This is a genomic window from Sphingobacterium sp. JUb56, from assembly GCF_014191365.1.
GTDB lineage: Bacteria > Bacteroidota > Bacteroidia > Sphingobacteriales > Sphingobacteriaceae > Sphingobacterium > Sphingobacterium anhuiense.
The window spans coordinates 2,306,861-2,364,531 of the sequence record NZ_JACHWL010000001.1 but is presented as its reverse complement, the minus strand read 5'-3'; the positions used below and the strand labels follow the sequence as shown (position 1 = coordinate 2,364,531).

Annotated in this window: 60 protein-coding genes and 1 pseudogene (1 of these 61 cut by a window edge); 24 read left to right on the top strand and 37 right to left on the bottom strand. The window is 32.9% G+C overall.

Annotation, left to right across the window (positions count from 1 at the left end; translation table 11 throughout):
- Positions 1 to 681: 681 nt before the first annotated feature.
- On the top strand, positions 682 to 960 hold the full coding sequence (locus tag FHR29_RS09870; RefSeq protein WP_183914288.1) for a hypothetical protein: 279 nt from the start codon (positions 682 to 684) through the stop codon (positions 958 to 960).
- A gap of 331 nt (positions 961 to 1,291) precedes the next feature.
- Here the strand turns inward: FHR29_RS09870 and FHR29_RS26630 are convergent, their stop codons facing one another.
- On the bottom strand, positions 1,292 to 1,375 hold the full coding sequence (locus tag FHR29_RS26630; RefSeq protein WP_260292260.1) for a hypothetical protein: 84 nt from the start codon (positions 1,373 to 1,375) through the stop codon (positions 1,292 to 1,294).
- Between the two features lie 397 nt (positions 1,376 to 1,772).
- On the opposite strand from FHR29_RS26630, the gene FHR29_RS09860 reads away from it, so the two are divergent.
- From FHR29_RS09860 to FHR29_RS09850, 3 genes are all read left to right on the top strand, one after another.
- The gene (locus tag FHR29_RS09860; protein ID WP_183914286.1) at positions 1,773 to 2,864 is read left to right on the top strand and encodes a S41 family peptidase; all 1,092 of its coding nucleotides are present in this window, start codon (positions 1,773 to 1,775) and stop codon (positions 2,862 to 2,864) included.
- Between the two features lie 92 nt (positions 2,865 to 2,956).
- Complete coding sequence (locus FHR29_RS09855) at positions 2,957 to 3,604, top strand: HD domain-containing protein (RefSeq protein WP_183914284.1); 648 nt, start codon at positions 2,957 to 2,959, stop codon at positions 3,602 to 3,604.
- A gap of 71 nt (positions 3,605 to 3,675) precedes the next feature.
- The gene (locus FHR29_RS09850; protein WP_183914282.1) at positions 3,676 to 3,906 is read left to right on the top strand and encodes a hypothetical protein; all 231 of its coding nucleotides are present in this window, start codon (positions 3,676 to 3,678) and stop codon (positions 3,904 to 3,906) included.
- Positions 3,907 to 4,057: 151 nt separating this feature from the next.
- Here FHR29_RS09850 and FHR29_RS09845 read toward each other — a convergent pair whose 3' ends face one another.
- From FHR29_RS09845 to FHR29_RS09830, 4 genes are all read right to left on the bottom strand, one after another.
- Positions 4,058 to 5,134, bottom strand: a complete 1,077-nt coding sequence (locus tag FHR29_RS09845; RefSeq protein WP_183914280.1) for a TlpA disulfide reductase family protein — start codon at positions 5,132 to 5,134, stop codon at positions 4,058 to 4,060.
- A 42-nt stretch (positions 5,135 to 5,176) separates the two neighbouring features.
- On the bottom strand, positions 5,177 to 6,970 hold the full coding sequence (locus FHR29_RS09840) for an erythromycin esterase family protein (protein WP_183914278.1): 1,794 nt from the start codon (positions 6,968 to 6,970) through the stop codon (positions 5,177 to 5,179).
- Positions 6,971 to 7,069: 99 nt separating this feature from the next.
- On the bottom strand, positions 7,070 to 7,528 hold the full coding sequence (locus FHR29_RS09835; RefSeq protein WP_183914276.1) for a hypothetical protein: 459 nt from the start codon (positions 7,526 to 7,528) through the stop codon (positions 7,070 to 7,072).
- Between the two features lie 58 nt (positions 7,529 to 7,586).
- Positions 7,587 to 8,456, bottom strand: coding sequence for a tetratricopeptide repeat protein (locus tag FHR29_RS09830; protein WP_183914274.1), 870 nt, complete (start codon positions 8,454 to 8,456; stop codon positions 7,587 to 7,589).
- 212 nt (positions 8,457 to 8,668) lie between these two features.
- Here FHR29_RS09830 and FHR29_RS09825 point away from each other — a divergent pair, with 212 nt between their 5' ends.
- On the top strand, positions 8,669 to 9,118 hold the full coding sequence (locus FHR29_RS09825) for a nuclear transport factor 2 family protein (protein ID WP_183914272.1): 450 nt from the start codon (positions 8,669 to 8,671) through the stop codon (positions 9,116 to 9,118).
- Between the two features lie 242 nt (positions 9,119 to 9,360).
- Here FHR29_RS09825 and FHR29_RS09820 read toward each other — a convergent pair whose 3' ends face one another.
- From FHR29_RS09820 to FHR29_RS09810, 3 genes are all read right to left on the bottom strand, one after another.
- Positions 9,361 to 9,792 (bottom strand): luciferase family protein, encoded by a 432-nt coding sequence (locus tag FHR29_RS09820; protein WP_183914270.1) that lies wholly within the window; start codon positions 9,790 to 9,792, stop codon positions 9,361 to 9,363.
- Positions 9,793 to 9,795: 3 nt separating this feature from the next.
- On the bottom strand, positions 9,796 to 10,716 hold the full coding sequence (locus FHR29_RS09815) for a hypothetical protein (protein ID WP_183914268.1): 921 nt from the start codon (positions 10,714 to 10,716) through the stop codon (positions 9,796 to 9,798).
- A gap of 284 nt (positions 10,717 to 11,000) precedes the next feature.
- Positions 11,001 to 11,579 carry a hypothetical protein gene (locus FHR29_RS09810; RefSeq protein WP_183914266.1) on the bottom strand — a complete coding sequence of 193 codons (579 nt, stop codon included), beginning with the start codon at positions 11,577 to 11,579 and terminating at the stop codon, positions 11,001 to 11,003.
- A gap of 339 nt (positions 11,580 to 11,918) precedes the next feature.
- On the opposite strand from FHR29_RS09810, the gene FHR29_RS09805 reads away from it, so the two are divergent.
- The 3 genes from FHR29_RS09805 (at position 11,919) to FHR29_RS09795 (ending at position 13,835) form a co-directional block, all read left to right on the top strand.
- On the top strand, positions 11,919 to 12,356 hold the full coding sequence (locus FHR29_RS09805; RefSeq protein ID WP_183914264.1) for a nuclear transport factor 2 family protein: 438 nt from the start codon (positions 11,919 to 11,921) through the stop codon (positions 12,354 to 12,356).
- A 436-nt stretch (positions 12,357 to 12,792) separates the two neighbouring features.
- Positions 12,793 to 13,281: a GNAT family N-acetyltransferase gene (locus FHR29_RS09800; RefSeq protein ID WP_183914262.1), complete on the top strand. Its 489-nt coding sequence runs from the start codon at positions 12,793 to 12,795 to the stop codon at positions 13,279 to 13,281.
- 29 nt (positions 13,282 to 13,310) lie between these two features.
- Positions 13,311 to 13,835 carry an NADPH-dependent FMN reductase gene (locus tag FHR29_RS09795; RefSeq protein ID WP_183914259.1) on the top strand — a complete coding sequence of 175 codons (525 nt, stop codon included), beginning with the start codon at positions 13,311 to 13,313 and terminating at the stop codon, positions 13,833 to 13,835.
- A gap of 225 nt (positions 13,836 to 14,060) precedes the next feature.
- Here the strand turns inward: FHR29_RS09795 and FHR29_RS09790 are convergent, their stop codons facing one another.
- The 4 genes from FHR29_RS09790 to FHR29_RS09775 all read right to left on the bottom strand — a co-directional run bounded on the left by FHR29_RS09790 (position 14,061) and on the right by FHR29_RS09775 (position 17,866).
- Positions 14,061 to 14,837, bottom strand: a complete 777-nt coding sequence (locus FHR29_RS09790) for a triacylglycerol lipase (protein WP_183914257.1) — start codon at positions 14,835 to 14,837, stop codon at positions 14,061 to 14,063.
- Positions 14,838 to 15,278: 441 nt separating this feature from the next.
- The gene (locus tag FHR29_RS09785) at positions 15,279 to 15,959 is read right to left on the bottom strand and encodes a YiiX family permuted papain-like enzyme (RefSeq protein ID WP_183914254.1); all 681 of its coding nucleotides are present in this window, start codon (positions 15,957 to 15,959) and stop codon (positions 15,279 to 15,281) included.
- Between the two features lie 130 nt (positions 15,960 to 16,089).
- On the bottom strand, positions 16,090 to 16,857 hold the full coding sequence (locus FHR29_RS09780; protein WP_183914231.1) for a DUF4262 domain-containing protein: 768 nt from the start codon (positions 16,855 to 16,857) through the stop codon (positions 16,090 to 16,092).
- Positions 16,858 to 17,134: 277 nt separating this feature from the next.
- The gene (locus tag FHR29_RS09775; protein WP_132841761.1) at positions 17,135 to 17,866 is read right to left on the bottom strand and encodes a hypothetical protein; all 732 of its coding nucleotides are present in this window, start codon (positions 17,864 to 17,866) and stop codon (positions 17,135 to 17,137) included.
- Between the two features lie 787 nt (positions 17,867 to 18,653).
- Here FHR29_RS09775 and FHR29_RS09770 point away from each other — a divergent pair.
- Positions 18,654 to 18,965 carry a hypothetical protein gene (locus FHR29_RS09770; protein ID WP_183914229.1) on the top strand — a complete coding sequence of 104 codons (312 nt, stop codon included), beginning with the start codon at positions 18,654 to 18,656 and terminating at the stop codon, positions 18,963 to 18,965.
- A 171-nt stretch (positions 18,966 to 19,136) separates the two neighbouring features.
- Here the strand turns inward: FHR29_RS09770 and FHR29_RS09765 are convergent, their stop codons facing one another.
- The 5 genes from FHR29_RS09765 to FHR29_RS09745 form a co-directional block, all read right to left on the bottom strand.
- A complete protein-coding gene (locus tag FHR29_RS09765; RefSeq protein ID WP_183914226.1) occupies positions 19,137 to 19,427 on the bottom strand; it encodes a hypothetical protein in 291 nt (96 codons plus the stop codon).
- 289 nt (positions 19,428 to 19,716) lie between these two features.
- On the bottom strand, positions 19,717 to 20,466 hold the full coding sequence (locus tag FHR29_RS09760; protein WP_183914224.1) for a glycosyltransferase family A protein: 750 nt from the start codon (positions 20,464 to 20,466) through the stop codon (positions 19,717 to 19,719).
- Positions 20,467 to 20,503: 37 nt separating this feature from the next.
- A complete protein-coding gene (locus FHR29_RS09755) occupies positions 20,504 to 21,340 on the bottom strand; it encodes a hypothetical protein (protein ID WP_183914222.1) in 837 nt (278 codons plus the stop codon).
- Positions 21,341 to 21,348: 8 nt separating this feature from the next.
- Entirely contained in the window at positions 21,349 to 22,809 is a 1,461-nt protein-coding gene (locus FHR29_RS09750) for a hypothetical protein (RefSeq protein WP_183914220.1), read from the bottom strand.
- A gap of 47 nt (positions 22,810 to 22,856) precedes the next feature.
- Positions 22,857 to 24,497, bottom strand: coding sequence for a vitamin K epoxide reductase family protein (locus FHR29_RS09745; protein ID WP_183914219.1), 1,641 nt, complete (start codon positions 24,495 to 24,497; stop codon positions 22,857 to 22,859).
- A 1,831-nt stretch (positions 24,498 to 26,328) separates the two neighbouring features.
- Between FHR29_RS09745 and FHR29_RS09740 the strand changes: the two are divergent.
- A pseudogene (locus tag FHR29_RS09740) lies at positions 26,329 to 27,561 on the top strand (IS256 family transposase).
- Positions 27,562 to 27,774: 213 nt separating this feature from the next.
- Here the strand turns inward: FHR29_RS09740 and FHR29_RS26625 are convergent.
- Together FHR29_RS26625 and FHR29_RS09735 are read right to left on the bottom strand one after the other, a co-directional pair.
- Entirely contained in the window at positions 27,775 to 27,900 is a 126-nt protein-coding gene (locus FHR29_RS26625) for a hypothetical protein (RefSeq protein ID WP_260292015.1), read from the bottom strand.
- Between the two features lie 38 nt (positions 27,901 to 27,938).
- A complete protein-coding gene (locus tag FHR29_RS09735; protein ID WP_183914217.1) occupies positions 27,939 to 30,659 on the bottom strand; it encodes a DEAD/DEAH box helicase family protein in 2,721 nt (906 codons plus the stop codon).
- Between the two features lie 654 nt (positions 30,660 to 31,313).
- Between FHR29_RS09735 and FHR29_RS09730 the strand changes: the two genes are divergently transcribed.
- Entirely contained in the window at positions 31,314 to 31,697 is a 384-nt protein-coding gene (locus tag FHR29_RS09730; RefSeq protein ID WP_183914215.1) for a hypothetical protein, read from the top strand.
- Positions 31,698 to 32,101: 404 nt separating this feature from the next.
- Here FHR29_RS09730 and FHR29_RS09725 read toward each other — a convergent pair whose 3' ends face one another.
- Complete coding sequence (locus FHR29_RS09725; RefSeq protein ID WP_183914213.1) at positions 32,102 to 32,560, bottom strand: hypothetical protein; 459 nt, start codon at positions 32,558 to 32,560, stop codon at positions 32,102 to 32,104.
- Between the two features lie 406 nt (positions 32,561 to 32,966).
- Positions 32,967 to 33,404, bottom strand: coding sequence for a hypothetical protein (locus FHR29_RS09720; protein WP_132841773.1), 438 nt, complete (start codon positions 33,402 to 33,404; stop codon positions 32,967 to 32,969).
- A gap of 1,021 nt (positions 33,405 to 34,425) precedes the next feature.
- Between FHR29_RS09720 and FHR29_RS09715 the strand changes: the two genes are divergently transcribed.
- Complete coding sequence (locus FHR29_RS09715) at positions 34,426 to 35,196, top strand: hypothetical protein (RefSeq protein WP_183914211.1); 771 nt, start codon at positions 34,426 to 34,428, stop codon at positions 35,194 to 35,196.
- A gap of 45 nt (positions 35,197 to 35,241) precedes the next feature.
- Here FHR29_RS09715 and FHR29_RS09710 read toward each other — a convergent pair whose 3' ends face one another.
- Complete coding sequence (locus tag FHR29_RS09710) at positions 35,242 to 35,802, bottom strand: suppressor of fused domain protein (protein WP_183914209.1); 561 nt, start codon at positions 35,800 to 35,802, stop codon at positions 35,242 to 35,244.
- A 165-nt stretch (positions 35,803 to 35,967) separates the two neighbouring features.
- Between FHR29_RS09710 and FHR29_RS09705 the strand changes: the two genes are divergently transcribed.
- A complete protein-coding gene (locus FHR29_RS09705) occupies positions 35,968 to 36,288 on the top strand; it encodes a hypothetical protein (RefSeq protein ID WP_183914207.1) in 321 nt (106 codons plus the stop codon).
- A 534-nt stretch (positions 36,289 to 36,822) separates the two neighbouring features.
- Here FHR29_RS09705 and FHR29_RS09700 read toward each other — a convergent pair.
- The 5 genes from FHR29_RS09700 to FHR29_RS09680 all read right to left on the bottom strand — a co-directional run bounded on the left by FHR29_RS09700 (position 36,823) and on the right by FHR29_RS09680 (position 39,997).
- Positions 36,823 to 37,308, bottom strand: coding sequence for a hypothetical protein (locus FHR29_RS09700; RefSeq protein ID WP_132841779.1), 486 nt, complete (start codon positions 37,306 to 37,308; stop codon positions 36,823 to 36,825).
- 10 nt (positions 37,309 to 37,318) lie between these two features.
- Positions 37,319 to 37,846, bottom strand: a complete 528-nt coding sequence (locus FHR29_RS09695) for a hypothetical protein (RefSeq protein ID WP_132841781.1) — start codon at positions 37,844 to 37,846, stop codon at positions 37,319 to 37,321.
- Between the two features lie 119 nt (positions 37,847 to 37,965).
- Positions 37,966 to 38,502, bottom strand: a complete 537-nt coding sequence (locus FHR29_RS09690; RefSeq protein WP_132841783.1) for a hypothetical protein — start codon at positions 38,500 to 38,502, stop codon at positions 37,966 to 37,968.
- A gap of 255 nt (positions 38,503 to 38,757) precedes the next feature.
- Complete coding sequence (locus tag FHR29_RS09685; RefSeq protein ID WP_132841785.1) at positions 38,758 to 39,570, bottom strand: hypothetical protein; 813 nt, start codon at positions 39,568 to 39,570, stop codon at positions 38,758 to 38,760.
- Positions 39,571 to 39,637: 67 nt separating this feature from the next.
- Complete coding sequence (locus FHR29_RS09680; RefSeq protein ID WP_183914205.1) at positions 39,638 to 39,997, bottom strand: hypothetical protein; 360 nt, start codon at positions 39,995 to 39,997, stop codon at positions 39,638 to 39,640.
- A 69-nt stretch (positions 39,998 to 40,066) separates the two neighbouring features.
- Here FHR29_RS09680 and FHR29_RS09675 point away from each other — a divergent pair, with 69 nt between their 5' ends.
- Positions 40,067 to 40,402, top strand: coding sequence for a hypothetical protein (locus tag FHR29_RS09675; RefSeq protein WP_183914203.1), 336 nt, complete (start codon positions 40,067 to 40,069; stop codon positions 40,400 to 40,402).
- Between the two features lie 50 nt (positions 40,403 to 40,452).
- Complete coding sequence (locus FHR29_RS09670; RefSeq protein WP_183914201.1) at positions 40,453 to 40,965, top strand: GNAT family N-acetyltransferase; 513 nt, start codon at positions 40,453 to 40,455, stop codon at positions 40,963 to 40,965.
- 300 nt (positions 40,966 to 41,265) lie between these two features.
- Here the strand turns inward: FHR29_RS09670 and FHR29_RS09665 are convergent, their stop codons facing one another.
- The 4 genes from FHR29_RS09665 to FHR29_RS09650 all read right to left on the bottom strand — a co-directional run bounded on the left by FHR29_RS09665 (position 41,266) and on the right by FHR29_RS09650 (position 43,959).
- Positions 41,266 to 41,598 (bottom strand): hypothetical protein, encoded by a 333-nt coding sequence (locus FHR29_RS09665; RefSeq protein ID WP_260292010.1) that lies wholly within the window; start codon positions 41,596 to 41,598, stop codon positions 41,266 to 41,268.
- A 27-nt stretch (positions 41,599 to 41,625) separates the two neighbouring features.
- Positions 41,626 to 42,276: a hypothetical protein gene (locus tag FHR29_RS09660; RefSeq protein ID WP_183914199.1), complete on the bottom strand. Its 651-nt coding sequence runs from the start codon at positions 42,274 to 42,276 to the stop codon at positions 41,626 to 41,628.
- Positions 42,277 to 42,645: 369 nt separating this feature from the next.
- Positions 42,646 to 43,113, bottom strand: a complete 468-nt coding sequence (locus FHR29_RS09655; RefSeq protein ID WP_183914196.1) for a hypothetical protein — start codon at positions 43,111 to 43,113, stop codon at positions 42,646 to 42,648.
- A 66-nt stretch (positions 43,114 to 43,179) separates the two neighbouring features.
- Positions 43,180 to 43,959 carry a DUF695 domain-containing protein gene (locus FHR29_RS09650; RefSeq protein ID WP_183914195.1) on the bottom strand — a complete coding sequence of 260 codons (780 nt, stop codon included), beginning with the start codon at positions 43,957 to 43,959 and terminating at the stop codon, positions 43,180 to 43,182.
- A gap of 424 nt (positions 43,960 to 44,383) precedes the next feature.
- Between FHR29_RS09650 and FHR29_RS09645 the strand changes: the two genes are divergently transcribed.
- Positions 44,384 to 44,674, top strand: coding sequence for a hypothetical protein (locus FHR29_RS09645; RefSeq protein ID WP_183914193.1), 291 nt, complete (start codon positions 44,384 to 44,386; stop codon positions 44,672 to 44,674).
- Here the strand turns inward: FHR29_RS09645 and FHR29_RS09640 are convergent.
- The 4 genes from FHR29_RS09640 to FHR29_RS09625 all read right to left on the bottom strand — a co-directional run bounded on the left by FHR29_RS09640 (position 44,610) and on the right by FHR29_RS09625 (position 47,270).
- Positions 44,610 to 45,182 carry a hypothetical protein gene (locus FHR29_RS09640; RefSeq protein ID WP_183914191.1) on the bottom strand — a complete coding sequence of 191 codons (573 nt, stop codon included), beginning with the start codon at positions 45,180 to 45,182 and terminating at the stop codon, positions 44,610 to 44,612. The two genes, FHR29_RS09645 and FHR29_RS09640, sit on opposite strands and share 65 nt — an antisense overlap.
- 129 nt (positions 45,183 to 45,311) lie before the next feature.
- The gene (locus FHR29_RS09635; RefSeq protein ID WP_183914189.1) at positions 45,312 to 45,533 is read right to left on the bottom strand and encodes a hypothetical protein; all 222 of its coding nucleotides are present in this window, start codon (positions 45,531 to 45,533) and stop codon (positions 45,312 to 45,314) included.
- 186 nt (positions 45,534 to 45,719) lie between these two features.
- Positions 45,720 to 46,514: a DUF2711 family protein gene (locus tag FHR29_RS09630; RefSeq protein WP_183914187.1), complete on the bottom strand. Its 795-nt coding sequence runs from the start codon at positions 46,512 to 46,514 to the stop codon at positions 45,720 to 45,722.
- Positions 46,515 to 46,724: 210 nt separating this feature from the next.
- Positions 46,725 to 47,270: an SMI1/KNR4 family protein gene (locus FHR29_RS09625; RefSeq protein ID WP_183914185.1), complete on the bottom strand. Its 546-nt coding sequence runs from the start codon at positions 47,268 to 47,270 to the stop codon at positions 46,725 to 46,727.
- Between the two features lie 312 nt (positions 47,271 to 47,582).
- Between FHR29_RS09625 and FHR29_RS09615 the strand changes: the two genes are divergently transcribed.
- Entirely contained in the window at positions 47,583 to 48,173 is a 591-nt protein-coding gene (locus tag FHR29_RS09615; protein ID WP_311732307.1) for a PD-(D/E)XK nuclease family transposase, read from the top strand.
- Between the two features lie 201 nt (positions 48,174 to 48,374).
- On the top strand, positions 48,375 to 48,587 hold the full coding sequence (locus FHR29_RS09610) for a heavy metal-binding domain-containing protein (RefSeq protein ID WP_183914179.1): 213 nt from the start codon (positions 48,375 to 48,377) through the stop codon (positions 48,585 to 48,587).
- Here FHR29_RS09610 and FHR29_RS09605 read toward each other — a convergent pair.
- Positions 48,584 to 49,399 carry a hypothetical protein gene (locus tag FHR29_RS09605; protein WP_183914177.1) on the bottom strand — a complete coding sequence of 272 codons (816 nt, stop codon included), beginning with the start codon at positions 49,397 to 49,399 and terminating at the stop codon, positions 48,584 to 48,586. The genes FHR29_RS09610 and FHR29_RS09605 overlap by 4 nt on opposite strands.
- A 471-nt stretch (positions 49,400 to 49,870) precedes the next feature.
- Here FHR29_RS09605 and FHR29_RS09600 point away from each other — a divergent pair, with 471 nt between their 5' ends.
- From FHR29_RS09600 to FHR29_RS09585, 4 genes are all read left to right on the top strand, one after another.
- Positions 49,871 to 50,320 (top strand): nuclear transport factor 2 family protein, encoded by a 450-nt coding sequence (locus FHR29_RS09600; protein ID WP_183914175.1) that lies wholly within the window; start codon positions 49,871 to 49,873, stop codon positions 50,318 to 50,320.
- Positions 50,321 to 50,539: 219 nt separating this feature from the next.
- Entirely contained in the window at positions 50,540 to 51,460 is a 921-nt protein-coding gene (locus tag FHR29_RS09595; protein WP_183914173.1) for an Rpn family recombination-promoting nuclease/putative transposase, read from the top strand.
- 195 nt (positions 51,461 to 51,655) lie between these two features.
- Entirely contained in the window at positions 51,656 to 52,369 is a 714-nt protein-coding gene (locus FHR29_RS09590) for a heavy metal-binding domain-containing protein (RefSeq protein ID WP_183916623.1), read from the top strand.
- Complete coding sequence (locus FHR29_RS09585) at positions 52,370 to 52,591, top strand: hypothetical protein (RefSeq protein ID WP_183914171.1); 222 nt, start codon at positions 52,370 to 52,372, stop codon at positions 52,589 to 52,591. It begins immediately after the preceding gene.
- Positions 52,592 to 52,840: 249 nt separating this feature from the next.
- Here the strand turns inward: FHR29_RS09585 and FHR29_RS09580 are convergent, their stop codons facing one another.
- Entirely contained in the window at positions 52,841 to 55,597 is a 2,757-nt protein-coding gene (locus FHR29_RS09580) for a substrate-binding domain-containing protein (RefSeq protein WP_183914169.1), read from the bottom strand.
- A 547-nt stretch (positions 55,598 to 56,144) separates the two neighbouring features.
- Between FHR29_RS09580 and FHR29_RS09575 the strand changes: the two genes are divergently transcribed.
- Together FHR29_RS09575 and FHR29_RS09570 are read left to right on the top strand one after the other, a co-directional pair.
- Positions 56,145 to 57,473: a sugar porter family MFS transporter gene (locus tag FHR29_RS09575; protein WP_183914166.1), complete on the top strand. Its 1,329-nt coding sequence runs from the start codon at positions 56,145 to 56,147 to the stop codon at positions 57,471 to 57,473.
- Positions 57,474 to 57,538: 65 nt separating this feature from the next.
- Positions 57,539 to 57,671: the 5' portion of a carbohydrate kinase gene (locus tag FHR29_RS09570; protein ID WP_183914164.1), read on the top strand. Its footprint extends 797 nt past the window's final position; only the first 133 of its 930 coding nucleotides appear in the window; its start codon is at positions 57,539 to 57,541; the stop codon falls past the right edge of the window.

Here is a 57,671-nt window from a genome sequence, read left to right as displayed (position 1 = left end):
TTTTTGATTGATCTATTCGTCTTAAAAACTAATCAGATGAATTTAAGGAATATACAACAAAAATCTATAGTCTTTATACTATATTTGAATATAGGTCTATGCTTTACAATGTGTCTTAAGCTTGATTTAATTATCCAATAATACCAATTAATGAAGATGTTAAATAGATTTCTAAGTTCATGTGGTCATGTAATATTGATGTACCTAATTGCTTTCTTCTTTTGCAATCTATTGTGCGCATGGCTGAAATTACCTGGTGGAGAATATGGGATGATACCCCTGCTTTTATTTTTACTAGGAGGGAGTGTTCTTGGTATGTACTTGCTTTATGCCACTATTCATTACCTTGTATCCCGATCTATAATGCCTACAAACAAGTTAATCCTAATTGTTTTTTTAGTAAGCGTTTTAATTGTTTTCCTGGCTGATATTTCTAATCCATTAGACGTAATTAACTTTGTATTTAGCGCATCTTTATTTGCTGCTACAATTATAGCTTGGCTATTTCAAAAGTTAATGTCTCGGTTACTGCAGTAGTTATCCTTTAGTTTTTTGCGTAACCAAAAAGAACTAAAGGATAATACCAATGCAGATTATATTTCGATCATGAGGAGCATTGTAGCCGAGCCAAATGTACATGGGGTGATGCTCTTAATTGTCTTTTAGTAAAGATCAATAGTTATGAAAGTTAATTTTGATAGAAAATCTATAAAAGTGGTTGTTATTGTATTTTGTGCCCTGTTTTTTTGCTTAAATATTGTTTTAGCAGATTTTAGTGGTTCGCATGATGGTATTACTAAAATTGGTTTTCCTTTTGTTTTTTATCAAGATACAGATGGTAAATGCGAGCATTGTGAGAATCTAAAATTGTTTAACATCATTTATCTTATTGTTGACGTTTTAGTTTGTTTACTATTAGGAATTGTCACTGTTATGGGGGCGAAAAGAATAAAAAAATAAATAATTAAGAATGAAATGAATTATACTCGTATCATTATTTAGCATTTATATATAACCTAGTTGCTTTCGAAGTACAGATGAAAAATAAATGAGGTAAATTATCAAAATTTATTAGTTCACAAGATCCTAATAAATTTTGGCTCATCAGTAGTTGTAAAAAAGACTGGAGGTAAGGAAGCTAGACCTTTATCTGATAAATTCTAGTTTCCTCATTCCATGGGTGGTAGTATCCATATACAATATAATCAAATCCTAATTTCTCATAATATCCGATATGGTCGGTGGAGAGATTTAGATATGAAAAGCCAAAATTTTTTGTATCCGTTTTTGACTATTCAATGAGGAGATTTCCATAATTCTGGCCTCTGTACTGCTCATCAATAAATAGCGCACACAACCATCGATACAAATCCATTCGGCTAATGGAATCATTCGTTATCAAGCCTGCACAACCGATAATATTATTTTTCTTTTTCTAGAAGACATCATTGCCGTAATGATTGTGTAGCATTTATATAGTTCGAAATACAATCTTCATAGATAATTAGGAATAATTGAGATCAACTGTTTTGGAAGTTTTGGATTGCTTTCTCTTTATATTCTGGATTTTCTTATGGAAATTATTTTCATTTATCTATGCTCATATATGTAAATACTAATTATATGTTCTGTTCATTATTCTTTTTTTTTGTAAAGCGTATACAAATTAGGATTGAAAATGATTTTTTTTGAAAATTAATGAAATAAATTTAACCACATGATGTGAAAAATTATAAAATTTTTATAATTTCGACATTTAACTGAACCATTTTATGAAAAAAAAACTATTATTTGCTGTAACGACATTTATATTATTGAATTTTAACGCACAAGCTCAAAATAAAGATGTCCTAAACATTGTACTACGATTTTTAGACTCCGTACAAACCAATTCTTATGTGAGTCTGAATGTGAAATGGGACTCAGTCCGTCCAGATTTTATAGAAAAAACTAAAAATATTAATGATATTAATGATCTCAAACCTCATTTAACTTCTTTCATTAAAACATTGAAAGATGGTCACTCTTCAGTTATATTTCTAAACAAACAAGAAGAAAATACAGAAGAGTCCAAGTTTGCTTTTTACAAAGCAATTGGAACAATTACAGATGCACAAGAAGGTCTTCCTCCCAAAAACTTCCAACATCGTATGCTTCAAAATAAATATGCTTACATTAATATACCATCGGTATTTTTTGAGAACCGAAAATATGTGGATACAATAGGAAAACAATTAAAGAAACTTGATGCTAAAAATCCAAAAGCGTGGATTATTGATTTAACCGAAAATAACGGCGGAAATATTATGTCTATGATTTGGCATTTTCCAACATTAATTGATGTGAATCATGGTTATTCATATTTTGGTCGTACTAAAGATGAAAAAGTTTCTACAAGGTTTATTGAAACAAGTCCTGATGATATAAAAGTAGCTCAATTGATAAACTTAGAATATGAAAAAGTCCTACCTATAATTATTAAGAATAATAATGTGCCAATAGTAATTCTGACGAGTCAAATAACGGCTAGTTCAGGAGAATTATTTGCAGCTTATTTCAAAGGTCAAAAAAATGTGAAATTAGTAGGTCAAAAAACAAATGGTTTGACCTCTAACAATAGCCCCATTGATATTGGAGGGGGTATTACTATAAATTTAACAACTTCTGTTTTGAAGGACCGAAATGGAAAAATTTATAAAATTGGTGAAGGAATTGATCCTGACATTCAGCTTAATATTGATTATGCAAAACAGGAAGGAAAAACAGATCTGACTTATCAAGAATTGAGTCAAGCTATAAAAAAGAACAAACAAAAATATTTGGATGAAGCTATTAAGATTTTGGCAAATGATAGCTTCAACTAACAAAATGCTTAATTAATATTGCTCATTTTATTGCCAAGTCTAAGTACTTTTTTAAAAAAATTAATAGTTACCAAATTATAACATGAATTAATATGACTAACCAAATTAAAATCGAACAATTATCAGCGATATTAGAGGTGTTGCAGTTAGCGGAAAAATTGAAATTTGAACTGAGACATAGTTGGTTATCCAATGGTCGACAAGAAAGTGTTGCTGAGCATACCTGGAGGATGTCACTAATGGCAGTTTTAATCGAACCTTTGCTGGGTAAAAAGATTGATCTCGCTAGATTGTTGAAGATGATCATTATTCATGATCTTGTTGAAGCCGAAGCCGGAGATGTATCCGTTCTTGATCAAATCCGTAATCCAGAGATTAAAAAGATCAAACTGAAAAATGAAGAAAAGGCTATAGAGAATATACGTGAAATGCTTAGTAAAAGTAATGGACAAGAGATATATGATCTATTTTACGAATTCGAAGAAAAAAGTACATTTGAAGCTAAAGTGGCTAATGCAATTGATAAACTAGAAGTGCAATTACAGCACAACCACGCTGATATAAATACTTGGGAAGAAATTGAATATGATCTTTCATTTGTTATTGGTAAACACGTTCAATTTGATGAAACCTTCACTTTACTAAAAGATCTCATTGAGAAGCAAGCAGAACAAAAACTGCAGATAGCAGGATTTGATATATTAGAGATACGTGATCGGGCTCTTACTAATTTTAATTAAAATAAATGGAAAGTCAATTGACCATATCTGGATTGGAACCTAAAACATGTTGGTAAATTAAAATATAAATCATGAAAAATATAGTTGAAATATTAAAAAGTCATTTTAATGTTTTACAAATAGTTATTGAAAATTTTACCATTTTGGATAGTAATTTGGAAATACTTATTAAAAGTAAATCATCAGATTTTGGTGAGAAAACGATACTTTTTGACAAAGTATCAAGTATTAATATAAATTCAGGTTATTATTTTTGTTCCGCCGAATCTTCTATAATTATAGAAGATTTGGCTCATGCATAAATAGAGGGAGTTAAATAAAAAATAGCTGTTGCAGAAGATTCAATGACCTTTTATTGTGAAAATATTATCTTGGCTAATTAATGCCACTAAGAGGAGAGTTGCAAATTGAAGAGTTTTTGGTTTAGACTTATAATAGTTCTCTTCATATCAACTACATATTTTCTTTAAGAAATTTTCTAAGCGATTCTGTCGTCATATTTGTACTGATAATTTGGCCACTTGCATCCACTAGGAAATTAGAGGGATATGCCGTTATTCCAAAATAGTCTGCACTATTCTTTTTAGAATCTATCAGACTTGTCCATGGTATTTGATATTTTTCAACTGCTTTCAACCATTTTTTTTGATCCTGGTCTACTGAAATTCCTACAATTGAGAATCCATTTTCTTTATGCGTTCTAAATAGTTCCGCCAGCACAGTAAATTGCGCGATACATGGTCCACAGTTACTATACCAATAGTCAATTAAGGTAAATTTATTATTGTTAATAATGGTATTAAGATCAGTAACTACATTATTTCTGTTTGTCAGAGAAAACTTTGGAAACTCGTTTCCAATAGATCCCTGTTCAGCTTTCTTTAATTCTAAATCCAATATTTGGCCGATCTTACTATTTTTGAGGTTAGTGTCTAATCCGTTATATATTTCACGAAAAATTGGTCGATTTCCAAATGGTAAAAGATGGGCTACTTTATAAAGAGGAACATAAGAGCTCGAGTAGTCCTTGGCTATAATACTTACAGCCGTATCTGTATTGTTATAACTTAAATTTAAAAGCGAATCTTTCATCTGCATATTACCTAACTGATGATCTCTAAGGTATTTATAGATGTCATAGTTATTAGCAAAAAGATTATTATAGGCGCCCATAGCATTTTCTTCCAAATATTTATCCCGTCTTATTAATTGATACCTATTTTGAAAGAGCCTTGCTTGAACTATATTTAAGCCAGGATGTAATACAACAGGATGGGTTCGATAATTAGAATCTATAACAAAACTCACGTAGGCGGGATTTCGAATAACAGCATTAAAAAGAATATCTTTTCCATTGATTGCTTTCTCAGGCAAGGAGTCTAGATAATATTGATTTCCCAGAACTTTTTCAATTTTAACACTGTGCTGTTTCCCATCAGTAAATAGTATATTTAAAGTAGTTTTTTCCTGACCAAAAGCGAGACTTCCAATTGAAGACATTAAAATGCCAAGTATTATAATTAGTTTCATTGCAATATCCGTTTTCGTTGTTTATAGTGTTAAATCCCATATTTAGTCTAGTAAATGAGAATTTGTTGATGTTTTAATAAATATGAGATAATCAAAGGCATCGGCAATATTTGTGTCGCGAAATTCAACAGTTTGTTTATTACCGCCAATGGTTCTAAAGGGTAGCGTTGACAATAACCAGTCTAATTCGACAGGTTTGTCCGCTTTTATTTTCTTAAGATCAAGAATAAAGATCGGTTCATCCATTTGATTTAAAAAATGTTCATAAGTTCCGAGAAAGGCGGTTTCTGCAGGGAATGGCTTTATATCGTTTGGATCCATAGCCGTATACGAACCTTCATAAAAAGTAAAGCCAATTGCTAAAGATTTACAAGGAATGACATCGGCGATATAACTACCCATTCCCCTAGGGGAATCAAGGAAACTTTTATCTAAATTGATGTGACTTTTAGATACATGTCCGTTATGTGCCCATGCTATAATTTTTGAATCAGGACGATGTGCTGATAGCCATAACATATTTTCAGCCATGTGACGATCCCTTTTCTCTTCACGATTTCCAACCCCAATTTTCTGATCGAGGTATTGTTCTATAATTCTTAAATTCTGTATGAGCCAGTCTTTGTCTGTTGCGTTGCTATTACTTTTTTGAATCATCGTTTTTAGTGATGTATTGAGTTCAGCGATACGGTGAATTTGTTCGTCAGTTAAAGAGACTTTACCTTTCTCATATACGTATTGATATGCTATTGTCGAGAGGAAATATTCAAATTCATATAAATCCTTCTGGATGTCAACATTCGACTTAAGCGCTTGCTTTAATGTTTCCATTGCTTGATTGTAATTTTGCATATCAAAACCGGCAAACTCAATCTTTGGTTGACCTTGATTATAATCTTGCACCCAGTTCAGTAGGTTTCGAACCTCAGCTGTATGCCAAGGCCAAAGATGTAGTTTCTCAATCAGGTTAATTTGATCAAATTGTTTTTTCAGTATCGCTTTATTTACCTCAGCGGATTCTGGCATATTGGCCTCAAAAGCGAGTATGTTGAATTTTTCCTGTTGAGCGAGGTATTTGATGATGCGGTGTTTCATTTTGAAAATTTCACTGGAACCATGAGACGATTCACCGAGGGATATGATACGTGCATCTTTAGTCAATTGCTTCAGAATAGATAAATCTGTATAGGTTTCAATATTTGGATCAAATGACTTTAAAGGATAGCAGTATTTTTTTAATACAGCTAGTTCATTTTTAGATAGCGCGGCAGTTCTAGGTACCGGAGATAGGTACTTTTTGCCATCAATAAAAAGTTCAAAATTGTCAAACCATGCAGTCAACTCTCCACCATAGCAAGCCCCTCCAATAGAAACTATTGCGGCATTGGAATCAATTTTGGCTGAAATACAGACTTCTTGCCACGATGATGTATGATCAATCCGTTTTCCAGTCATTTCATCGTGCTGAATTGGTTTTCCGGTTTTATCGTAGGCGACTAGAAATAAACCTGCTTCGGCCTTTTTTTTAATTTCTGTTTTTATTCGTCCCTTTAGAATAATATTTTTCCCTTTTACGAGTTCCGGCGGTAATATATTTACAAAAAAAGCATCTCTTTTTTCATTGGGATTTATTTTGCTGATTTTGTAGCTATAGTTTCCGCTAACTTTTTCGACGCTGTCTATGGTGTAAACTGCCGCATTGTTTCGAATGGTCCATCTTCTTATCTGATTGCCACTCATGGTTTCGAAATCTAAATTTAAGTATGTCTGTGCGGATACTATGGGTGTACAGCAGGATAGTAGGAGTAATAGCGTTAATTTTTGTAATGGTTGCATCTTTATTTGGTCGTAGTCTATAATATGGTAATCACAAGATAGCTATTTTATCAAAGTAATCTAAACTTTTAAAACCAATTTTTTTAGCAACGTCTGTAATTATTCCGTTCCAAATAGTTTTCCATTAAATGTATGGGTACAGCAAGCGCAAAAAGGTTTCATATCTTTTGCTTTTAGATCAGGATTACATAATTGTAAAATATTGTTATTATCAACATATAGACCTGAAAAATAGGATGACTCTCCAATCCTTACAAAGTCTTGCTTTTCGTTTTCTTTTAAAGCTACTATTGCAAATATTGGCTCATCTTTATCTAACCTAGATTTTGCTTCACTAAAAATATCATTCCAATCAGATCCAACTTTGGATATTAAAAATCTGTAAAGTGGTGTGTAATCTAAACCTCGCTCTTTTTTAGCAGACATCTTTCCCACAGCTTGTTCAAATATTTCTTTTTTGCTATTACGAGTGTCTTTATAATCTCCACCAAATTTATGATGAACATTAAATGTTTTAGTATTTACTTTTCTAAATAATTTGGATTTAACTTTATTCATGTTAAATTGTTAGTTATTAATACACAAATTTAAAGTTGGTGACAGTTGCATTTTGTTATTACTGATATAAACCGGAACTGTCATATCTAAGTTGATAAGGATACCGTTCATAAATAGCATTATCTTCATTGATCGTGTATCCATTTTTTCGATCTAGTTCCGCTTCCTCTAGTAATTTTGAAGCAGCTTCCGTATTACCTAGATGCATTAATGAAACGGCTTTATAATACTTTGCGTCAGAAAACTGTTGATATTTATTTAAGGTACGATCAAATGTTTTTATTGCCATATCATATTTCCTTTGCTCGTACAGGGAGATACCATAATAAAATAAATCCAGGTGATGAACCCACTCTTCACCAATTCTCAGGACCGTCAAATCAATTTCTTGTTTTATAATTTTCTCTGCTTTTTCAAATTCATTTAACTGCAATAAGCTCACCGCTATGTAGAATTTATAGGAATGGTCCATTACATGACTGTTACCATGCCTGGTTATAGCCTCTTCAAAATCGACTATTGCTTCCCGATAGGTCTTAGCAAAAATACATTTTATAAATCCTCGATAGTTTAGGTAATTGTCTTTGTCATAAAAAACAGCTTTATCAAGATATTGCATTCCCATTTCGTATTTCCCTTGTTTAAACAAGGGCATCGCTTTTTGTTGCCAGAGATAAGCAATCGTAGAATCTTCTTTTAAACCCATATCAATATATTTTCCCCATTCTTTTGAGTAGTAACTGTATTGACGAGCGCTGTCTGTTAAATATTTTTTTACTATGGCTTCTTGCTTTGCTTTATCACGCTCAGGAGGAGTTTTTTCAATATTTCTGTTTTTACAACTTATTATTGTTACCACCAAACTTAGTGACAACAGGGTATATTTTAATATGTATATGATATGATGGTCGCTATATAATCTTGGCATTTTCCTTATAAATTGAACCCTCAATATACAATAAAATACAAGAACTTATTTGAATTTAGCATTTTGAATCGATCTTCACAACTTCACCTATTCATTTTGACCGTTCACCGATTTTTTAGTTGGTTTAGTCTAATTGCCATAGAGTAGGGACGAATTACATCCTACTTTTGAATCAACAAATAAGAACTAACAAACTATAAAATAAAGACATTATGAACACTATAGCAAAAACATTCGCAACAGCAGCCTTGATCGCAGTATCAACATTCACTATGGCAGCAGGTAATCCAGAAGTAGCAAACCCTAAAAAAGCAGTGGTCAACTTATCAACAGCAGATCTCGCCATTGATCATTACGTTGCGGTTATGACAGAAGGACAGTCAGCAGGAGTGGAGCAGTTGTTTACATTAGACTTCAGCCAGAAAGTACAAGCATCAGAAGATAGAACTAATAGCCGTTCAGAAGTTATCAGCTTTTTGAAAAAGCAAAAAGGAGAGCAGCTAAACTGTAAAACTAGTACCACCATCATACAGGAGTCTGCTGATTATATGATAGCAAAAGTAACGATGCAGTTTGAAGGCTTTAGCAAGACCGATCTCGTGACTTTAATCAATGACGGCGGTAGCTGGAAAGTATCCCAATCGATCAATTCTTATAAGTAATTTACTGTTTAATCATATGTTTAGTTAAGGCCATGTCGCGAGATGTGGCTTTTCTTTTTTATCGCCATTGATTCGAGTTGATAAATGTTCTCGATATAAAAAAAAGTCTATTTTTACTGATCAGTAAATTTAAACAGTATTTCTATGTTTTTGTGGCATCTGGAATTTTAACAATAATTTATAAAAGCTTTCAGCATTTTGGTTAATCGAATATTTTAGTGGATATTCTTTTGGTTTTAATATTATGTAGATTTAAGTATTGAGGTTTTTTTTTCATAAGCCAATAATAGCAATCCCATTGCGTACTTACAGTCCTGTTCATTTGTAATGTAAAAACTGATCCAGCCTGAATTTTTAAAAACATGATGATTTTGTATTTTACCATCCTTGAGTAGCTGTTGTTTAATAGTTTTATTTAATCGGATGTCTAATAGTCCATTACTATGCAAATGCCCAAACTCTTTATTCAAGTAATTAAACTGAGTTCCACCATATTTATGAACAGTAATACTGGTGTTCGGATATTTTGAAATCATTTCTTCGATATCATCAAGCCAGTCCAATAATTGTGGTTTTGTAGCAAAGAACCAAAGTCTAATGAGGCTATCATATAAAATTGCTATCAGAGGGATAGACTTTAAGAAGCCAAGGTATTTCACGACAAATGAAAACATAAGTTATGATTCACTTAAAACCTTAACATGCTCCATTACCCTAAAATGAACATTTCTTGTAATACTTTCAGCCCATAAATCATAATACCAAGTAGGAAACACGTGGAGTTTATACCAGCTGTTTCCTGTTAATGTTGTAGTGCCGTCACCATTATCGTGTAATAAAAATTGACCTTTTGTGATATCAATATGTCCCATAATCTCAGGATCTTTAGGTTGATCAATAATGTCAAATGTCAAGTTTTTATTAATATCAAATTCAACAATAGTTTCGTCAAAGATGTAGCCGTTGCTAAAAATACATTTACGATTTGCACCAAGCTTCCTGTCACTTACTGTAGTCGCCATAGGACTAGGCATACCAATTTTAAAAAGCCAATAATTTTCTTTGTTTTCAATCTTATCAAATGCAACTACGTGTTGCCAAATTTCTTCCGGGGTCGCATTGATTACTATTTTATCTGAAACCATATTTTCATGATCATGGTCAGAAATAGAATCTACAATAAAAATGAGAATTAAGATACTAATTAGACTCACATTCAGTTTTTGATTGTTTCTTTTAAACATTGCTCTGCCTATGAAGGCCCCTGAAATGATAAACCCAAAGATCAGTGGAGATACTATCAGTAAGCAGATTACTCCTTCATTTAAAAAAAAATAACTTAAAGCGATAGCAATTATGCCACTTATTATAGAATATCCTGTTATCTGTTTACCCTTTAAATTCAGATTTTTCCAATACCAGGTTGAGATTATGCCCATGAGCATCGGTATGATTACAAATTCCGAAAAGATAAGTATTCCTGCATCTTCATGACCAAAAGCGCTTTGTAGTCCGATAACTGTCATGGCAAATAAATTTGCTAACAAAATACCTGAAGCTATTTTTGACTGAATTAATTTTGAAATGATATTTGTCACTGAGTTTTTATAGTTAAAATAAGCTTTATTCTTTAGATCTTATCAGTTTAAAACACTGAATGCTTAAATTTACATAAATTTTCAATATACCTAGAGAGTCATCATAAATTTTAAAGTTAACTTATGTCTCTTGTCTTGCTGTATTTTAAACACAATTTCATTCTATTTTGTCCGTCATGATCGTGACATAATGTATTTTCGCTTATAAACAAAGGTGTCAAACTTGATTGATAAAAAAATACTCAAATAAATTAAATAGTATTAGATGTTTTTACAGAATTATTTTATTCGTCTATATCCTTATATATTAATTCGTTTTTTAGTTTGCTTATCGTAATTTTTCTAAAAGTAGGGGCATAATTCTTTTGTCCACTGGGTTTAAAATACTCCCTAACATAAGCATCTTCGGTTTCATAATTCTGTATAATTTTGGAGCTCTCATACTGATTTAATGAATTATAAGATACAATGTGATTAGAATCTTCGGTCGAATGGAAGTTTTTGGAATTTATAATTTTCGAAATAGCTTTTTGTTTATCCAAATTAGAGATGTTAAGCGTAAATGTTTCATAACTCTCACCAATTGCAAACGATGAGTTATAGTTACTGATCTTAAATTTATCTACTAATGTTATCCCTTGTTCTTCAACTAGTTTGAGCGCATCAGATTTTGTAAAAAAATAATCACTAAAAAATAGATAACATGTAAATAATAGGCAAATAAAACCATAGGTAAATAGCAGATATCTTGCAAACTTTGGGTATCCCAGTTTTTTAGGAATTATATATATCAATAATCCCACGACAATTGGTATACCTATGAAGATGAGAAATAAAATCAAAGGAAAAAGAAAATCATCCATAAAATTAAATGATTAACAACAATCCCAGTTGAACCAAGATTTGTTAAATCGCTTATTTATCAAAGCTTTAGGTTGAATTACTGGCTGCATATTTTAACTCGTTATTAGTTTGGTAATCCTTTCCAATTTAATAAAAGAAATGATAGGTTACAACTTCACCTATCTATTTCGACCGTTTTCCGAGTTGTTAGTTGGTTTAGTCTAATTGCCATAAGGTAGAGACGATTTACAACCTACTTTTGAATCAACAAACAAATAGAACTGCAAAGCAGGCATCAGGGTTTGAGTTGGTGGGTGTGGGGCTGATGCAACTTAATAACAATATAACATAAAGACATTATGAAAACATTCGCAGCGGCAGCCTTGATCGCAGTCTCTACTTTAACTATGGCAGTAGGCAAACCAGAGGTATCAAACCCTAAAAAAGTAGTAGTCAATTTATCTACAGCAGATTTAGCCATTGATCATTACGTTGCGGTTATGACATCAGGACAATCGGCAGGAGTAGAGCAGTTGTTTACAGCAGATTTTAGTCAAAAAGTACAGGCATCAGAAGATAAAACTAATAGCCGTTCGGAAATTGTGTCCTTCTTGAAAAAGCAAAAAGGACAGCAGTTAAACTGTAAAACCAGTACCACCATCGTACAGGAATCAGTTGACTATATGATTGCTAAAGTAATCCTGCAGTTTGAAAACTTTACCAAAACCGATCTCGTGACATTAGTCAATAACGGCGGTAACTGGAAAGTATCACAATCGATCAACTCGTACAAGTAATTTATTGTTTAATCATATGTTTAGTTAAGGCCATATCTCACGATGTGGCTTTTATACAAAGAAATATAGAGCTGGAATAACTCGCAATAATGTCGACATCATAATTTATTTTCATTCGTTGCTTTATGTCAATTTTACAGAATAAAGTTACATAGGCTTAATTTGTCATGTCTAAAGCTGTTGCATAGCGTAAAACTAAACCATGAGCAAGCATTTATATTACTTCTTTTAGAACTTGTTAAATGAGAAAAAGATTGTAGTTTTGACTTGGTTAGATTTGATAATATCTTTCAACTAGAATAGGAAAAATTAAGGTTAATGCTATTTAATCCGACACACAACTGTAGGAATTTTAGGCTAAATAACCATATTTTAAAATGATTATTAGTTTAAGCTCTGCAAACATAAATTTCAAAATAGAACAATAGTTAACGAAATGATTAGAAAAGCAATTCAAAGCGATATTATTCAAGCGTCAAAGGTGCTGGAGGAGGTAAAGATGGATATGTTGTGTGAAGGTGTTGACCAGTGGGATCAAGAATATCCTAATGAGGTGGTACTTACACAGGATATTGATAAGGAGCAGGCATTTATTTATGAAGAGCAGGGAGAGCTAGTCGCGTATATGGCTCTAAATGAAAAATGTGATGAAGAATATAATGACTTAAATTGGAATACCAGTATTCCCTTTCTTGTGATTCATCGTCTATATGTAAAACCAGCTGCTCAAGGAAAAGGAATTTCTAGTAAAATGATCAGATATGCAGAACAATATGCTGTTGAACACAAATACCAATCCATCCGTTTTGATGCTTTTTCATTAAATGAAACAGCCAATGCCGTTTATTTAAAAAAAGGATATCATCTGGTGGGCACTGTTAATTTTCGAAAAGGAGTTTTCAATTGTTATGAAAAGGCGATTTAGCTCTTAATAATTTAGGATTAAAATAACTTATGAAAAATATTTTTGTAATAAATGGTAGTGCGAGTAGCTATTCCTCAAATCAAAAGCTTATAACTTTAATCGTTGACCTTACACAGGATACTCTAAATATCAAAGTTTTTAATGATCTTAAAACTCTTCCACATTTTGATCCTGAACTTTCTATCGAAAATACACCAGAAGAAATCTTAAAGTTTAGAAAAGAAATTGAAATTGCTGAAGGGGTTTTAATCTGTACACCCGAGTATGTTTTCAGTATTCCCAGCGGACTCAAAAATGTGATCGAATGGTGTGTGTCAACAACTGTATTTTCTGGCAAACCGTTGGGGATAATAACAGCATCAGCTCATGGAGAAAAAGGACATGTAGAATTACAGCTAATTATGGAAACTTTAATGGCAAATTTCACGACAGAGACTACACTTTTAATTTCTGGAATCAAAGGGAAAATAATTGAAAAAGGGCAATTAACTGATTCTAAAACAAATATTGCACTATTAAATTTTTTAGATGCCTTTGAAAATCTGATGCCATAGCTTGAAATTGGGAATCAGATTTATTGCGAGATTGATCGTAGAATTAAAACCAGCAGACGTTCTGAAGTTCTTTCCTTTTTGAAAAAACAACTTTTTATTAATCTTTTATTTGAAGATATTGAAAAAGTAGCAAACCATGTTTATTCACCATCATTAGGCATTTTACTAAATAATTTTGATTTCACTATCTAGTTAAGAAACCAGATGTTTTTCAGAAGTATACCATTAAAAACCATTTTTAGAAAGATCATGGGTTATTTTACGGTAAATCTCGGGAATGTCAAATACTCCAATTTTCCTCCGTTTTATGTCAGTTATTTCACCATGTGAAATACCACGACTACTATCCGTGAATAATTGAAATTTATCACCCCAAACTGCCGATTTCACAGGTACAAGTCCATCATTTTCTCCGGCGTTCTTTATTAAATACTGATATGCCCAAGAGTATAGGAAGTCATCTTTTTTAGAAGCCATAGCAGATGCATAACTATTGTAATATACCAATGGATCATTTAAGTTATTTTGATTAAAACTTTCCATATAATTTATGCTTAGCTCATTTATTACATTATAAATATTTGGGTTATTGTCACCGAATATTTTGACCAAAACAGGGAGTATACGTTTCGCAAGTGAACTTTGGAAGGTTCTGTTATTTAAAAAATAATCTGCAATTAAAGTACCATGATGAGGCGTTGATATTGTTGTTAAGGAAGCTATTTTTTGACCATATTGCAAAGTCGAAATCAGGAAGCGCGCGTCAATGCCACCTTTTGAATGCGCTATTAAATTAATTTTTTCTGCACCGGTCTTATGGATTATATCTTCGATTCTTAATTGAAGTAACTTTGCATTATCTTCAATTGAGCCCCAAGCATCTGTATACCCATAAAATACATTAATTCCTAACTCCTTTAACAATTTTGGAATTCTTCCCCAGAACAAAGTGTCGTCTTTCGCTCCAGTTCCGTGTATCAGTATAAGTGGATATTTTAACATTTAGTTTCTATTTTTTTGTAGATACAAAGCATAATAGGATTGTCTGAATTATTTCTGATATGACACTTTTGTTTAAGTGAATTTTAATATAAACAATTTACCTATTATTATATATTCATTTCAAATTATCATTTCTATGCTTATTAGCTTTTTATTTTTCTAGTGTTTTCCAATTTCCTTTTTTAAAATAAACATTATTAAAGATAGGAGAATGAAATACCAGGTTGAAGCTCCAAGTATTTCGGTAGATTATAGGATTACTAACTATTATGTGATGAGTAGGGATGTCCATTATTATTTTTAGCGTTCTGAATTATAGGGTTTTACTGTTGTGATCTTTCCGCGATACGTTTTAGGTATTTCTCTTGATTAGTTACGTAAAAATAATAAAGTCAAGGCAATCTTGATGATATAATGCCAGACATGTATAATTGCTATTTATTAATTTACATTTATTGTTTCTAATAGTTCGCTGTTAAAAACTGCCTTTGGTGAAATTACAACTTCGTTAAGCGGTATTTTGTGACCATAACGCTCTTTCATTTTTTGTTTAACAACTTCGTCTGATAAGTCAAAGTCGCTTAGTTTTTCAAGTTTGCCAATTTCAAGCCCTGTCGCACGTTTGTAGATTTTCCAGATCAGTTCAGAACAATAAATTTTGTCATCACTCCATTCAAAAGTTAGATCATAATTTTTACCTTTAAACTTGTCGCCTTCTTGTTTCATTTTTTGAATCGTTTCAGTTGTCAAAATTTTATCCGCGTTTTTTAGTCGCTTAATTACATAATGTCCGTCTTTGCCCCGTGCGATCCATTTGACAAGTGGTGTTAACTTAATGGGCTGCACTGCTTCAAAAACGTAATGTTGTCCATTGTCGCTGTAAATGATACCGCAATGCGAATATTTAGATTTTGTTGCAAGTTCGATTGCTTTACTTTGTCCTGAAAGTGAAGTTTGAAAAATTAAGTCGCCATTTTTAATTTCGCTTTTGTTCGCAAGTTTTTTGACCTCTGTTTTTACCTGATCCAGCCGATGGTTTGGGTCATGAAATTTTCTTTTGGCGTGGAGACCACCAACGACAATCAGTCCACAAAACCCTAGTAAAATTATCCCTTTTTTCATACTTGTCCTATTGTTGTTTTGGTCTCTGAAAACTTTACAAATGCTTCTAACATCACCTAGATTGATCAATATTCCTTCTTTTTTAATTCATTTGATACACATAATGACTTAAGGACAGATAATGTATTGATTACTCTTCTTCATCATCTTCAATTCTATTTCGTGTCCATTTTCCACCTATGGTATCGCGTTCTGCTTTTTCGCCATATTCTAGGTCAAATATTTCGTTCAATGTAATGTCTTTCTTAGTTAATTCTTCAAGTGCAACTATCTTAATATCTTCTGGCATTTGATCTCCTGTCAGAAATTGCCAGTCACCATCATGATCATGCACGACATGCAATATAGGTTCTTTTTCTTCAAGCCATTGTCGCGTCGTAAAAGTTGTTAAATTCTTAGGCTCATAAAACTTAAATTCAGCATTCCTATCAAGCAAAGGCTGTATGTAAACATATTTTTCTTCAAAATTTTCCTCCCATGGAAATCTGTCATTACTATCCGTCCAGATTAATTGAAGCGCATCAAATTGTTTGTCTTGATAATAGTTTATGCCGGTACCAAAATAATCATCGATGTTTCTTTTATCTACCGCTATAAACATAGCCTTACTTTCATAGAAGATGTTGCAGTAAATTTCTCCGGGTGTAAACACCTCACCATCTTTGATTAGGTCCGCAACAACATTGGTGATTTCGTGTGCCAAATCGGTCGGTAAACCAAAGCAGATTATTTCAGGATGATGGTATCTCTGCGTTAGACCAATGCTATAAGTAAAAGATGGCAGATAGTTTGTCGCAGCGACTGTAATAACCTGAAGACCAAATTTGTCTATGTTTATTTTAGTCTTTTCGAGTAAATCATCAGTATTAATACAGTTATGTTCGCTTTTTTCGGTCATTATTTGGAGTTACATGAGCTTTGTTAAATATATTGTATGGTGAATTTAACATTTTGAATCGGTCCTCACAACTTCACTTCGTCATTTCGACCGTTCACCAAGTTTTTTGCTGGTTTATTCTAAACTATCAAACTAGCCCAAAATTGTACAGGAGTCAGGTGACTGCATGATCGCCAAAATAACCAGGCAGTTAGGCTATTACTCCTGCATCAGAAATAAATCTGATGTGATAGCCAAGATATTTGATGGTTTCACATCCTTATTTTTAATTATCAAATTATTCAGTTTTCTTAATCGCACTATCCAGCCTAGCCAAGTAATACGTATACTGCCTTTCCTCCAGTACTCCTCGTCCCTTTAGGACATAAGTTTTCACGATAAAGGACTTATTGTCGACCCATCTGATATCTTCCACTGCCCAATTCTTGGTTTGAAAGCTTGCCATCTCTGAAATTCGGTCATGAGAGCTGATCATGCCATCGCGTATTTCTAGAAGTCCTATAAAGCAACTATTGCGTTCATATACATGGTTGTAGTAGTAGGCAAGAAAGCGTCCGTCGGGAGAATGGATGGGGAGCGATACGGCAGCATCTCCGATAGAGACAATCCCATACTGGTCGGAAGTAGCGCTGTCCAGCAATACCATGTCGCTGAATCCGAGATGTTCAGAAACACTATGGCTTACTAAAGCATGCATCTGCAAGCGCGGGAAATATCCCATATACTGCCAGCCGCGAAAACCGTCGTCTTGACCGGGCGAATCGTCATATTTTTTGAGTGTAATGAGGCCTTTTCCTGTAGGTACTATCAGTGTGTTCTTCTTTATGGCAACATGGGAAAATATCATTTTCGGCATGGGAGTAGCCCTTTCATAAAGTTGTTTCTCTGCAATCTCGATATGTATTGCTGGAAGGCTGTCATAGCGATCGGCATAGCCTACAGCCAGCTCTTGGCCTGACTGACCATAAGCAAGCCCTATTGAAAAGAAAAAAAGGAAGATCAGTTTCATATTAATTTCTTTGTTTTATTTCAAACTTTTGTTTCAAAGAGTATATTCTATAAATTTTATCTGCAGAATTTATCTCTTATAAATTGCTGACTTTCATTGCCCTAAATTCTATGATGATTCTTTCATAAGTTTTTAGAAAAGCTTTCAAAAGTTCTTCATGTAAATTATATAGCAATTCGAGGAGTCGGTATAAAACTCTCGCGTGGGTAAAATTGAATTGTTTCTTCTTCTTGACTTTTAGCACTATAGCTACATAGCAATAATGAAGCAATTATATAGTACCTAGCTAAGCTATATTTAATACCCCTGAATGCATAGATTTAGTTATTGTAAGTATATAGGTTAATCGTATTAAGTTACGAATAAATACCATTTATATCCTGTAAAATAATTACGAACGTTTGAAAATCCATATACATCAAAAGGGCCTAATTCTCATTAGACCCTTTATCTTGGCGTTTAACTGCACAGTAATTTTTATGTTTCCTATCGTTTCCTCTTTTTTGTTTCATCATCCAAATTGTTTTCAAGCAATTGGATTTATTTACTGTACTACGTCATTTATCGTTATCCACTTTCATTCTGAAAGTATGTTTGTCATCGCTTTGTATAATAAGAACACCTGTCGAATAAAATAGTTCAAAAATTATTTAAAATAATTTTACCTATTGATTTCCATTGTTCAAGTTTTTAGTTGGTTTAGTTTAATTGCCATAGGGGTGGGACAGTTTACATCCTACTTTTGAATCAACAAATAAGAACTAACAAACTATAAAATAAAGACATTATGAGAACTTTAGCAAAAATATTCGCAGCAGCAGCCTTGATCGCAGTTTCTACTTTCACTATGGCAGCGGAAAATCCAGAAGTAGCAAACCCTAAAAAAGAAGTGGTCAATTTATCTACAGCAGATCTAGCCATTGATTTTTACGTTGCGGTTATGACAGAATGTCAATCGGCAGGAGTAGAGCAGTTGGTTACAGCAGATTTTAGTCAAAAGTTTCAAGCCTCTGAGGTGAAGACAAATAGCCGTTCAGAAGTTATCAGCTTTTTGAAAATGCAAAAAGGGGAGCTGCTGAAGCCAAGAAAGCAACAATAGAAGCGATGGGTCTGTCTATCGATCAAATTGCTGAGGTTCTCATTTAATATCTTATTAGCGAAACATTATCTTAAAATAAAAGCAATTAATACCTAAACAGCTTTTTATATTAGCTATCCAAAACTTAAGAAAAAGTGGCTATCCAACCTTTTTTGGACAGCCACATAAATTTTACCCTAATTGACCTGTTATGCTATCACACATATACTTATCAGTAGTACAAGAATAGAAATCTCCATTTTGAAAATGACACTCGTAACCAAGTATTTTTGAATACTTAAAGCAATTGTTTTCATCATATATATTTTCAATGCATGGACCAGTGGTTATAGAATTATTATCACAAGTTGTAATTGCAGTCGTATTATTAGAAGAATACCCTCCTAAAACATTTTTTAACTGTTCCCTTGATAATTGATCTACACTTTTTAGATTTAGGTTTTTTAATGAAATTTTTTTCATTTTTTAAAAATTTATAATGGTTAATAGTATAATTTGCTCAACCAAATTATATTAATTAATACTCAGAGTTGTTGAGAACTCTTATGCTAATAAACATTTGCAACTGAACTTAGCATTATTAATTTCTGACGTCTCAGGAATTATTTTATCTTATTCAATGGTGTTTTAGAACGAATCAGTAACTTGCCATTATACTGAGTTTTTCTAGACTTAAAGAATCATTATTTTGATGAGTCCTGTATCCATATAAAGGAGAATTGACGAATTCAATTCCTTCATATATAGCCAATTATATCAGAGTAAATAGTATTGCCATATCATATGGCATTCTTATGATTTCGCAAACTTCATCTTCTAAACTATTAAGATTACAATCTACAGCTACAAATTCTTTAAATAATTTGTATTTAAATGTTCTCAAATGATCTACTTTCCAAGGACTTTGTCTAAATCTATCAAACTCTTCTTTTTTAGACCTATTATCTAATTTTTGATTTTTCCGCTCAGAGTTATAGTATGTCATTGCACGGTAAGTCATAAATAAATTAGAATCATTTGAGTAAACTGAATTTATTAGTTCAAAAACATGTTCATGTAGTAAAACATCATCAGCATCTACAAAACAAATTATATCTTCGTCTTCATAGGCATTTGTCATTAAAATCTCTATAATATTTTGGAGTGCAAATTTTCGAATCGGATTAACTTTTAATGTAATTTTACTGTCTATTAGTGTTGAAATATCATATTCCTCAGTGGAGCAATCATCGATTAGATGTACATGATAATTATTGTAATGTTGAATCTTTATTGAATCAATATATTCTTTTAAAAAGGAAGAGGCATTTCTAAAAGGCGATATTACATGAATTTTATGTTCATTTAATAAGTAAATACTTGAACTAAATAATAGAACATCCTCATCTTCATCAATGGCTTTCAATAGTTCCTCTTTTAGCTGTAGTAACTCATCATTCTCTGAGAGAAAATAAATATTGAAATCAGAACTTGCTAACAATATATTTTCTTGTTTTCTCATTGCAGTAAAAATATTAATAGAAATACTTTGATAATGATTAAACACTAATACCTTTTAGATTTGTAACTATAAATCCTAAATGATACGAATTAATGTCCGATTTTAAATCTTTAAATCCTATTTTTGCCCTTTTTGAATCTTGAATCATCAATTGTACAATCATTCTTAAGAAAGATAAAAGTGATTCGGAAGAGTTGTTTACTTTAGGAAGTAAATTTCTAATAGTTTTAACCCAATGAGGGTTGCCAAATTGTATACAAGCAATTAGTAATATATATATATTTTCTAAATCTGTATTATCAAATATTTTTTTATTCTGGAAATGTAAAATCAATTCTTCTGTTTTACTGTAGAAAACATTCCCTAGGTCTTTTTCATTAATAAAAGTCTTTATTAGGTAAGAGAATTTGAGTAAAATTTTAACAGAATCAGAAATAATTAAGCTCTTTAAAGATATCATATTAACTAATTTTTCATTTAAAAGCTTGATTATTTCAAATAGAACAAACCTTCTGTAGAAATTAAATTTAATTTGTCTATTTTGAATTCTTTGTTGAAAATAATTTATTATCTCTAAAGTTTCACATAAAGTTGTAGACTCTACAACGATGGCATTAATAGCTATTTTGTAAAAATTATCATCAAAATCAAATAATAATTCATCAATATCATCTGTCAAGATTTCCATTTGATGAAGGTAAGCCACTAACCAACCAGCACCCAATAATCCAGTGGAAAAAGAATAGTCATTATTTTCTATAGCCTTATTAATAAAGTTGTCTAATTGTAATTGAGACTTATCTTTCGAACTTTTATTAATAAATAGTTCCAAAATATTATAAATGGAATCGTGTGATATCGGAGTATTATACATATATAAAACTATTTTAAACAATAAAATTCATCAATTGAAACAGTGTCTAGTTTCATAAGCGTTCGTTTGTGAAAAAGAATATTTTCACACTGACCTCTATCCAGCCAAAGAATTGACTCAGACAAAGTATTGACGTTTAGTTTTCCTTTATTTTCTATTAACAGTTCTAATTCAAGCATTTTTGAAAATGCTTCTTTAAATAAAGAATCAACGTTAAATGCATTTTTAGGTTGGAAAAGTAAATTTATACGACTATTTAATATTTTTAAAATATTATTTACAGACAACAAATTTTGAGAGGAAATAATTAGAAATTTTTCAAATTCTTTAAATTCATAAAAACTTTGTCTGTTAAATTCCAAAGAATGTAATGCATTATTTTGAGAAATTAATTTTACAGGAATATTAATATATTTATTAATATATGTTGAAAAAATTTTAAAGTTTATCAAATCAACGTCATTTAAAACATTGCATAAAATAATAGAGTCTACATAAATTGGTCTTTCTTGATCAAGTTCATCTTTTCTCATTTTAATTTTACGTACTATTTCATAACTACAACTGATATTAGAAATACTATCCAACGAATGATCATACCAAGGCATGTAATTCAAATATTCTGTTTTTTTAAAATATTTGGTTTTATCACTAATTTGTCCCGAATAATGTTGGATTGCATATTTTTCCCAATAAATTATAGAGCTAAAAGGCCACGAAAAATTCATCTCGGAGTGTATTTCTACCTTTCTATCATCCAACCATAAATTCCATAAAACAGCCCACATATCCGCGCACCAAGCTTGAATTCCTTTTGAAGAATGTCTCATAATTTTATTAACGGAATATTCAGTTTCCCAAATAGTTTTATTGTATTCATGCATTACAACATAGAGAGATTCACAATCTTTTTCTACTTTCTTCCAAAAGTCAGAATTTATACATTTCAAAATATATTGAGCTCCTCCCGTTTGAGAATCTTCTAATAGCAGCTTATCTTTATCTAAACCTACTATTTCCAGCATATTATCTAATAAATCTTCTGACCCATTTCTACGGATGTAGTTGACATCGAGATAATTTCTTGTATCCGAAACATAACAGTTATCATTTATCATAATCTCTTCAATTTGCAAAACACGTGAAAACAAAATATCTGAATCATGGTAAAATATAGTTTCCTTTTCCAACTCTGGAAAAAGCTCAAAATGCTGTTGCAATATATGTGGACGAATAGATGACATATATTTAGGTTTAACCCGAAGATCTGGATAACAATATATTTGTGCTAGATCACAATTTAAATCAATAAATTCTTGAAAACGTGGACTTACCCCCCTTTCTTTATTGTAAGCAATTAATACTTGAATATTCTCACGTTTGATATTCAATAATTTAAAATTTCGCAATTGAATTTCTAGTTGCCATACAAAATATAACTCGTCAGGTTGTGCGGATAAATATATCATATTAAAAATTTTAAAGCATTCGATTGTATATCTATTAAACAAATTATTTATAACACGTAATTCAATTCAGAAATATGATAACCTTCTGGTAGCTCTCTCCCGTTGATATAAATAGTTGGAGTTACACGAATTTTCATTGATTTGCACCAGTTAAACATAGCGTATATTTTTTCATTTTGTCCCTTTAAATCCTCATTAATAGGATATTTCTTTGCAAACTCCTTATAATCTTTTTTCTCAGACAAATACCAATCATCTATCGCCTTACTTAAAAAATCATTACCATACATTTCGCTCAAAGCTAAAAAGTGTAATACTGGTGCTGTACGATAATCATTTTCTTCACCTGAAGCTGTAAATATTATACGAACTTTGACATCAGGATTATGCTTGATAATATATTCCAGCTCAGGGTGAGCTTTAGAGCAGGGGCCACAATAGGGATTACATACTTTAATGATCTCATTTTTTGCTAGCGGATTTCCGACGACAATCCCCAGTCCATCTATTGGAGCTGTTATTTTCTCTGATTTGTCAAGTAGTGCTTTGAATATTTCAGTATTATAACGTAATTTTTTCCATCTTTTTTCTGTATTTCCATTGTCACGCGCACTTTTTAGTAGCGGGATTAACGTGTATGCTGCAGTCATAAAAAAACAGGCTAATAATATCGTGAGTACGATGGAGTAGCTTGAGATGGGTGCTAGATTGATTCCTTGGTTGTAGATAAAGAAAATAGCAGTTAAACTATTGATGATTAATACTCCTTGGATGGCAAGACAAAGCGGGCACCATTGTTTGATAACTTGAGCTTGATAATAAATCGAGAATAAAATATAAGGTGCAGCTAGTAATGAAATGATAGCACTTAAATATAGGAACGATAGATTTCCAGCGAAAAAAACTTGAATAGAAAATAAAGTTGCCATAAAGGCGAATCCCCATATCTCCCAATTAATTCCGAAAAAAGAAGATTGAGAGGAATTCAGTACAGCATCACAGTTAGCTTTCTTACCCTGACCACCACAGACTTCTCGAATGAAAGGGTTGTGTGCGTCTATTTCATGCCACAATAGCAGCGATGAAACTGCTAATCCAATGAAACTAGTCATTGTCAATATGATATTGACCCATGATATTCCTGTTTGATAATTAAGAACGGTATATCCTAAAGAAAGTAGCAGTGTAATTAAGCTTAAGTAAATAGGGATATTACGTGCAATAGTTTGGTTCCGTTGCTCAATTAAATGAGATGCTAGGTTTAATTCATCTTTTTTATGAGAATCATCTGTTAATAGGATGATTCCTTTGTCTATTTGTTCAAATTCAGAAAGTGGAATTTCTTTAAGTTTGTTAGTTTGTGGATCAAGATAAGTAATATTGGTTTCGCTCACTTGAGATACGATAGTGAAACTTGCTTTATGCCAATCTTCTTGTTGGATCGAACAAATAAAAGGAGTCTCAAAATCATAATAATTGTAATCTGCCTTTCGAATAGCTTCGGATTCTACTCCGTACTTGAATAAGGTATCTTTGATGCTCAATAAGGTAGGACTATCAACATGTTCTTCTAGAGCTTTTTCAAGATATAAATCACTGTATTTGATATGATAGGTTTCAAATAAGTTTTTACAAACTAATTTTAGATCATTGTCTTGTTTAGGTTTTAGCAAATGAAGGATCTTCATAACAGCTTATTATTAATTGGTTAAATAAATATATTGTTAATTCTCGTAATTAAGAAATTTATTTTTATTTATTTAAAAAGATATTTAGTTGCTTCGCATCAAGTAACAGAAGTTGCTGTGTCATTTGATTGATGAAGTGGAAATCTAAATGAATTCGAATCGATGAAAATATGTAGCGTACTTTTAGATTGATAATAAGTCAGTAGTGTAAATAAAATTTAGGTTCTAAAAATTCCACATATTTTGGCACAACATAGTTGATTTTTGCGTTTTTACAATTTTAGACCTTCTACTATTTTCCAAATACCCATAATTGTTTATTTTTATCTGGTATTTTATCCTTTATAAATGGATCATTAGCCTATTTCCAAAAGTCAATTTTCACAAATATGTCGCAATATCCTGAAGTCCGACAATAGTGTGGATGATGTTATACAACATTTTGTCCCGTCAAAAGTGAACGACCTATGGGCGTTTATGAGTGAATTTAAGGAAGAGCCTGCGACAGTTGTGATCGAGCAAATATTTGATGTACCAGAGAAAGTATTAGAAGGAAAATTCTTAAGGCTTTTCTAATTGATCTTTTAATTTTTAAAAACTACAAAGATGAATTTAAAGCAAATACACCAAGAATATATACTCAATCATCCTACAGCTGTAAGAATAGGCAAAAGTAGATCACAGTTAACTTTTAGACAGGTTGCTGGTATCCGAGAGTCTGCCTTAGTATCTCTCGGTTATTTACAATAACAGATGGTGAAGATATTGCTAGACAAGGTTTTGCTCATTGGCCAGATATGATAGCAGGGGAGTTGGAGCTATTCAAAAGAGATTGATTTATTAATGTGTCGTAATGGGAGAGTTTTCTTCGAATTGTAGCAACTTTCTATTTGGATAATATTGATATCCGACATTAAGAAATTAATTAAAGTCATGGAGGTTTATGTCTATGCATTTATCTTAAGTGAATTAATATGGAAATGTAAATCACGGGAAAGTATATGTCGCATATAAATTTCAGGAAATAGACAATTTCTATTTTCACACCTCTGAAAACTATAAAGTCGTCAAAAGAGTTCAATCCTAATCACATTGGCTTTTTTTGTAAAATTAGATGTTGATAAAACAACTTCAACAAATTCTGGATATAAGTTGTTAACTTGCTATAATGACTAAAAATCGAAATTTTGTAAAGAGCAAAAATAAAGACCAAAAAAATAAGAATTCTGGAAGGCTACACGTTGTATGGCGGGTAATAATTGTTTTATACATTATTGTCATGCTGTACTTTCTATTTACATTTGGTGGCAACGGAGCTGATTGGTTTCCAGGAAAACCTTTATATAAGAGATAGCTAAGGTAGAACATATTCGTCTAGAGTGCTTCACAACCCAGTTATGCAGGGCATTTATAAATCAAAAGTTTATCTCCAAGCGACGGTATTTTTGTTTTCTAAATAAAGCCGAACTAGAAATGACCTTACTCAGGATCGCGATTCAGGAATTATTGAATTACTTTTGACTTCCCAGTTATGTATGCGAAATATATTGGTTGAAAGTGAATAAACTTAGAAAATGATGTCCTCATCTAAGACACTATTATTCTTTTTGAATAATAGTGTCTTAGATGAGAACTTGTCAATATTGATTAAAATTCCTGTTTTAATTAACTCTTCAAATAATTCGTTGTAATAATTTTCAGAGTTAATCACTGCATGAATAGATTTTAAAGATTGGCTAGTTTGTAAAAATTTATGAGACTGTAACGTAAACTGTGTCAACGGAATAATTTAATAAGATTTTTTATATTTAATTATTCAAACGACATGGTCATGAAAGAAAAGACCCCATTCGACTTTGAACGCTTCAAAGATGAAGCTATGCAAGGTCTTTATAACGGGAAGAGTTTATCTCCCAACGACGGCGTTCTGGCGCCCCTAATGAAGCATTTACTAGAGTCTATGATGGATGGCGAGCTAGAGAGTCACCTTCAGGAAGATAAGGCCTCAGGTAATTCCAATCGTCGTAATGGTAAGACCAAAAAGACTGTCCGCGGCCTTAATACAGGTACTTTTGAACTGGAGTCTGGACGGGATAGATCCGGTACATTTGAGCCTAAGGTAATTCCCAAGCGTCAGCTCATTATTACATAACAATTAGAAGGCCATGTCCTGAGTATGTATGCCAAAGGGATGAGCACACGTGCTATAAGTGATTTTATCCGTGAGATGTATGCTATGGATATTTCTGCAACCGAAATATCCCGTATCACAGAAAGTGTTATGCCTGCCGTTAATGAGTGGCGAAGTCGTCCGCTAGAGGCCGTCTATCCCTTTGTTTTCCTGGACTGCATGCATTATAAAGTCCGTCAGAACGGTACGGTTGAATCTAGAGCTATTTATAATATATTAGGTGTGGGAATGGATGGACGTAAAGATCTGATAGGTCTTTATAGTTCAGAGAATGAGGGTGCGAAGTTTTGGCTATCTGTTCTTACAGACCTAAAACAGCGTGGTGTCGAAGACATTTTAATTGCCTGTATCGATGGTTTAAAAGGCTTTCCTGAAGCTATTGAAGCTATTTTCCCTAAAACTAAAGTTCAATTATGTATCGTCCACCAGATAAGATCAAGTATGCGCTATGTTACAGAAAAGGATAAAAAAGCTGTCATTGAAGACCTAAAGCCCGTTTATAAAGCTGTTAACGAAGAAATGGGTTATGAAAATTTAATTATCTTCGAAGAGAAATGGGGTAAGAAATATCCAATTGCTGCTAAATCCTGGTTGGATAATTGGACGAACTTATCTACTTTTTTCGAGTATGATGAGCAGGTCCGCAAGACTATTTACACCACTAATCCTATTGAAGGAATGCACCGTCAGGTCCGTAAAATTACGAAAACTAAAGGTGCATTCAGTTCTGAGCAGGCTCTTATGAAGTTGATGTTCTTGATAATAAAGGACATCTCTAAAAAGTGGACAATGCCGATGCACAACTGGGGCTTGACGATCTCTCAACTTTATATTAAATTTGGAGATAGGCTCAAGCTGGATAGAGGCTTTTAGAATTAGGCTAATTATCCAATGACACAGTTTGAGTTACACTCCCAAATTTATATAAATAAAAATGATCAATTGCACCAAAATTTTCTTTTCTATTAATCTTCACATGCAAGTATTACTTTGTTTTTTTATTTTCAAAATCACAGGCATCCCCATGGAAACAATACGTCCAGTTGTTTTTTAGATTACCTTTCCACAGATTATTTTGTCTACTTATTAGCTTTTTAAATGTTTGATCAGACTTAAATCAAGATTAAATTCATGAGCTAAAATTTTTATCATTTCGTTTGCTTTGTTTTCAAAAGCTTGAATTACTTCAATAAGCAAATTTAATTCTGGCATAATTAATTATTACAGTACCTTTTGCGTAGGTTTTTATGTTATCGCCATTTGTTTACATGTTCTATTTTTTCGTCAAATTGTGCTGCTAATGATTTTACTCTTGATTTCAAAAGTAATTTTCTTCCGTCAATTGTCCTTGTAAAAATCAAGTCACAAGCTCCAACAAGTCTTTCCCATTGGTTTTGAAAATACTCTGCTAAGTTTTTGTTTCGTCCGAGTATTTCAGGAACAGAATGATAGTCTTTTTGCTTAGCAAAAAGTAAAAATCTATTTTTTCTGATAATCACATACCTTGGATTGTCAATTGGTACGATTACTTCTTGAAGTGCATTTATAAAAGTTGATTTGTCGAAAGTTGTTCCACCTTCCAAATGACAGTAAACCGCACCCCAATAATCAACAGAAGTTTCAACCTTTAATTTTGAAGAGTCTGATTTAATTACTCCTGCCTTAATCAACGAGTTTAAAAGTGCATCTCCAATTTGTTGAATATCCTTTGAGATGTCTCTGTATGTGAAATATAGTCTTAATGTTTTGAATGTCAGTCTACCAAAAATAGCCATTCCTATTGCTCCAAAAATTGCAAGGAAAATATAAAAATCTTGTATCGTTTTTATATTTTTTGCGGCTCTGCCCAGGCCTTGCAAACTTTCTAAACCAAAAGTAACTAATCCCGAACCTAAAGTCGCTAAGAGGTTACGAATAGTCTTATTCAAATACATTGACTTCACAGCCCTATATTCTTTTTTCTCGGGGAATGGGATTTTGATTTCCTCAATAAGTGTAACACCTGTTTCAAGTGCAGTTTTCCATCTTTGTTTTAAACTTTCCCTATCACCTGCATAAGAAAACATTTCAGCATTATTTTTCTCCATTTCTTCTTTATGATGAATGTTTTCTGAGAAGTTTAAACGTCCGATTCCATTTTCAATTCCGGGTTCATTCTTGAATGAAACACCTACAAAACTTCTAAAACGTCTTTTTAGTAAATCAAAATCGTCTCCTCCTGTTGGCGATGTCGGATCAATACAGGCCAAATGCCAAATATTTCCAGTTTTGTCGCTATTTCCGTTTTGCGATCTTATCGCTCTGCCGCGCATTTGATTGGAAAGTACAAATGAACCTACAAAACTTGCCAAGATTAAGGAGTTTATTGCAGGAGCGTCCCAACCTTCACCAAGTAATGATTTTGTTCCAATTAAGATTTCTATTTCTCCCTGTTGAAAGATTTGAGTTACTAAATGAACGATATCGTGTTTGAGTTGCTCAGTTTGGCTTATTAAAAGATAATTGCTGTCAAAAGGAACCGGACTTGAATTGATTTGCGTAATTCCAAAGTGTGCTGCTTTTGCTTCAAATGCGGGATAAGCACTATGAGGAATAATTATCATTGACCCCGTAAGTACTGCGATTTTCTTGTTGTCTGTATTTTCTCGTCTTAATTTTTCAAAAATTGGAATAACACCAATTTTGTTATTTTCGAAATTATTTTCAGATGAGTTGGTGTAAAATTCTTTGCGGATATAGTCGGAAAGAATAACCAATCGTAAGTCTTTACCTAATTTCTTGTATTCAAAATTAACAATCTCTTTAATGCCATTTAGTTTGCTAATACTCGAAGTCAAAAATCCGGTTACACGTTTGTTGTGCGAAAAGCTGATTTGCCGTCTTTCAATCGCACCGTATCTTCTTAATCTATTTTCAAGAGTTTTTTTGTGTTCTTCAAATGTTTTGAAGTGTTCCTTTTCTTTGTAGAGATAGAAATCTAAAAGCGTTTCAATCCATTCATAATCAAGTTCTGGAATTTTAAAATTTTTATTTCCAATAACCTCAAGGTGTATTTCAGGAATTTCCTTTTCGTTTGATTGTAGAAATATTAAGCAAGCCGAGTAATAAGAGAGATTGTTATAAATCCAATCCAATTGGTCCGTTGGGTTTTGCAAAATGGGATGTTGTTCGATTGCCTCGATGATCGTTCCATCACTTTTTATTTCCTGGAAAATCTTTTCAATATTCTGTCTAAAATCAACAATGCTTTGGTTTTCCTGTTCTGTTGGCAAAGTGAAATAAACATAATCTTGATGTGGACACAGATCGCCTTCAATTACCAATTCAGGAACAGAAATTTCTGTATCAACAGGTCCGTTTAAGTCAATGTATCGTTGCCATTCCGCAGCAGTAACGTCATAGGGTGGAGTCGCTGTCAAGCCAACGATCATTGGTTTTAATTGTTCTTTTACTTTTGTAAGTGTTTGCCACCATTCGTTTTTTAAATGGTGTGCTTCGTCCACTACAATTGTTTTGATATTTTGGGCTTTTAGTCCACTTATAATATTGTCAAAGTTTAAATTTATTGACTTTCTATTCCGATTTTCTTCCGTTTCTTCGTTTTCAAAGTCTTCTTCGTCAGCTGTCCAATTATTACAAGCAGCGTGTAATCCCTGATAGGTTACCACGGTCATGAATTTTGGATTTCGAATGTCTCTTGAAATCCAATCGGGTGTTTGTGCAGTTTGCAAGAAGAGTTCGCAGAAACGCTGTATCCATTGATTACGGATCGCTATTGTCGGAGCAAGAATTAAAGTAGGCTTGTTCAGTCGAATGGCAACTTCGAGTCCCAAAACTGTTTTACCTGAACCTGGAGGAGCAATAACGTGTAGATGTCCATCAGTTAAATGGTTCTCTAAATCGTCAAGCACACGTTGTTGGTATTTTCTCCAGCTGTATTTAAATTTTATTTCTTTAGGATATTCTGTCAATTTATCTGTAAGTTTTAAAAAGTCATATCATGAAACATTATTATCTAATGTTATCTAACTAAATATACGCCCATTGGTATCTGCTTTTCGGGTTCAGTGCAACCTATTTTTTTATTGTCAAGTAATATGTCGTATCGTTTTATTACTAATGATAGCTTATTTTGTTAAATTCGATTTGACAAAACTAATGTACAAAAACTATCTCTAATTCACCTCTATAGGCGAATTTTGTTGGTTATTCCTTGTTTTGATTAAAATTGGCAATAGAAATTTGATTACTTCTGGCTTATGCTTATTTGCAAGGATATCTTCGTAAAGAATCAATACTTTCTTAATCTTATTTATTTACGAATTCATCCAGTATTTTTATAAAATTTCATTTTGAAAATATCTTAAGGATTTACCTTTTAACAGTAGCATTTACATGCTACTGTTAAAAGGTAAATCCTTAAGAGAAAAAGATAAATATATTTGATAGATAATAAAAATCCATTGGCGTACAGCTATATTCTTGGTCTTTAAACTGGTGAACTTTAGTTCGGAATTTGAGGGCTTTCTCCGGAATATTCACTATAGGATAAGATAAAGTGCCAAATTTGATGGAAGTGATGTGAAAAACGATATAATTACGCTTATTGGACAAAATTCATTTATATGTGTATAAAATATTATTTAAATACGGATGATAGTGGTATATCAACTGTATTTGTAACCGGTAGATCAGAATACTGGTTGGAAAAAGTAAGGTTAGAAATTTCACCGCCACTAGGAAAGGAAATTGTTAATATAGACGATTATATTGACCTGGAACAGACTATCGGCTTAGGCTTTGATTTTGTAAATTCAGAAGATTTCCAAGTTATTTTCATTAAAATAACCAAGAATAGATTTATAAAAGATTTGGGATTTCATAATTGCCATATAGATCTCAAGTTTGATTGTTGCTTAACGTTAGATCATCTATATATTGGCGAGAATGTCAACATAGATATGACTTCATGGAATATTATTACTAATAAAGTTACTTATTATCCTTAAAGACATTTAAAGGTTATTTTTCTTCTAGTATTCCGTCGGTAGAAAAATTGACTATATGGGATGATAAAGATCGTTTGACTGAAGTTCTCAAAGTCTTTTATAATATTAAGACGCTATCTCTCACAAATAGTAATATTGAAGATTTAGATCTTAACCATCTTTTAAGATTAATTGAAGCTAATTTATCATATTGTAAAAAGTTAAAGACTATAGAAGCAAATAAACAGCATGAAATAAAAAAAATAATCCTTCGTCGCTGTAATAAATATATTCCATCTAAAGAAATGAAAAATCTTGTAATAAGAATATAGTTTCTAAAGAGCATTAAAACGAAGGTGGTTATTTTGAATCTAAATTTTATTTGGTAATCTACTGACTTTTATATACAAAAAAATAGAAAAATATTATATCCAATTTTCTAATCTCCAGCCGTTTTCTAGTCTTTCAATTATTAAAAGGTCTGTCCACATTCCTGAAGGTGATAGTTTTAATTGTTCGTCGCTTAGATTCTGAACTTCAATGAATCTATCATTTTTTCTATCAACAATCATCCAAAAGTCCTTTTTAAAAATATGGGGTTTTCTGAAATAATTTGGAACTTCAATTGTTTCGGGATCATTAAGTCCATCGACTAATTCAATTATTTTTCTACGCAAGGCTACTTTTACCGGAAATTTTACAAAAAAATATCCATTTTGAAAAATTGCATCATTCATTTCAGGAAGAGAATCGAACAAGTGATATCCAATTTTAACCAATTCAATGTCATTTCGAGTATCCTCAGGAATTTTAACCAATTGCATTAATGCAAAACCTTTCTGAGTATCTATTTTATAAATATTACCTACTTGTACTTTTTTCATATTATATATAGATTTTCATCAGAAATATTATTTGTTTTACTTACTAATTTAGCCTTCTTGTTAGAAGCTTTCATACCTTTTGTTATTCTGATTCGAAGCAAATTTCATGGATTAGGTGTATGATTTTAGCTTATAACTTCAGTGTGTTTTTTTGTAACTTCAAGTTAGCCATTTTTTAAATAGCTAAACACCGTTATTTTTATCCTTTTTAATTATCGTTTATGACACTACTGATTTTATAAAAAAAAATAGGTCTAAACTTTTTAGAAGTTATACTTGTAATTACAGCAGCGTAAACGTTAATAATTTTAAATTTCATTTTTTGCAATAATGTATTAAAACCGACCGTTAAGCTAGATAAGTTTATACAAAGGTGATATTTAGCAATACATTGTTAGCGGTAGTCCTAATTAAATTGTTCATTGTTGAATTTTAGTTTTAAATTCTTCGGTAAAAGCTTCAAAATATGTGTTGGTAAACCTGGCTCAGTTTTAATATTTACAAATGATCCATTTTCGTATACGTCTAAGTAATCCCAATATGCGATGAAATATTTACAATTATTGATTTCGTCGTAGTCATTTATAAATTCCATCCACCCTTCAAAAATCAGATTGTCATTTTCGTCAAATAGTTTAATTCCTGAATAATTTTCAAGTAAACTATCTAAATGTTCACTTAGATGACCTTCAATACAACTTTCAGACCAATCGAATTTTAAATTTTCACAGTTAATGCTATAGTTTTTCAAATCGTCTAAAAGTTGACTTTCAACAACCTTTCGTAATTCGATACTCATTGGGGAAGAAAGACCTAAATCTGTATAATTGGGTGTAATATTCATTGTTTAAACTTGGGATGATATAGTTGGACTCTTCTTGTAGCATTACCGCTAACGTTTCTGGGCTTGGCGTCAGTGGCACAAATTGAAGCGAAAAGTTTCAATTTAACGACAAAGTAAGCAAAAGCCAAATAATTGAATAAATTTAAGAAAAAAATCAATGCAATTGGCTTTTTGCGGAATAGAAAGCCGAAACTTTAAGTTAAGCCTTAACCCGGCAATGCGCCAAACCCTTGTTGTATGCAGTATGTTTATGTGATTTAAAATTTCTTCTTTCTTGATTAATTTCATCAAAATTGTCGGAGCAAGAATTAAAGTAGGCTTTTTCGAGTTCAGTGCAATCTGTTTTTTGTTGTCACGCAGCTTGTTTTGTTAAATTCGATTTAACAAAACTAATGTACAAAACATATCGCTAATTCATCTCTATAGGTGAATTTTGTTGGTTATTCCTTGTTTTGATTAAAATTGTGAATAGAAATTTGATTACTTCTGGCGTATGTTTATGTGCAAGGATATCTTTGTGAAGAATCAATACTTTCTTAATTTTATTTATTAGAAACAACTGGAAGGACTAGAGCTGCAATAGCAGATTTTTTTAAATATTAACCAATACGGTCAATTATTTTTGGAACGATAAATATTATTCCATATGTTAGCAATAGTGCGAGTTATTATATCTTAGACCATGATTGTTACCTAATGGAGAAAAAAAATTTAATAAATTACTGTTTACGTGGTATTGGAGTCTTGGTCCTATTTACTTATTTATATGGTATTAGCGATGGAGTTTTTCAATACAGTGGAAAATCTAGAAGATTTTATATAGAATCTATCCGCTATTATATTTTGTGGGTCCTTCCAAATTGGTGGTTAATAATTCTTTTCGGAGGTCTGATGATAGGATTTACTTCATACTTTATAAAACAGATTATTGATAACCTATAGTGTAGTTTATGAATATAATGCTCATCGGGGCACCATTAATCAACATATTTGATCGGGAATAATAAAGCCTCTTTTTAAAATGGGTAAATTCGATTTTTTGAAACGATGGAATAGCAAACCTTCGATAAAGAAAAGATTAAGAAAGCTGCTTAATTCCCTTTATGAATCATTTGCTGATAAGCAATGCTTTCAGCAAAGTGTAGAGTACAATCGTGCGGATGAATGGGGGCTTGCAGTTGAAAGTCTGATAGAATTGGGTATTAATGGAACCGTACAGTTCACTAAAGAAGTGTGGGTTCAACTATATCAGCTGGCTAACGAAATAGGGCTAGATGAATACGCAAATTATTGCCGAAAACAAATTGACCTGATAGCATCTGAAATTTATGAAATAGACGAGATTGATGAATTAGGATTTACTAAGTCTGAATTGGAAGAGTATGACAAGCACGTCAGGTTTTACTATACCAATATCGTCAATTCGCTTATTCTGTTCACTTATAAATCTAGAGAACTAGCGTTAATGGCATCACCCTTTTTCAACCCAATGACAGAGCTTTATGAGGAATTGGAATATGCGTATACACCGGTGTGCTTCGAAACGGTATTTAGGAAAAACCTAATACCAATCATATACAAGCAAGAACTACGGACGTTCAAAACTAAGATCGATCGATTGCCAAGTGAGCTATGGGATTGGAAATATTTGGAAGAACATCCGAGCTGGATAAACATAAGAACTGATGCTGAAGAAATATTAAAGAAAATGGGAATACTGCATCGCGTATATGATTATTCATTCACCAATATAATATCCTCAAGTGGAGAAGTGATCAAAAAGAAAGAATAGTAATAAGATTTTGAACAATAATCTTGAATCAAAACATGTTAATTTTTAAATTAAACTGGCTCTTTTAGGACTTAGATAATTTAATTCTTTTTCTTCAAAAATTGTCTCTAGAGCATCATATCCAAATTCAATTTTAAAATCCCGTTCAGCTTTTGTTATTGGAATGTACCAAAAGCATTTGATGGTTTTATGATCTATATCGATTTGCTCAAAGTCAGGTTTTTCCAGATAAGGAAAAGATATAAAGCCATGGTCGCATAAGGATTCCCCCAACCAAGGTTGTCCTAAATTAACTGTGTGATGTAAGTTCAATGGCGCATCGTTACGATGGTAGCTTGCACAGTAGCAGAGAAGGTCTACAAGTAATGAATTCTTTTCAGCGGCATAAATGAATAACTCAATCAAGTTTTCATCCCATCTGTTTAATGACATTCCTACTGTACAATAGGTGTACATATTATGAATCTGATTGGGAGGAAACTCTAATATGAAAAATTCAGGATCGAGTTTATTTATTGGTCCCTTATCGATTTTATGCACAATTCCTGAAATACCAAAGTATTGTTCATAATGCCTTTTCAACTTATCTATATAAACATTGATCATATTTTATAAAACAATTTATGTGCTGAATTTAGCATTTTGAATCGATCTTCACAACTTCACCTATTCATTTCCTTCATTTACCGAGTTTTTAGTTGGTTTAATCTAATTGCTATAGAGTAGGGACGAATTACTGATATGGATATGTGGTTATATCTATTGAAAAACATGAGTAAACTTGATAAAATACCAGATTTTTTTGATAAGCGGGTATTTGGTCTTATTTTTGACATAGGCGAAGTCGCAAAATTAACACCGGAGGATAAGATGGCATACGAAGCAAGTTTAAAACATAAGCGTGATGCAGAGAATACCTATTCTACTGCTCAGCGTATTGGACATGATCGAGGTTTAAAAGAAGGTATTGCCCAAGGCCAATACCAAAAAGCTATTGAAACAGCTTTGAAATTTAAAAAGATGGGGTTATCAGTAGAGCAAATTGCTGAGGGTACCGGACTTACCATCGAAGAGATTGAAAAACTGAAATAAATTAAATAGATCATAAAAATAACAAATAAAGCCATTCTGCCAAGAATGGCTTTATTTGTTTATCTACCATCCTTACGGCTTCCATATTTTTTAATCAAACCGATCACCACAAAAGTCCCATTTCAACAACAGCTGTTATTGGAGCCAATGCTTTGAGTGTGATCCGGAGCCAGCTTCGTAGCGTTTGCTTCGCAGATCCCTTCGGAATTTTTCGGTGGGCGTTCCCGCAATTATGAAAACAAACTTAAAGCGATGAATGAAACAGGGGAGGACAAGGTTTCAACTTAACAGAGAAAGGTATGTTGGTAGAAACGATCATTACTGTATGCGAGCAGTCATTTGAATTGAGACCATCCTACGCCGATAGGTTCTAATTTTACAACAATTATACAGGGCGACGTCCTATTGGCGATATAGGCATGCTGGAGTTTGGAAAAATATTAAATACGTTTATCCCGATTATCGATCTACTGTTGGATAAATTGGATGGAAGTCAGGAATCCAGAGCTAACCACTATTACTTTTCTAGCTATATTATTTACTAGCTGAATTCCTTTTCAATTGAAAGATAATATAGCCAATAAGCGGAAATGTGGATGAAAGAATAATGTAAATGCATTGCACTTGAAAACTTGAGCTAATATGAGTTACATTTGGAACTTTATCTAAAATTTTATATATTAATATATCATAGAATATATAATAAGCCTCAATTGTCACCCACAAGAACGAGATATCTATGTTCTTATTAAACTGATAACCTCCAGTGATCAGAATACACGATACAAGTATTACAAGTCCAATCAATCCGGGCAAGAATATGGATATGATCCTTTTATTATTTTGCCCCTGTACATATCCAGCATAAATAAGCCCTGCTGCTTGGATCCCAAAAATAACAAGATTAAAATTTAAATTCTCAGTAAAATAAAGTAGCCAATCCCGATCTGTGAATAACGCATAAAAAGTCATGATCATAAAACAGAGATGAACAAATAGTGGAGCGTTCATTTTTTTCATTTTACCAATGTTACTTCTTATAAAATCGCAATGTTCTTACCGCATTTAGAAGATCCTTTTCGTTCTGTACTTTTAAATTTGCTCCAGTAAGGTTAAATCGGGTTTTTGAAGAACCTCTCTGCCATAGACTGTCGATGTAAATTCCTGTCAATCCATTTCCGGATATTCTAGGAAATACTATTTTAGCACGTCTATTATCAATAGTATCCCAAGATACATTTTGTTTTCTAAACCGATCGGCATCAAGATCAAAATCCAACAGTATGTCCTTTACAATAATATCTTTCATGGAGTCGGTAGCACTTTCCTCCATCATCTGTCTCGTGATTATTTCTATGTTAGGCTCAGTCAAATTATTGGAGTACATACCCAGATCAAAATACAGTGTATCTGATTTATCTACAGCAATAGCACCTACATAACTATCTATTCCATTTTTTTTAACCTGTTGCCATTTATAAGGGGTTTCAAGTGTAAAAAGACCAAAATCCATTTTCTTTGTTCGATATGGATCTTCACAGCTAATAGAAAGGATCATAAGGATAATAATTTGGACTATTTTTAAAAAATTCATACTATGGATTGTCTGAATAAAATACAATATACCTATTTTTATATATTCATTTCAAATTATCATTTCCTACTCTTATTAGCTTTCTATTTTTCTAGTGTTTTCCAATTTCCTTTTTTAAAATAAACATTATTAAAGATAGGAGAATGAAATACCAGGTTGAAGCTCCAAGCACTTCGATAGATTATAGGATTACTAACTATTATGTGATGAGTAGGGAGATCCATTATTATTTTTAGACGTTCTGAATTATAGGGTTTTACTGTTGTGATCTTTCCGCGATATGTTTTAAGTATTTTCTCTTGATTAGTTACGTAAAAATAAATAGAATCATTTTCTTTTATTTCAAATCTAAAATTACTGTATTGCCAATCGGCTTGTTTTCCTGAGAAATAATTGCGATTGACAATATATTGTCCATAGTAATCCTCTTTTTCTAACTCAGTTTTCGAAGTTAACCATTGAATAGAAATTGAAAAAATAATAAGAGAAAGTATTCCAATACCAATAAATCCTATAATGTTAATTATGATTGTTTTTTTGTACAATAAGAAAATTACAAGAAGAATTCCTAGAACTGGGAGAAGAATGAAAGTGAAAAACAGATTAAAACCAAATCCCATTTAAATGTTAATTATTTATTATTACGCAATAATTTTGAATAGGTAAGAATAATAAAATTTTTTGAAAATTTTGTGCTCCAATGCTCAAAAATCAATAAATTATCTCACAACTTCACTTATCCTTCTCCTGTTTTTTAAATAGTTGATATTGAAACCCATTGGATCGCGTTAAGTACGCTTTATATATTACAGTTTTATGTGGCGAAGTGAATAAATTTTGAATAACCTCATTTTAGTATTTATAGTAAAATTGAATTATTTTTTGAGATGATCGAGTGTTGATATTAACCAATCTTCAGGTATAACCCGTTCTATTTTGTTTTTAATTATTTTATCTTCTAGCAATGTAATAAATTCTTTGTCATTAAATACTTCAATTGCTTCTAAAGTGTAAGAACTGTTAAAGTTAACTGTTTCCAGTTCTTTCTTCAATACTTCTTTTATACGTGCATCTTTTCGTGTTGCTAAACCAAAAATTGCTTCATTTTGTATTTCCTTATCTGAATCCGTAACTCTTTCCCATAAAGCTTCTCTGATAGCATCATTGTCGTTGCTAATTAGTGCAGCTATTGCGAAAGTAGCCCAGTCGCGCACCTCAGAATCTTTGTCCTTTGAAAGTTTTATCAGTGTATGAATTGCATTTTTATTTTCTATTCCTGAAACTGCAAAAGTTAAACTATGTCTCACTGTTGAACTTTTACTAAAATCATAATGACATATGAAGTCAATTTGGTTTTCTGTAAGTTTTTCGTTGTTATGCCCGATAGCATACAAGATTGAACTTACTACATAAATATCATTTTCCTCTTTTAGTAAATTGAAATAGATTCTTAAAGTTTGATTTTTGTGTATTCTAGGGTTTCCGAATTGTGCTAATATATTTATCCCGATTATCTTTTCTTTTTTATCACTAGATTTTGTCAATTCTATAGCGCTGTTATAAATCTCTAAGGATTTTCGTTTACGGAGCTCCATGATATACCTCCAATAATTAGTTTTAGACTTATTATTTAAAAGTCTTCTAAAAATTTCGGATGTTGAAAAAGATGTGATTTTTGTTCGAATCATGATAGTTTAATTTTAGGTATAAAAAAACTTAAATTACAGAAAATATTCCTTCTGATGCTAACACTAATTAGAAGAATAATCCGATTGCACCAAATACCAAACCGATTGTAAAAATAGCAATAGGACTCAGGTTGTTAGTTTTCATTTTATCAAAATTCACATTTTCTACATTCGCTTTTAATTTTGATGATATTTTTAATCCTACTGTTCCATCGTAAAGACCAATTACTCCACATAGCAATAATGCCCAAAGAGAAGAAGTGACGAATGAAAGGTAAAATCCAGTCAATACATATGTAGCAAGAGAGAAGATACTAAAAAAGCTATAGTTGAAATTGAATTTACGTGAAATAATTGATCCTAAGGTGTCTATTAAAGTGATTGATAGTAGTGCCATAGCCATAATAAAAAGTATTTGCTGTATCATAATCATAATTGTAATTGGACTACTTATCCTTATATAAAGTTAATAATTATTTAAGCAGATCCTAAAATTATGAAAAATCACGTTCAGCCCGTTTTTATTGATCCGATCACCGATGAGGGCTTTAAACGGTTATTCGGATACAAGGTCAACCTGATCAACTTTCTTAACATCATCTTTTCTGGTAGAAAGACTATCGTTGATCTGACGTATCGGGATATCGAGCGTATCGGTGCAACCGAAGAGATCATTATCGAGATACAGACCAGCAGTCATTCTAACCTAAAGAAACGCATGCTTTATTATAAGAAGTCTGAAATCAAAAGTGTAATCGAGAACTTTACTAAGATCATCTATCAGCAAAAGTTGATTATGGCATCTGCCATTTATTCAATTTTAATTCAATAAATTCGGAGTTTAATTTTCTAAGTTTTACAATGATAATAATTTGATCTTTAATGGCAATTCAACAAATTGAGACAGAAAGAATTCTTCTAATTCCCTACGATAAAATTCTGATAAATAAGATACAAGTAGCAGATTATTCGATGTTTAATGATATGGGGATAATTCCAGCTGAAGGTTGGCCGGATGAAGATGTTTTAGATACATTGCCACGGATATTGATTAATTTAGAAAAGGTATTATCTCCAACAGGATTTGAGTCATGGATGATTATCATAAAAGAAAGGAATGAAATTATCGGTGACATCGGATTCAAAGGTCGGCCAGATTCTCTGGGAAGGATAGATCTGGGATATGGAATTGTTGAAAGCGTTCGGAAGAAAGGCTACGCAAGGGAAGCTGCTTTAGGCTTGATAAATTGGGCATTTAACGATGTACAAGTTATTGAAATAACAGCTAAATGTGACATTGGAAATATTGGATCCATCAATTTATTAAGTTCTCTTAATTTTGAAAGAAAAAATACAGAAGAAAATATGATAGGCTGGAGTTTGGTCAGAAATTAAATTTTGCAGGAAGAGTCTATGTTTGTCTATTGATCAAATTGCTGAGGTTACAGGCCTTACCATCGACGAGATTGAAAAGCTGAAATAAAATATATAGATTATATAAAAACAAATAAAGCCATTCTGTCAAGAATGGCTTTATCTACACTCCTTACGGCTTCCCGTATTTTCTAATCAAACCGATCAACATAACAATTCCATTGTAGCAACAGCCTTCATTGAAGCCAATGCTTTGAGTGCGATCGGGAGCGAGCTAGATATTGTTATGATACATGAATCCTTTAGGTTTTTCTGCAGTTATTACGATAAAAACAAGTAATTTTTTAATTCTACAAGTTTATAAATTGCAAAGTTTAATTCATCTTGTTCTGCACCATATTCTTGTATTTCACCTTCATATTTGAATTCAGAAATATTAAACCCTTCTTCTATATCATTATAATATACTACTAAGTTTTTAAATTTTGCTACTACCCAAAATCCATTTCCTTCATCTCCATATTCAGCTTCAGACCATTTTTTTGGTACAGTTTTTATTTTATTCCAAAAATCTAAAAGATTCTGATCCATATTATGTTCACCATTTGAGATCACAATTTTTAATTCTTCAAAAGTTATCGGTGTCCAGTTCATTGCTTTATTTTTTAAGACTTGGTATGATTATTTTACGACGATTGTATCTGGGAACAGCTTGTTTTCAGGATCTTTATTATTCCATGTAGATAAAACTAATATATTTTTATCCTGACTATAGTTTACATTTAATTCATGCGCATAGGCGTTAATATCGTAGTATTCTTTTTTTACGATCAGATATTGTAAAACGGGAAAGAAAGCGATTTTTTTAGCAATTTCAATACGTTTACCTTTGTAATCATTTAGTGCATTACCCAATGTAAATTCAGTATAAGTTAGGCTAGCTGTTATCTTTTTTGACATTTTAGCCTCATATTCACCTAGTATAAATGCAGTTCCAAGTGCACCAATGGACCCAGCTGACATGCCAAAAAAAAAGGTAAATAACATAAGAATGATGGTTGTCACTTTGATCAATTTATTTTTATGATCTTGTAATATCCAAAACAATAAACTAATTGTAAGATAAATAGTCGTTATAATAACCCAGTTTATTTCAGTAGATAATGTAGATACACCAACTCTCATTCCCACAATAGCCAATAAATCCAAGACAATTAATGACCATAATACTCTTTTTAATAATACTGGTTTTCCCTTTGTCAACTGGTAAATAATATAACTTAAAAACGGACATATCCATAATGCAGTTATAACTATAAAAAATATATTCATTGTAATTTTGTGCTATTTTAGATTTAAAAAAGTCAATATTGAACACCATATCCAATAAATTCAATCGTATTAAGTTACGTATAAAATGATATATTAACACTGTAAATCATGATGAGAATTAGGCCATTTTTAAACATCAAAAGGGCCTAATTCTCATTAGACCCTTTATCTTGGCGTTTAACTGCACAAAATAAGTAAAGTAAAACAGAAAAATAACCATGAAATTGGCTGCATGAAATATGGGATATAAAAATAATCAACTATGATAAAGATTAACCAGATTGTTATTAAAACTGTAATTTTCTTAATCATATGGCGTTTAATTCGAAATTTCGATTATAAATCAAATTATTAAAGGTCTTATATATATTATAAAATCTCAGCTTCCCCAATTTGGTTTTGGCCTTCGTGAATCCACCATACAGCACCTTTTGTTAAGTATTCTTCTATACGTTGGTGAATTAAGAATCTTGCAAAGATACGTCTCTCTTCTCCTGGAAGTATCTCATTAATATCTTCAAACACAATGTCGCCTATATATGTTTGATCTATTTTTCCATCTGCTGTATATTCGAAAACATGTTTTGGACGATAACCGCTTATTATACCAGTTTTGCGACCGCCCTCCTCAGTTGATTTTAATCTTAGGATTGCATTTAATATGATTAAGCCATTTTGATTTTCATATTTCAGATCACCAATACTTGTGTAGGTGTATTTATCATAAGCCATTACATCAAACACTTTGGACTGACCAGTATCTATCCAACGTTTATAAACTAGGTTTCCATTGATGTATAAATACAATTCATTGCCCTCTATTTTTTTGAAAACCATCTTTCAATTTTTTATGCCCCAGTATTAAGCCATTTTATTCAGTGGTTATCTCATTGTATCTGATACTTATTCAGTAGCAACCTTGATTAGCATTTCATTGTACATTGACCAGTTTTCATCTTCAGTGATGTTATAGGTAAAATGTAATTCTTTTGTATTTGGTTTCATTGCTTCTAAAATATTAATGGCATTTCCTTTATCAGCAATCGCAAGATAGAATTTTCTTATTCCGTTATAGGTTGTTCGAAGTACATAATAGCTATTTATTCCTGATTCTTGAAGATGATGTTCGATCGAAATCTCAAAGTCATGTAAATTTTGTAGATCTTCATTAGAAGGAAGACCTGTTCCGTCGGGCGTTATATACGGAATAGTAAAATGGATAAAGTATCTAAACTCAGCCTTATGAGCAAAGCTTTCCAGAGCCGTGTTTATGATAACTAATTCAGGAAGGTTATTATTTATAAGATCACCGGTTTTGAATTTTTCTGGCACAGTATAAGTATCCCTTTCGATAGCACTTTGTCCATCTGGATTTCCTATATCAAAGCCATCATATTCTACATTATATTTTTCTGCTAGAGCATATAGGATTTTATTGAGTTCGAACAAAGAATGAGCATCATGTTTTTCAATCCGGGAAGCACTTAACCACCAATAATCTTCTTCACTTTCTTCTATCGTAATTGATGAGAAATTATTTTTGTTTAATTCCTTGTTTAATTCTTGAAGGTTGATTTTATCATCTGAGATAAAACAATATGTGTATAGAAAATTGTTATTGCAATTTATTCCATTCGAGCTTAAATTGTTGTAAAAGTGTTCGATTGTTTCAAATGTGATCATATTGAGGTTTTATTTTAGCTATTAAAATTACATTAAAAGAATTGTACTTCTAATAGAAATGAAAGTTTTTAATGGTCTACGTTTATTGATACTCTAATAATATTGTGAATTTAGCATTTTGAATCGATCCTCACAACTTCACCTATCCATCAACATCGTTTACCGAGTTTTTAGTTTGTTTAGTCTAATTGCCATAGGGTTGGGACGATTTACACCCTACTTTTAAATCAACAATTAAGAACAACTAGAAACAAAAACTAACAATATAATATAAAGACATTATGAACCATCATGAGTACATTGGTAATTACTTGCAGAATTTATACTCATGATAGCCTTATCACCTTTAAATAACAAATTATCTAGATAAAAAACTTTAGCAAAAACATTCACAGCAGCCTTGATCGCAGTCTTTACTTTTACTATGGTAGCAGGCAAACCGGAGGTACCAAACCCTAAAAAAGCAGTAGTTAATCTATCTACAGCAGATCTAGCCATTGATCATTACGTTGCGGGTATGACAGAAGGACAATCGGCAGGAGTAGAGCAGTTATTGACAATCGACTTTAAAAATAACGTACATGCATCAGAAAAAAACACGAAAAATATAACACGAAAAACAGAAGAGCATACATTGAGAAAAATGTATGCTATTTTAAGTAGAAATAATAACGGTCAGACTTTGGATATTCAGACCAGTAAAAACTGTCTTTGAAAGGATGCTGCATTAAGATGAAATTCATTAATTTCTTTGCATCATCTCGGTTTCCACGATGTATTATTGGATTTTCAAAGCTATTTAATGAAGCGTTGAGAACAAATGATATAATAAGTTCTCCCTGTGGGATTTGTTGTATACCCGATTGATAGCGCACAAGCTGATTTTCATACAGTTGATCCCACACAAATACCTCTGGAGCTTGTGCTGATTCTATTCTTTTAAGACTATCTGATAAGGGTTGAGGATTGATTAATGAGATCTCATATATACTTTTAATAGGTTTGCCATAATATAAAGCTATTCTCCAGCGGATCAGTTTTGTGCTGTCCAAGTACGACAGAATTTTGTCGGAACCCGTAAAAGAATGGTTCCCTTTTTCATCCACATATACTTCTAGTTGATGTTGATATCTTGAATAATGTTGAAAGTCGAAATTATTTCGTTTTAGTTCAGTTACCATATTTTTAACAAATAATCCAATGCCACCGTAGGGTGTAGGCATGTAGTTTGCATAATTTGAAAAACCGTCCGAAACTTTCTTTCCTATTGAACTGTAAACTTCTGTCGAATATAGATCCCAGTATATATGTAAGAAATACGAATTTTTGGACTGAAGTAGAGAGTCTTTTTTTTAAACAGTCTTTATCTTATTTATTAACAAGTCATCTGTTGGAAGACTAGGGCTCAAAATGTTAATTTCTCCATTATTCAATTTATTAAAATGGATTGAAAATTGTTTTCCTCTCACCAATTCATCTTTTAAAACCTTACTCAGTTCATCAGTAAGCTGTTTTGATGACTGCCCGTTTGCAGAAAAGCTGAACAAAATTAAAAATAGCATTAATATTTTCATATGTAAGTAGATGCTAGGATAGGAGATATTCCATAATTTGTGGGATTCGCAAGAATTGTTTCACTTATTTTAATTTACAATCAACCCTTCTAATTAGAAGATTTGGTATCTTATGATATCTGAAAGAAAATTAAATTTAAATAAGTGAAAATAGTTGTAAGGTTTTGGTTTATATCAAACATTCTTTTACTTTTTATCCATATAATCCCAATGATGATCTGTCTCATCATTACATAAAAAACCTTCAAACAATTTGCTCTCTATTAACTGTTCCATTTTTTTGCTATCTGTCGCAATAATAAAGAAAAAACTATCCCATTCCACCGTAAACAAAAGTTCAAAATCAGCAGAATATATGTAGTAATCTTTGAAATTAATTTGATCACAAAATTCAAATTCACTTAATTTATCGAGGTCTATACTAAAGGTCTGTTGGTAGAATTCGTCTGTTATTACAATCTGAGGTTTTCTGAAAAACTGGAAAGTTCTATAAATGCTTGCTTTTGATAACATATCAAAAGTGCCTTCAGTAGGATGATAGATACTTTTCTTATCCGTAAATGCATTAAGATTTTCCAAAAGGTCTGGTCTAGTATAGTTTTTACTTAGCGCACCAATCGAAGTTCGTAAAGCTTTATTAAGTTCAGCATAGTCCGTAAACCCTGATCCAGTAACTACCTTGTTCCATGAGATTGCTTTGCCTTTCAAAAAAATAGTTTCATTTGAGGGATATTCATCATTTTTGTAACTATAAATTTGCCTATTCGCTTTCGGAAGATCTTTCAAGAATTCAAATTCTTGTACAGCTTCTTCATGAGACAATAGTTTTGATTTCTTGAGACTAACCTTGTAATTCGTCTGTGAATCAATTTGAAAGAATGGAATGAAAGCTATAAATGCAGCATCGTAAAAACCTTTGAAATGCACTTTTATCTTTCCTTGATACGGATAAATGTTTTCATCCTTAAATATGTCGCTCATAAAATTCCTTTATTGCCTTATAAAATGATAATTGTAACAGAGTTTTCTGTAGTTCAGCATCTTTTCGGTTGTAAAAATCTAGTATCCAAATTCTTCAAAGTTTGCTTTTTCCATTGCGATCCAGCTTTCCCAGTACTCTTTACCTGTTGAACCAGCACCCTCAGGGTCGATTTCATAGAAGTCGGCAAACACTTCAAAACGTTTTCTTTTTTAAATTTCGGTCAGGAAACGTGTTAAGCATGTCAGCATTTTTCTAAATGATGAAAAAATAATTTCACTCAATCCATCTAGATCACCACCATATTCATGGTCATAAACTCTTATCGGAAAATCTTCCTTTCCGCTAGCGTTCCTTGTGTCAAAGACTAATGGTCCGGCATTATTACCTTCGTTTGCAAAGGGAATAAGACCAAGAGGAATCAGCTGTTCTGCTATACACCATTCAAGATTGTCTATTATTTCCTGTAGCGGTTTTGTGGGACTTGAGAAGGGTAGTCTGATGATTGAACAATCACAGTCTTCGAAGAAATAACGTTTGTGCCATGCTATAAAGTTTTCTGGGAAAGTGATGTTAAACTGTGTTTCTACGTTTTTACAATCTTCATTAGTCAATACTCCAGGAATTAGTTTCCATTCATAACTTCCTTCACTATTAGGTGCCGAAACCATCATTTCTTTTGGAATATTTTCGGTGCAACCGGCCTTCATTCCCGTTCGCCAATATGCCTTAAAAAACTGTTTGATTTCGTCTGTCATGGTCAATAAATCATTTTTAATAGGAAGTTTGATATGAAACTAAATATATAGAAATTTAATAATTATTCATTTATATCACCGACAATTATATTATCTCAAATCTCTTTTCAAGTTTGATAACATCGTTTTCTATAATTTGAAAAGTCCACACACCCTTTTGAATTTCCCAATGATATTCAAAATGGAAGTAGTCAAAATTATTTTCATTTAAATAATTGTTTTTAGTTTCGATTGTCCTTGATGAAGAAAATCCAGTTTCTGGGTTTGTAAGACGTGGGTGAGTAATTATACATCTAAAAGTCACAACGTTAAATTTTTCTGAGGAATAACCTTAAATATGGTACTCTATTCCAAATTTTAAACCTTCATATGCCAGGAGGTGATCATAAAACCTATTTTCACGATACCTGCCTGTGTAATAGAAATTCAGGGCAAATTTTTCACGAAGGATTTGGATTTATATACCTCGAATTGATTTTTTTTGTTAAAAGCGAAGCTGAGGTTGAAGACGAACTGGACAAAATATTTTTTATGCTAAAGAATATGTGTACGTTAAAGACCTTGCCACGGATCATGAAATCGGCGGTATTTCAACGCTTCTTTCAGTTGGCCAGCTATGCAAAATTGACAAAGGAGGAACGAACTATGTATGATATTAGTTTAAAATGTAAATGGGATGCCGAAGCAGTGCGGATGTATCAAAAGGAACAAGTTGAAGGACTAGAAAAACAATTGAAAGAGGCTAAGCAAGCATCCAAGAAAGCAGTTGCAATTGATAAAGCTGAAGGCCAACACCAAAAAGCTATTGAGACGGCTGTAAAGCTAAAATCGATGGGATTATCAGTAGACCAAATTGCTGAGGCGACAGGCCTTACCATCGACGAGATTGAAAAACTGAAATAAATCAAATAGATCATATAAAATAACCAATAAAGCCATTCTGTCAAGAATGGCTTTATTGGTTTTATACCATCCTTACGGCTTCCAGTATATTTTAATCAAACCAATCACCACAACAATCCCATATCAGCAACAGCTGTTATTGGAGCCAATGCTCTGAGTGCGATCGGAGCGAGCTTTGTTTAGTTTGCTTCGCAGATCCCTTTGGGATTCTTCGGTGGGCGTTCCCGCAATTATGAAAACAAATTACAGGAGCTCTATAAGAGCGTAGTGGAGTCTTTAAAGCAAAATGCCCGTAGCTATCGGGCTGATGCCGTTATAGGTTTCAGCGTCAATATTGATGAGATCTCGGGCAAAGGAACTCAGATGTTTATGATCACCGCTATCGGAACATCTGTATTGCTTCAACATCTTTAGTAGAATTCATACGTTAACTGAGTTGTACCTTTTGTCGTTTCCAGTAAAATTTTCCCATCCAAAAAATCTTTCCACGTGACCGAATAATCTTTGTTTTCAATTTCTTTAATCATTTTATAAAAAAGTTTACTACTTGGACGAGGGATATTCGGAGACTGAATATATTTGGTAGGTAGCCCATAATAAAAAATTAAAAACTGTTCGAGCGATTTGTAATAGCTGTAATTGTCATAAACACTTCGTACTTCTTTTAGGTTGTTATTTCTAATGACAATCTTTTTGATTTTCCCTTTATTGAAAAAATAATCTACGGTAGAAATATAAAATCTATCTAACCATCGTCCTCCAATATGTCTTATGTGATCCTTATCACAAACTGCTACAGAGTCCCTTTTATTAAAGAAATAACCAATATCTCCAATGTGATTTAGCTTGCCAAATTGAAATGAATAATTCTGTCTGATGCTCATAGGTCTACTATCTTTGGTTGCAGGAATCCATTTCGATATATTTTCAAATTTTTGTTTCAATGAGTCTATGCCATCGATATAACCTATAGAATTTATCTCTGAAACACTGCTGTCTTTCATTGCACTAAATTCTATAATAATTCTACCATTAGCATGTGGAAAAGCTTTTAAAAGTTCTTCATGAAACTCATATACACCAATTTTGGGCGTTGGTAGAAAGTTTTCATACGAGATAAATATAACCTCTTTATTTTCTTGGCTTTTGGCGATAAAATTTAAAGCTAATAATGAAGCAATTATAAAGAATCTTGCTAAACTATATTTAATACCGCTTGAATACATAGATTTAGTTATTGTAAGTATATAGGTTAATCGTATTAAGTTACGAATAAATGCCATACATCATGGAAAATAGTTGCGAATGAATTAGAATCCATATACATCAAAAGGGCCTAATTTTCATTAGACCCTTTATCTTGGCGTTTAACTGCACAGTAATTTTTATGTTTCTTATCGTTTCCTCTATTTTGTTTCATCATCCAAATTGTTTTGAAGCAATTGGATTTATTTACTGTACTACGTCATTTATCGTTATCCACTTTCATGCTGAAAGTATGTTTGTTATCGCTTTGTATTATAAGAACACCTGTCGAATAGAATAGTTCAAAAAAGTTTAAAATAATTTCACCCATCCATTTCCTCTGTTCACCGAGTTTTTAGTTGGTTTAGTCTAATCACCATAGGGTAGAGACGAATTACATCCTACTTTTGAATCAACAAATAAGAACTAACAAACTATAAAATAAAGACATTATGAGAACTTTAGCAAAAACATTCGCCGCAGTAGTCTTGATCGCATTATCAACATTCACTATGGCAGCAGGCAATCCAGAATTAGCAAACCCTAAAAAAGCAGTGGTCAATTTATCTACAGCAGATCTAGCCATTGATCACTACGTTGCGGTTATGACAGAAGGACAATCGGCAGGAATAGAGCAGTTGTTTACATCAGACTTCAGCCAAAAAGTACAGGCATCAGAAGATAAAACCAATAGCCGTTCAGAAGTTATTTCCTTCTTGAAAAAGCAAAAAGGTGAGCAGTTGAATTGTAAAACCAGCACCTCTATCATACAGGAGTCAGCAGACTATATGATCGCCAAAGTAACGATGCAGTTTGAGGGTTTTACCAAAACCGATCTAGTGACTTTAGTGAATGACGGCGGTAACTGGAAAGTATCCCAATCCATCAACTCGTATAAGTAGATAAAGTTTAATCCATATGTTTAGTTAAAGCCACGTCATGAGATGTGGCTTTTTTTGTGTCCGGAAAGCAAGATTAGGTTAACAGGTTGATGCTTTTGTTGCCAGCTAGCCGACAACAAACGACTACTGTCGACTACAAACGTTTAATAACCGGCTAATAATTTTAGTTTTTCTGATGTTTGCTTAGCAACATTAATTATTTAAGCAGATCCTAAAATTATGAAAAATCACGTTCAGCCCGTTTTTATTGATCCGACCACCGATGAGGGCTTTAAACGGTTATTCGGAGACAAAGTCAACCTGATCAACTTTCTTAACATCATCTTTCGTGGTCGAAAGACCATCGTTGATCTGACGTATAGAGATACCGAGCGTATCGGTGCAACCGAAGAAATCGGCAAAGTTATCTTTGATCTTGTAGTTCAGATCAGTACAGGAGAAGAGATCATCATCGAGATGCAGACAAGTACACAGACCAACCTGAAGCAACGTATGCTGTATTATGCCAGCAAGGTCATTTCAGATACAGCGCCCAAAGGAAACCGCAAAGCCTGGGGATACGCTATTCCTGAGGTTTACACCATTGTCCTGATGGATGGTTTTCATATGCCGGGAGGTGATTATAAAACCTATTTTCACGATACCTGCCTGTGTAATAGAGATTCAGGACAAATATTTTACGAGGGTTTGGGGTTTATCTATTTAGAAATTATTAACTTTGTTAAAAGCGAAGCTGAGGTTGAAGACGAACTGGACAAAGTATTTTATATGCTCAAGAATATGTCTACGTTAAAGACCTTGCCACGGATCATGAAATCGGCAGTATTTCAACGCTTCTTTCAGTTGGCCAGCTACGCAAAATTGACAAAGGAGGAACGGACTATGTATGATATTAGTTTAAAACGTAAATGGGATGCAGAAGCAGTGCGGATGTATCAACAGGAACAAGTTGAAGGACTAGAAAAACAATTGGAAGAGGCTAAGCAAGCATCCAAGAAAGCAGTTGCAATTGCTAAAGCTGAAGGCCAACACCAAAAAGCTATTGAGACGGCTGTAAAGCTAAAATCGATGGGATTATCAGTAGACCAAATTGCTGAGGCGACAGGCCTTACCATCGACGAGATTGAAAAACTGAAATAAATCAAATAGATCATATAAAATAACCAATAAAGCCATTCTGTTAAGAATGGCTTTATTGGTTTTATACCATTCTTACGGCTTCCCGTATTTTTTAATCAAAGCGATGACCACAAAAATCCCATTTCAGCAACAGCTGTTATTGGAGCCAATGCTTTGAGTGAAATCGGGGCGAGCTTCGTTTAGTTTGCTTCGCAGATCCCTTCGGGATTCTTCGGTGGGCGGTCCCGTAATTATGAAAACAAATTACAGGAGCTATATAAGAGCGTAGTGGAGTCTTTAAAGCAAAATGCCCGTAGCTATAGGGCAGATGCGGTTATAGGCTTCAGCGTCAATATTGATGAGATCTCGGGCAAAGGAACGCAAATATTCATGATCACCGCTATCGGTACACCTGTATTGCTCAATGAAATTAAACATATACAGGCAGAAGTGGTAGGTGGAGATATCGATGGATCTGTTATTAAGAACAAAGTCAAAGCAAGCTTGATCATAGAACGCTATACCGGTATCTATACCATGGACAATGCTACAGCCGAGTTTATAGCCACATCCCGATTGACCGAATTTGTACCCCTGCTATTCAAAGCAATGAATGATGACTCAGGACTGGCTCAAGAATATATAGACCGTCAAGCCACGCTCTTTCGTTATTTTGATTTCCTGGACAAAGATCAAGCTATAGCCATACTCTATGGACAGTTGCTGTCCGATGATTTAACCGGTGCGCAGTTTAAGATCATTAGCAAAGCTATCAGCAGCTCCAATCTTATCGATTACGATCAAGTGGAGAAACTATTAGCAGGATCTTTATTGGCAAAAAAGGCAGCATTGAAGGTACTTACCTTAGACAAAGACTGGTATTCCGCTCAAGATATTGCCTATCTACAGACATTGAAAGGAGAGGGCTAGGTGAAGTTATTTCCAGAGGTAGTTACCGTTAAAGAATCAAAGGGCATGTTTTCTTCAGGCAAACAGGTATGGGAATGTTTATGTGGCTATAGCAATAAGCTGGATGCTACCGCATGTAGCTCTTGTACTAAAGATAAACGAGGCTTTGGTGCTGAGGAATTAAAATCTGAAACTGTGCAGAACTTGATTAATAGGAGATTAGCGGTTATTGAAGGGATCTAATTAGGTCAATTACTCCCCTATGTTAATTAATCAAATCTCATACATGACAAATAATTATTTTATGAAATCCTTCTTGATTTTAATCTTGAATGATTTATGTTTTTTGATTGAAATTAGACATCGACATTCCCCTGTTAATTTTTTACAGTCCATTCCAGTGTTAATGCACTAAAATTGTTAAATTCAAATTATTTTACTTACAAAAGCACTTCAAGCTATACGGGTTTCGCCGTAGAAAATTCCAACGACTTATCCTTTTAATTGATCTTTTCGAAAAACGGTCGGAGTTACACCGAACTGTTTACGAAATGCTGCCGTAAAATATGTCCCGGACGAAAAACCTACTTTTTCTGCAATTTCATTTACATGTAGGCCTTCGAGCAATAGGTTTTGTGCTTTAGCCATACGCCGTTGTAATAGATAGTCATTGACACTGCAATTTAATAATGCTTTTGTTTTTCGATAAAGTTGTATCCGTGATAAATTCAGTTCCTTGGCAATGTCCTCGACACTCAGGGTTTTATCGGAAAGCTGTCCTTCGACAACCATGGACAATCCCTGTAAAAAACGCTTGTCCTGCGGAGTATGTGAATCAATTTCTGTTTTATTTTCCGAAGACTTGAGCAATGTGCCATACTGCTCTTTGAGGTTCTGACGGGACAGAATTAAGTTGGCGACTACTGCTTTAAGGTGGTCCACCTTAAATGGTTTTGTCAGATAGGCATCTGCCATATGGCGCATTCCCTCAATGATACTTTCCTCCGTATCAAGAGCACTAAGTAGAAGTACGGGTATTTGGTTGAACTGCGAATTGTTTTTAACGGTTTTCAATAATTCGATACCTGTTTCATCAGGAAGCATAATATCGCTGAGGATCAGGTCAGGATAATTGTTTTTCATTTTTTTAAGAGCGTCGGAATAGCTTTTGGCAAAAATGAGATTATATTCTTTTTCTAAAATTTCTTTCAAGAAACGCATAATATCAGGATGATCTTCAACAATCAAGATATTCGCTGCTCTGTTGGAACAGAAGGAGACCGAATCAACATCAAAATCTTCCAAATTTTCCTGTGGCAAGTTTCTTTCAAAATGTAATATTGAAGGCTCATATTGGGAGTTCTTTTTTTCTTCTTCCAAAAGATGAAGATGACCCGTAGGCAAGCGTAAAGTGAAAGCAGATCCCATTCCTTTTTTACTGCTAGCGGTTACTTGTCCATGATGAAGTTCAACAATCTGTTTTACATAAGCAAGACCTATTCCTGATCCAGGAAGATGCTGTTCACCTTTGTAGAAATTGTCAAATATATGATCTAAATCACTGGCTGCGATACCTGATCCATTGTCAATTACACGGATAAGAAAATAATCTCCAAATGTATTTTCTTCTACGGTCAAGCTGATGGTTCCTCCTCTAGGGGTATATTTAAATGCGTTGGATAGCAGGTTCGAAAAAGCATGTTCCATCAGTTGCTCGCTTATCCAGATCTCTTTCAGAGGTGTCTTGCTGAGATAACTTAAGGAGATGCCCTTCTTCTTGGCCAAAGGTCTAAAATTAGCAATGATCTGTTGGATGAAATTATCAATATGTACCGCAGTAACCTGTAATTTTAATTTAGATTTATCAATCCTATGGATATCAATGAGGTCGTGCACGAGGTCTTGAAGTTTTTTAGCATTCCGTTCGATGTACGCAAGTTTTTCTCTACTGTTAGCGGAAAGAGATTTTTCTTTTTCTAATTCTTCAAGTGGTCCCATGATAAGGGTCAGGGGAGTCTTGAATTCGTGGGAAACATTGGTGAAAAACTTGCTCTGTTCTTCTGCTCCATTTTGAATCTGTTGATTCATCTCAACAATCTGTTGCTGTTGTTGTAAAATTTCTTCGTTCTGATTTTTAAGTTGCTTGTTTTTTTTACGGTTGTTGCCAATCATAACAATCGAAATACCTCCTAGAATAATCGAGATCACCAGGCTCGTCATGACAACCTGGAGAGTTGTTTTTTGGTTGTTGTAAATCTGATTTTGCTTTACGATAAACTCCTGTCTTTTGTCGATATCTTTTTGTTGTTCTTGAATCTTATTCGACTGGAGCATCATCAGGTTCGCATTCTCTTTATTTATAACCAGCGTGCCCAGTATGTTTTCCCGTTTATAAGGAGTTTTTTCTAAAATTGCTATTGCCGTCCGGATCGCTTCTGTGCCCCCGGTTGGGTAAAGCATAGAAGCGTAAAGCGTGCCATTTGCTATTTCTTCCAAACCATTTTTTGCTCCAGGCAATGCATCGATACCGATAATTTTCTTTTTGTCATTACCATTTTCACGGAGAGCCTGGATGGCCCCAAAGGCCATCTGGTCATTAAAAGCGAAGATAAGATCTTGTTTCTGTAAATCTTCAATTTGTTTTTTCGCTAAAGCATAAGCTGTAGCCCTGCTCCAATCAGAATGAAGTTCCAATCCTACCTGCGTTTTACCGGCACTATCTAGCCCCATCATCAAGCCTTTTTTTCTTTCTATAGAAGCTGAAGTACCCTTTAAACCAGTAATAACCCCGATTTGTCCCTTTCCATTAAGAACATTTGAAATATATTGTCCCGCTAATTTACCAATTGTAAGATTATCAGCTCCAACATAAGCATTGTAAAGACCCGAAGACGTTTTTCGATCTGTAACGATGACAGGGATTTTCATTTGGAAAACCGAGTCTACAATTGGTGTCACGGGAGCCGCCTCATTCGGAGAAACAATTAAGAGATCAATATCATTTTTTAGCAGTTCCCTAATTTGCGAAATCTGTACTTGGTTACTTCCTTCAGCATCTCGATATATAAATTTAACATTAGGATAGAAAGACAACTCTCTTTTCATTTCCTCCAACATGGTCTCCCGCCAAGAATCATTACCAGTACATTGTGAGAATGCTATTGTATAATTTTTGCCCTCATTCTTAGGATTACAAGAATGAAACAATAGCGATATCATGATCGACAATACACAGTATACTCTTAACATGTTGGATTAATGGATTATTGATGATATATACTCAAACTTAGATGTATATATTGCTTCATATACAATTGCATCACATATTAAACAAATATATTGATATCTCCACTGTCATCAAGAATTATTTTTATAGAAAAAAACGAACCGTATTTTTTTTAATCACCCAATTGCTTTTTCAGCGTATTTGATAAATTGATTTTATTCTAAATTATATTTCAAGATTGCAGAAAATAAAACCGATCATCTTGATCAATTATGATAAAGCGCAGATCCTTGTGTAGACAAATGTCAAATTTCACCCATTTTCAAAGATTTTAAAATAACCTTAGTGTAAAAACAACACAGTTTTTGATTTATAGATGAATGTAACATCATCTATGTTTTTTGTCAAAAAAACATTTTTTCACTGTTTATGAAGTCTTATTAAGGTGTTGTTTTTTAAGTATTTATGTGTTTTTTGATCTTGATATAAATTTGATGCAATTTGTCATATGAAAATTCAGGTCTTGTAATCTTAGCTGTTAATTTTGAGTAAATCAATTATAAATTTAAAATGAACAAAAATTCAGTTTTGATATGGTCATTCGTGGTGGCCTTGGGGGGATTTCTCTTCGGTTTTGACACAGCAGTTATTTCAGGTGCCGAGAAGGCTGTTCAGGTATTCTGGTCTCTAAGTGAATTTCAACATGGTCTTACGATGGCGATCGCGTTATTAGGTACAGTTATAGGAGCAGCAATGGGCGCATATCCATCGGACCGATTAGGACGTAAGAATACTTTGTTTCTGGTTGCCGCACTTTATTTTTTCTCCGCTATTGGTACAGCTCTGGTCCTAGATTGGAACATGTTTATTTTGTTTCGATTTCTAGGCGGGATAGGAGTCGGTGTCTCTTCTGTAACCGCACCAATTTATATTTCTGAAATTTCCCCTGCAAAATCCCGTGGCAAGCTAGTCGGATTATTTCAGTTCAATGTTGTGTTTGGGATCTTGGTCGCATACCTTTCAAATTATTTTATAGGTCAAACAGGGGAAGAGTCTTGGCGTTGGATGCTCGGAGTACAGGCAATCCCATCATTGATTTTCTTTGTGCTGATATTCTTTATTCCGGAAAGTCCCCGTTGGTTGCTTTTGCACCGAGGTAAAAAGGACGAGGCAATAGCGATTATGCGTAAAGTAAGCGGTGATCAAGCTGAAAATGATGTTGAACAGATGTTGAACAGCCGTCAAAGAGGTCAAGAAAAAGGTGAGAGCCAATTATTTTCCAAATCGAACCGTACACCTGTTATTCTAGCGGTACTATTTGCAGTTTTTAATCAAGTATCCGGCATCAATGCCATTATTTATTATGCGCCACGTGTTTTTGAGATGGCAGGTTTAGGCGGTCAGAGTTCTTTACTTTCTACTGTTGGTATTGGTGTTGTTAATTTTGTGTTTACTTTGATTGGTATAAATTTTATCGATAGGATTGGCCGTCGCAGACTGATGTTCATTGGTTCATTTGGGCTAATCGCTTCTCTTTCTCTTGTTTCGCACGCTTTCTTTGCGGGTCAAATTGAGGGAATAAAAGTCACCATTTATTTGATGATGTTTATCGCATTTTTTGCACTCTCGCAGGGAGCGGTAATCTGGGTTTTTATCTCTGAGATTTTTCCGAATGATGTCCGTGCCAAGGGGCAAACATTGGGAAGCTTAACCCACTGGGTGATGGCCGCAGTAATTACATTTTGTTTTCCTGCATTAACAGAACTGCTTGGTGGAGGTTATACCTTCATGATTTTTGCAGTTTGCATGTTTTTGCAGCTATTGTACGTATGGAAGATGATGCCAGAAACCAAAGGAAAATCTTTGGAAGATATGGATGGACCGATGCCCATGCACTAAGTCAGGATTTAAAACAGAATTACGGTTAATTAAGATCATATACATCTGATTCAGATAAAAATATTATGAAAAACGAGGTATTAAATATTAAAGGGGTTTGTTTCGGAGAAATTCTTTGGGACAATCTGCCTACAGGAAGAAAATTAGGTGGTGCTCCGCTAAATGTTGCCTATCACCTCAATAAATTGGGGATTTATA

Bases quoted from the DNA above. Each gene is read 5' to 3' on its own strand.
- FHR29_RS09805 (WP_183914264.1), top strand. From the start codon at position 11,919: ATGAAAACATTCGCAGCGGCAGCCTTGATCGCAGTCTCTACTTTAACT.
- FHR29_RS26625 (WP_260292015.1), bottom strand. From the start codon at position 27,900: ATGCCAGAATTAAATTTGCTTATTGAAGTAATTCAAGCTTTTGAAAAC.
- FHR29_RS26630 (WP_260292260.1), bottom strand. From the start codon at position 1,375: ATGGATTTGTATCGATGGTTGTGTGCGCTATTTATTGATGAGCAGTAC.
- FHR29_RS09825 (WP_183914272.1), top strand. From the start codon at position 8,669: ATGAACACTATAGCAAAAACATTCGCAACAGCAGCCTTGATCGCAGTA.
- FHR29_RS09850 (WP_183914282.1), top strand. From the start codon at position 3,676: ATGAAAAATATAGTTGAAATATTAAAAAGTCATTTTAATGTTTTACAA.
- FHR29_RS09770 (WP_183914229.1), top strand. From the start codon at position 18,654: ATGAGAACTTTAGCAAAAATATTCGCAGCAGCAGCCTTGATCGCAGTT.
- FHR29_RS09700 (WP_132841779.1), bottom strand. From the start codon at position 37,308: ATGAAAAAAATGAACGCTCCACTATTTGTTCATCTCTGTTTTATGATC.
- FHR29_RS09580 (WP_183914169.1), bottom strand. From the start codon at position 55,597: ATGTTAAGAGTATACTGTGTATTGTCGATCATGATATCGCTATTGTTT.
- FHR29_RS09715 (WP_183914211.1), top strand. From the start codon at position 34,426: ATGGGTAAATTCGATTTTTTGAAACGATGGAATAGCAAACCTTCGATA.
- FHR29_RS09775 (WP_132841761.1), bottom strand. From the start codon at position 17,866: ATGAAACTGATCTTCCTTTTTTTCTTTTCAATAGGGCTTGCTTATGGT.
- FHR29_RS09670 (WP_183914201.1), top strand. From the start codon at position 40,453: ATGGCAATTCAACAAATTGAGACAGAAAGAATTCTTCTAATTCCCTAC.
- FHR29_RS09755 (WP_183914222.1), bottom strand. From the start codon at position 21,340: ATGTATAATACTCCGATATCACACGATTCCATTTATAATATTTTGGAA.
- FHR29_RS09855 (WP_183914284.1), top strand. From the start codon at position 2,957: ATGACTAACCAAATTAAAATCGAACAATTATCAGCGATATTAGAGGTG.
- FHR29_RS09695 (WP_132841781.1), bottom strand. From the start codon at position 37,846: ATGATCCTTTCTATTAGCTGTGAAGATCCATATCGAACAAAGAAAATG.
- FHR29_RS09685 (WP_132841785.1), bottom strand. From the start codon at position 39,570: ATGATTCGAACAAAAATCACATCTTTTTCAACATCCGAAATTTTTAGA.
- FHR29_RS09835 (WP_183914276.1), bottom strand. From the start codon at position 7,528: ATGAATAAAGTTAAATCCAAATTATTTAGAAAAGTAAATACTAAAACA.
- FHR29_RS09785 (WP_183914254.1), bottom strand. From the start codon at position 15,959: ATGAAAAAAGGGATAATTTTACTAGGGTTTTGTGGACTGATTGTCGTT.
- FHR29_RS09725 (WP_183914213.1), bottom strand. From the start codon at position 32,560: ATGAAAAAAGTACAAGTAGGTAATATTTATAAAATAGATACTCAGAAA.
- FHR29_RS09690 (WP_132841783.1), bottom strand. From the start codon at position 38,502: ATGGGATTTGGTTTTAATCTGTTTTTCACTTTCATTCTTCTCCCAGTT.
- FHR29_RS09870 (WP_183914288.1), top strand. From the start codon at position 682: ATGAAAGTTAATTTTGATAGAAAATCTATAAAAGTGGTTGTTATTGTA.
- FHR29_RS09605 (WP_183914177.1), bottom strand. From the start codon at position 49,399: ATGTATTCAAGCGGTATTAAATATAGTTTAGCAAGATTCTTTATAATT.
- FHR29_RS09780 (WP_183914231.1), bottom strand. From the start codon at position 16,857: ATGACCGAAAAAAGCGAACATAACTGTATTAATACTGATGATTTACTC.
- FHR29_RS09625 (WP_183914185.1), bottom strand. From the start codon at position 47,270: ATGACAGACGAAATCAAACAGTTTTTTAAGGCATATTGGCGAACGGGA.
- FHR29_RS09860 (WP_183914286.1), top strand. From the start codon at position 1,773: ATGAAAAAAAAACTATTATTTGCTGTAACGACATTTATATTATTGAAT.
- FHR29_RS09720 (WP_132841773.1), bottom strand. From the start codon at position 33,404: ATGAATATTACACCCAATTATACAGATTTAGGTCTTTCTTCCCCAATG.
- FHR29_RS09680 (WP_183914205.1), bottom strand. From the start codon at position 39,997: ATGATACAGCAAATACTTTTTATTATGGCTATGGCACTACTATCAATC.
- FHR29_RS09840 (WP_183914278.1), bottom strand. From the start codon at position 6,970: ATGCAACCATTACAAAAATTAACGCTATTACTCCTACTATCCTGCTGT.
- FHR29_RS09795 (WP_183914259.1), top strand. From the start codon at position 13,311: ATGAAAAATATTTTTGTAATAAATGGTAGTGCGAGTAGCTATTCCTCA.
- FHR29_RS09655 (WP_183914196.1), bottom strand. From the start codon at position 43,113: ATGGTTTTCAAAAAAATAGAGGGCAATGAATTGTATTTATACATCAAT.
- FHR29_RS09745 (WP_183914219.1), bottom strand. From the start codon at position 24,497: ATGAAGATCCTTCATTTGCTAAAACCTAAACAAGACAATGATCTAAAA.
- FHR29_RS09595 (WP_183914173.1), top strand. From the start codon at position 50,540: ATGAAAAATCACGTTCAGCCCGTTTTTATTGATCCGACCACCGATGAG.
- FHR29_RS09790 (WP_183914257.1), bottom strand. From the start codon at position 14,837: ATGTTAAAATATCCACTTATACTGATACACGGAACTGGAGCGAAAGAC.
- FHR29_RS09765 (WP_183914226.1), bottom strand. From the start codon at position 19,427: ATGAAAAAAATTTCATTAAAAAACCTAAATCTAAAAAGTGTAGATCAA.
- FHR29_RS09705 (WP_183914207.1), top strand. From the start codon at position 35,968: ATGAGTAAACTTGATAAAATACCAGATTTTTTTGATAAGCGGGTATTT.
- FHR29_RS09820 (WP_183914270.1), bottom strand. From the start codon at position 9,792: ATGTTTTCATTTGTCGTGAAATACCTTGGCTTCTTAAAGTCTATCCCT.
- FHR29_RS09830 (WP_183914274.1), bottom strand. From the start codon at position 8,456: ATGCCAAGATTATATAGCGACCATCATATCATATACATATTAAAATAT.
- FHR29_RS09640 (WP_183914191.1), bottom strand. From the start codon at position 45,182: ATGCCTACACCCTACGGTGGCATTGGATTATTTGTTAAAAATATGGTA.
- FHR29_RS09665 (WP_260292010.1), bottom strand. From the start codon at position 41,598: ATGAACTGGACACCGATAACTTTTGAAGAATTAAAAATTGTGATCTCA.
- FHR29_RS09760 (WP_183914224.1), bottom strand. From the start codon at position 20,466: ATGAGAAAACAAGAAAATATATTGTTAGCAAGTTCTGATTTCAATATT.
- FHR29_RS09650 (WP_183914195.1), bottom strand. From the start codon at position 43,959: ATGATCACATTTGAAACAATCGAACACTTTTACAACAATTTAAGCTCG.
- FHR29_RS09750 (WP_183914220.1), bottom strand. From the start codon at position 22,809: ATGATATATTTATCCGCACAACCTGACGAGTTATATTTTGTATGGCAA.
- FHR29_RS09810 (WP_183914266.1), bottom strand. From the start codon at position 11,579: ATGGATGATTTTCTTTTTCCTTTGATTTTATTTCTCATCTTCATAGGT.
- FHR29_RS09645 (WP_183914193.1), top strand. From the start codon at position 44,384: ATGGTAGCAGGCAAACCGGAGGTACCAAACCCTAAAAAAGCAGTAGTT.
- FHR29_RS09575 (WP_183914166.1), top strand. From the start codon at position 56,145: ATGAACAAAAATTCAGTTTTGATATGGTCATTCGTGGTGGCCTTGGGG.
- FHR29_RS09630 (WP_183914187.1), bottom strand. From the start codon at position 46,514: ATGAGCGACATATTTAAGGATGAAAACATTTATCCGTATCAAGGAAAG.
- FHR29_RS09800 (WP_183914262.1), top strand. From the start codon at position 12,793: ATGATTAGAAAAGCAATTCAAAGCGATATTATTCAAGCGTCAAAGGTG.
- FHR29_RS09845 (WP_183914280.1), bottom strand. From the start codon at position 5,134: ATGAAACTAATTATAATACTTGGCATTTTAATGTCTTCAATTGGAAGT.
- FHR29_RS09675 (WP_183914203.1), top strand. From the start codon at position 40,067: ATGAAAAATCACGTTCAGCCCGTTTTTATTGATCCGATCACCGATGAG.
- FHR29_RS09660 (WP_183914199.1), bottom strand. From the start codon at position 42,276: ATGAATATATTTTTTATAGTTATAACTGCATTATGGATATGTCCGTTT.
- FHR29_RS09635 (WP_183914189.1), bottom strand. From the start codon at position 45,533: ATGAAAATATTAATGCTATTTTTAATTTTGTTCAGCTTTTCTGCAAAC.
- FHR29_RS09730 (WP_183914215.1), top strand. From the start codon at position 31,314: ATGTGTATAAAATATTATTTAAATACGGATGATAGTGGTATATCAACT.
- FHR29_RS09710 (WP_183914209.1), bottom strand. From the start codon at position 35,802: ATGATCAATGTTTATATAGATAAGTTGAAAAGGCATTATGAACAATAC.
- FHR29_RS09600 (WP_183914175.1), top strand. From the start codon at position 49,871: ATGAGAACTTTAGCAAAAACATTCGCCGCAGTAGTCTTGATCGCATTA.